The organism is Stenotrophomonas sp. YJH_SMC_105-26, from assembly GCF_059368915.1.
The window spans coordinates 57,672-113,315 of sequence record NZ_JCAFSD010000005.1 but is presented as its reverse complement, the minus strand read 5'-3'; the positions used below and the strand labels follow the sequence as shown (position 1 = coordinate 113,315).

The following is a 55,644-nucleotide window of genomic DNA, read 5'->3' as shown; positions in this document are numbered from 1 at the left end:
GAAGGCCCGCGACGCTGCGGGATACCGTTCAAAGTAGGTCGGCCCATGGCTGCCGAGTTGATGCAGCACGACCAGGGCATCGCCGTGGATGGCGTCGATGCGTGCGCCGAGCTGATGCAGCAGCACGTCGTCGTAGCAGGTGCCGTCGGCGTTGACGCACCGGCCGGCCACCTTGAGTGCGGGCATGTCCTCGGTCGGCACGCGCTCGCACACGCCCTTGCAGCCGCCATTGTTGTTGTTGCGCCAGAGCACGCCGACGCCGGTACGCTGCAGGATGTCCAGCACGTTCTCCTCGGTCGCCGCGCGGACGTCGTCGTATTGCTGGCGGGTCATCTGCGAGAACATGCAGGGCACCGAGATCGCTGTTGCGGTTCCGCATGAGGAAACATCACTGAAGCTGATGACGCCTTCCTTGCGCGAGAGCCGGGGATTGGTCGCGCGTGGGTAGCCGTTGAGCTGGACGTTCTGTGAACGCGCGGTCTCGCCGACGACCATGACCACCAGCTTCGGGCGCGGGCCCGGAACGCGCCGCGCGTCCGTGCCGATTGGGCGCAACGGTTGCTGGCGGGTGCTGTAGAGGCTCTTCAGGTAGCCGTGGGTATGGCGCACCACGTTCAACGGCAGTACCTGGTCGCGGATGTAGCGGTTGTTGCGCAGCAGCGAGGAGTAGTCCTTGTAGAACGAAAAGCCGATCACCAGCAGCACCACAAGCGACGCCAGGACGTTGGCCGGCCACACCAGCAGCGAACGTATCGAACCGGCCCCGCTGGTGGTGCGCACCAGGGCGAGCCCGGCAGCGGGCAGCACGCCCAGCGCCAGCAGGGTCAACAGCAGCGGCAGCGACAGATAGGCGTTCAGTTCGGCCTGATTGGTCTCGAACACGTTCTGCACCATGCTGCGATCGATCAGCACGTTGTAGTGCAGCATGAAGTAGCTGCACGCGGCGCTGACGACAACGAGCAGCACCAGCAGCGGCCTGCGCAGGAATGGCAGTGCCAGCAGTAGCGTCAGCAGCAGGTTGAACAGGCAGAACAGCAGCGGCGGCAGGCTGGCCAGGAACAGCATGCTGCGCAGGCTGTTGAGATCGATCAGCCCCCACAGCGTCTTCCAGAGGGCGAGGTTTCCAATCGTGGCGAAGAACAGTGCGGCGGCCCAGACCAGAACGATTGGATGGGACCGCGGGAAACGGAGGCATTGACGCACGAGCAGGTTCCGCGGAACAGGAGTGCGCGCAGTATCGAAACGGCCTTATCAGGAAGTTGTCAGGATTGCCGGGCTAGCCCAGCAGGATCACGCCCCACACCGCACCCACCATCAACAACGCGATGGTCTGCGCGGCGCTGCCCATGTCCTTGGCGTTCTTGGACAGCGGATGCTTCTCCAGCGAGATGCGATCAACCACGGCTTCAATCGCCGAGTTGAGCAGTTCCACCAGCAGGCTGATGAAGCAGACCGCCAGCACCAGTGCCCGCTCGACCGTGCTGATGTCCAGCACGAACGCAGCCGCCATCAGCAGCGCGTGCAGCAGCAACAACTGGCGGAACGCCGCCTCGCCGCGAAAGGTGGCGATGAAGCCATCGCGCGAATGGATGAGGGTGTGGAAGATGCGGCTCAATCCGGTCTTGCCGTGCGGGTACTTGCCGCTGTCCTTGGGGTGCTGCATGCCGTCTCCAGAGCGGGGGAGCAGCCCGGAGCATGTGCAGCCCGATGTCAGGAATCCGTCAGATGCGGGGGGCGGGGCCAGCGCAGGGTGAACCGGCACCCCTGCCCGGAGGATTGCACGGTCATCGTCCAGCCCAGGTGCTCGACGATGCGCTGCACGATCGACAACCCCAGCCCCTCGCCGCTGTGCGCGCCACCCGGCGCGAAGCGCTGGAACTGCCGTGGGTCGATGCTGGACGGCAGGCCGGGTCCGGTGTCAGCGACGATGAGTGCGGTGTCGTGGAGGGTGATTCGCACCTCGCCGCTTTCGGTGTACTGGCAGGCATTGCGCAGCAGATTCCGGATGATGCTGTGCGCCAGATCCGCGTTGGTGACCAGCACGGCGTCATGCCGGGCATCAAACGCAACGGTCACCGGCTTGCCGGAAAGCCAGGGCTGGCAGCGCTCCATGCAGGATTCGAGCAGCGGACGCAGGGCCACCGCGTTGCGCGGCACGGCGCCGGGGGCACGCGAGAGCAGCAGCAGGCAGGTCAGCTGGCGCTGCATCTCCTGGGTGGTACGCAGGATGCGTGCCGCGCTGGGAACCAGGTGGCTGTCGGCCGGAAGCTGGCAGGCCAGCGTTTCGGCAGCACCACCGATGATGGCCAAGGGCGTGCGCAGCTCGTGGCTGGCATCGCCGCTGAAGCACTGCTCGCGATACAGGAACCGTTCGAGCTCGTCACTATGGCGGGCAAAGGCGCGCGCGAGCACGCCGATCTCGTCGCGTGCGTCCTGGTAGGGAAAGGGCTTGTGGCCGTCCTGCACCGCATCGGCCAATCGTGTGATGGGCGCGATGACGTGGGTAGCGACCTTGCGGCCGATGAGGAAGGCGCCGAACACGCAGACCGAAATGACCAGTGCCGCAAAGGCATTGATCAGGTGTTCCAGATAGCCATAGGGTGCGGCGTCCTGCAGCAGGTAGTAGCGTTGGCCACCACTGTCGAACACACGCAGGTGCCACTCGTTGGGCGCCTCTTCGCCGTGGTAGCCCGGGCCGTATTGGCGCAGCACGACAGGCACGTCCTGGGCATCGAACAGCTGGGTCCCTGGTGGCAGGGCGGGGCGTTGGCCACGATTCAGCGCGGCCTGCAGCCTTTGCACTTCGCCGTGCTGGGTCCGTGCGACGACAGCAGTCCGGACCTGGTCGTAGTCGACCTGTTCGGCCAGTACGATGAAGCCCATGGCACCGGCCATCAACAGCACGAACGAGATCGTGATGCGGGTGCGCAGGCTCAGGCGGCGGTAGAGGGAGGCAGGGCTCACGCCTGCATGCGCCAGCCGACGCTGTGCACCGTGGTGATCAGCGCGGTGTCGAAGCTGCGGTCCACCTGCAGGCGCAGCTCATGGATGTGGGTTCGCAGCGCGCCGCTGTCCGGTGGCTCGTCGCCCCAGACCAGGTATTCCATCTCCTGCTTGCGCACCACGGCGGGAGCTGCACGCACCAGGCACATCAGCAGCTTGTGCGACGTGGGCGTCAGCGCAATGCAGCGGCCTTGCCGCCAGGCCTGTGGCGAGCGCGTGTCCACCTGCAGGTCCTTCCACGCCAGCACGCTCTGGACCTGGCACCCCTGTGCCCTTCGTACGAGGGCCTTGATCCGTGCATCCAGTTCCACCAGCGAAAACGGTTTGACCAGGTAGTCATCCGCGCCCAGGGCCAGGCCCTGCACACGGTCTTCGACCGGATCGCGCGCGGTCAGCATCAGGATCGGCACCGGGTTCTGGAACTCCTGGCGCAGCTTCTGGCACAGCGTCATGCCGTCCAGGCGCGGCAGCATCAGGTCCAGCAGGATGGCGTCGTAGTCGTGCTGCGTGGCCCGGCGCAGGCCACTGGCGCCGTCGCGCGCGTCGTCCAGCACGTAGCCGAGCGGTTCAAAGAAGGCATACAGGTTGGCAACCAGCTCGGGGTTGTCTTCGATGATCAGCAGGCGGGTCATGGCATGCGTCCTTGCGCGTGGCCGAACTCTGCCCGATCGATGGCCGAATGCCAATGCCCTTGCTGAATGGATCGCGGCCTGGGTTCGGCCCGGTCAAGCGACGTTCAATCGCCCGGGCTGCGTGAATCGCGGATCGAGTAGATCACCGAGAAGATCTTCCAGCCCTGCTCCGTGCGGACCAGCTGCCACATTTCCTTGCCCCAGTTGGTCTTCACCCCATCGTCGTGGAAGCTGTAGTCAAACGAGACCGAGGCCACATCGCCGTCCGTTTCGATCTTCGTGTTGGAGAACTTCTCCTCCTTCGGCTTCGGCGAGGCGACCGCCCCGTCGATCAGCGCGATGAAGTTGTTGGCGGGAATCTGCCGTGCCTTGATCGCATCGGGCTTGGCCTTGCGGATGTCCTGCAGGCGCACATCCTCGGAAACGAACTGCCAGCCGATGTCTTCCGGTTTATCAGAGAAGAACAGGCCCATGTAGGTCGGCTTGTCCTTGTTGATCAGCGAGGTGCGGAACGCTTCGACCACCTGTTCGATCGCCTTGACGTCGGCGGGGGCATTCTGCGTGGCGTAGGCCGGCAGCCACGCCGGGAGCAACAGGGCGAGGGCGACGAAGCGTGCACGTGCGTTGGGCATCATGGGGTCCTGGGGAGGAATAGGGTGGCGCGGGCGCATCACCGCGCGTAGGTTCGCCAGAAGAGCACGTGGTCTTCGGTCCTGTTGATGGCGACGAAGACTGATTTTCCGGATTCGGGCGCGCAGCGAAAGACGCGATACGACGACTTGAGCGTCCCGTCGCCCGGCCACCAGTATCGATCAAACGCAACAGGATCGCCGTGACTGAATGTCGTTGCCTGGCAATCCGCAGGCAGCTGCAGTAGTACCGCCGGGGGCTTGGTGAAGGCCAGCGCGCTGGTGTTCGAGTCGAGGTCGTGCACCTCGCGCAGGTCGGTCGCCTCGTGGGGCACCCAGCCGGGAATCCATCCCTTGTTCACCATGTCGGAGTCAAGCGCCTCGCGCAGCGTGTCGAACGAACTGTCCGTAACCAGGCCGCAGGCGCATAGCACCGTGCAGGCCGCCAATGGAAAGGCAGATCGCAACTTGATCCAGGTGGTGGGTGGAAACATGGTTCCTGCTACCCCGGGGAATACCGTCCGACCTATCGGGTCAGTGCGTCGAACAGGCGATTGCGGTCCGCATCGCTCATCGACCAGCTCTGCCCGAGCGGGGCCATGCGCACGGATTCGGTCTGGCCACAGGCCCGGTACTGCCAGGTTTCCGAGCCATCGGGCTGGGCGGCCACGTCGATGCCGTCCAGGCGCGCGCACTGCAGCCGAGCCAGCACCATCGGTGCAAAGTGCAGCATGTAGTGCTGCACCCGGTCGGCCGGCATTGCCGTGCCGGAAGGCAGCGGGTGGGCCGGGCCGTACTCGGCGAGCAGGCCAACGCAGGTCGCTGCGGCGGACAAGGTATTGCGACCGAAGGCGCGGGAGGCATCCCGCTCCACACTCTTTCCCAGAGTCCTGCCTTCCTTGCTGCTGGCATAGGCCTCGGCGGCCTGCAGTTGCGCGGCGTCGAGTGTCGACAGCCAGTGCTTGCGGCCCTCCTGCAACTGCAGTTCCAGGCCGGGCAGGCTCTTCTGGCAGCGCGCGGCGATCGCCTGTGTCTGCACGAAATCCTGCCCACGATCGCCCGGCATTGCGGTCGCTGTTGCGGCCGCTGTTGCCGCCGCGGGGGCAACAGCCAGGGCCATGCAGGCGATCACCAGATTCCGTCCCATTCCATTGCGCATCCTGCACCCCATGGAGAGTTTGACGGCGCACGCTAGCACGGATGCCGGGCGCTGCAACAGGCCCGCGTGTCGAGGTTTGACGTTGAAGAAGGTCTGCGCGGATGATGCGCGGGCGCGCGGCGCAGGAGGGGATCTGTCAATGAGGGCACTAATGTGGGGGCTTGCGGGCCTGTTCGTGGCGTACGTGGCCGGTTGCTCGGCGATCTCGGCGTGGCATTCCCACGCGCTTGCCTCGGTCCCGGTCGGGGCGAGCAGGGGCGAGGTACTGCGGGCGCTGGGGCCCCCTGACGTGGTGGAGCACGCCGATGTTCCCTTTACCCGCTATGCCAGCCGTGGATGCAGTGGTCGCTGTGCGCAGCGATGGTGGTATGAGAACCGGCTGGGACTAGATACCGAAGCCTGGTCGGTGGAACTGGATGCTTCCGATCGCGTGATCGCAACGTCGCGCCTGACATCACCGTAGACGACCGCAGCAAGCGCATGCGTATCCATCGACCTTTCATCTTCATCGCAAGCCTGGCCCTGATGGCGTGGTGCACGTTGATGGGCGTACTGGTGCTCATCCATGGCTTCAACGAGCACGGCCTGCGCTGCGGCAGGCTGTGCTCACTGGAGACCTCCATCCGCCTGCTCTTTGGTGATCGGGGATTCGAAATACTGGTGGCGATGGGGCTATTTGCCACAGCGCTGATGTGCGGGTATATCGCGCTGCGGGAGGGCCTGCATGGCGGGCCGCGGAGGCGGGCGGGGCGCCGTGGGCGCAGACACCGCCGACCGGGGCGGCCCCGGTCGTAAGGTGTCTGCACCGATGTAAATCGCTGCGTGTGCTTACGCTGCAGGTCGCTTCAGCGATGCAGGGCGTCGATGATCAGCCCGGTGGCGATCTCCACCAGCAGGTACTCGTTATCGGACTGGCGCACCCAACGCCGGTCGCGGCCCGGTTCGCGCAGGTCATAGCGCGCGTAATCGTCTACCCAGTAGCGGCGGTCCACTTCGGCCCACGGCAGGCGCTCGCCACGTCGCCAGGCCTTCTTCTGCCAGCCCGGCGGCGGCGCATCGCGGTTATGCGGGCCGCCCGCATGCGGCGGCGGGCCGTTGCCGCGGGCGTGGTGCGGCGGATCGGCGAAGGCGGGGGCCGCAGCCAACGCGGTGGTGGTGGTCAAGGCGATGGCAAGCAAGCGTGTGGTCTTCATGGAGATGCCTCCGTCATGGCCGCAGCATGCGGCGCTGTGGCGGGAATATAGGGCAGTCAGTGTGAATGAATACGGGTGTAGGCGGTACATTCCTGAACAGACGGCGCGGCCTGCAGCCGCTGCCAAGCAACGGGTCACTGGACCCCGCCCGGGGCTGAATCTGTTGCAGCCCAGCCTCCACCCAACGACAGGAAAAGATCCATCTGCCGGTCAATGCGCTCCGCGCGCGAGACGGCCAATGCGGACTCCGCATCTGCCAGCGCGGCCTGGGCCGAAAGCAGGTCGAGAAAATCGATCCTGCCGAAACGGTAGAGCTGCTGCGCCTGCCCGGCGGCCCGCGCTGCATCCCCACGCGCCTGCGCCAGGCTGCGCTCGCGTTCAAGCTCCTGCGTGCAGGCAGAAAGCGCGGTCTCGGTCTGCCGCAGTGCCTGCAGCACGACGCCGTCAAAGGACGCGAGCGCGGTATCTGCGTTGGCACCGGCCGCTGCGATGCGGGCCTTGGCCACGCGGCGGTTGGGCCAGTGCCATGACAGCACGGGACCGATGCCCGCACCGAAGCCGTCGGCCGACAGCAGATGCGCCGGTGTGCCGGCCACGCCCGAAGAGGCGCCCAAGGTGATCTGCGGATAGAGACCCGCCGTCTCGACACCGATCATTGCAGTCGCGGCGGCCAGGCTGCGTTCGGCGGCACGTATGTCGGGGCGCCGCTGGAGCAGCTGCCAGCCATCACCGACCGGCAGCGCCTGCTCCAGCTCAGGGGGCTGGGGGCAGGCTTCGGCCTCCCTGGGATAGTCCGCCGGGAGCCTGCCCATCAATGCGGCCAGTTCGAACAGTGCGGCCTGCCGTTCCGCCAGCAGGTGCGGTATCGCCGCCGCGCTGCGATTGACGGCGGCACCGGCACGGCTGACATCGAAGTCCGTTCCGCGCCCGCCTGCAGCCAGGCGTCGGGTTGCGTCCAGGGTGGCGCGCTGCACCGCCAGCACCTGCCGGGTTGCAGCGAGCGTGTGATTGCGGGTGCACACCTGGAGATAGGCACGGGTGACGGCCGCAGCGACGACCACGCGGACCTGGTCGCGTGCCGCAGCAACCGCCTCCGCGTCGGTGTTGGCGGCTTCGATGCCGCGGCGGATGCCGCCTGCAAGATCCAGTGGATAGGAGAGGTGAAGGCCGAGCGCATACGACTGTGGCGCGGCCGATGCCTGGGTGTAGCCACCGGCATGGGTGAGCGTGCCCGATGCATCCACGTCGGCCTGTACGGCACCGCGCGCGCGATACTCCAGCACGGTGGCGCTGGCGCGCCGAAGGTTGGCATCGGCGGCGCGCAGGTCGGTATTGGCCGCCAGTGCTTCGCGTACGTAGGCGTCAAGCTGGGGGTCGCCATACAGGTGCCACCATCGATCCGGTGGCGCGTCGTGGCTGAACGATGCGTCCTGGCCTGAGACGAACGCCCGCGCAGCCTGTTGTGAAGCTGCGATGGCGTTCGCAGGCAGGTGATAGTCGGGGCCGGATACGCAGGCCGTCAGGGGCAGCAACAGGGCAAGCAGCCCACCACGTACTGTCCGCACGCTCACTTGCAGGCTCCCGGTGCCGAGGGCGTGATGGTCACACTCGCAGTGCGACCCACGATCAGGCGCGTATCCGGCGGCGCATCATCGATGCGGATGCGTACCGGGATGCGCTGTGCCAGCCTCACCCAGGTATAGGTCGGCGCCACGGCCGGCAGCAGGTTGTGCGTGCTTGAGCGCTGATCGTCGGCAATGCCGGCGGCGATGCTGTCAACGTGTCCGCGGACATCGCGGGTGTCGCCCATCAGCCGCGCCACGGCGGCATCGCCCTCGGTGATGCAGCCCAGCTTGGTTTCCTCGAAGTAGCCCTCGATGCGCAGGCTGCCGGTGTCGATCAGCGCCAGCGCCTGCGCGCCCGGTTGCAGGTAATCGCCCGCATGCAGGTCCAGGTTGGTGACGATGCCGTCGGTGCTCGCGCGCACCTCGGTGCGTTGCACGTTGAGCTGGGCAACGCGCTGTTCGGCCCGTGCCTGCGCCAGGGCGGCCAGCTCGGTGTCGACCTTGGCCGCATTGCGTTCGCGTGTCTCCGAGGCGACCAGGTTGCCCAGTGCGTTGTCCCGCGTCGATTCGCGGCGGGCCAGCGCCAGCGTCGCGCGTGCGCTGCTGACCGCTGCGTCGGCCTTCTCAAGCGCGGCAGCCAGGCGTGGCTGATCCAGCACCAGCAGCAGTTGTCCGGCGCTGACCCGCTGGTTGTCGTGCACCAGCACCTGGGTGACCAGCCCCCCCATGTCCGACGCAACGCGCACCACATCGGCGCGGACCCGTCCATCCCGCGTCCACGGGCGTGTTTCGTAACGCTTCCAGATGGACAGCGCGGCGACGACAGCAATCGCGAATACAACCAGCGTAGCGCTCCAGCGCCCGATGACAGCAAGCAGGTGTTTCATTTCATTTCTCGAGCAGGGGCGAGAGCCGGATCATCAGCTCCGCCAGGATCACGAACAGGGACAGGCCCACCAGTGGTCGCGCGGCGAACAAGCGGTACAGACCGAGACTGGCGAGCAGGCGCGAGGTCAGCATCGACAGCGCCAGCGCGGCGGCGGCCACGGCGAGCAGGCCGGGGATCAGCACGCCATCAATGGAGAGATCAGAAAACATGAGGTCAGTGCCGAAGGGTGAGAGCAGGCGCCAGCAGGTCGCGGCGCAATCCGCAGAGCAGGTGCGACAGATGCTCACGATCATCCCCGCTGCTGGCCACTGCTGCCTCGCGCATGCGGTCGAGCAGTTCCAGAAGATGGGCGTCGACGCTGCGTGGCGCGTGGGCACGAACCCTGAAATGTGCGGCGACGCGTTCGATCAGCGCCGCATGAAGCACCCGGACCTGCGGGTTTTCCTGGCACTTGTCCAGTGCGCGGAGTTGGTTGGATGCACGTACCGCACGCACGTCCGCAAACAATGCCCGCAGGTCGTCTGCGGCACTGGAACCGCCCCGCAACCGGGGAGCGAGCAGCCCGATTCGATCCAGCATGCGGCTGAGCCAGGCCCGGGCCACGCCACCTTGTCCGGCGGCGTGTCGTGCGATATCCCGACGGATCGAACGCTCCAGCCGTGCGCGGTTGCGGCCCGCATCGGCGGTCTGGAACAGCTGCATGCTGCACAGTGCCATTGTCGTACCCACCAACAACGCTACGCTGTTGTTGAGTGCGCCGACGATGTTGACCGTATTGGTCGCGCCCAGTCCCGCGATGAGCGGAAACGTCAGCACCACGCCCAGGGCAGCCATGATGAAGGGAGGCCGGGCCAGGAACGATCCGCACAGCAGCAGCGCAGGCGCCAGCGCGGCAATCAGGCCGACGACATCGGACAGCGCGGGGAAGATCAGCAGACCGTAGAGCAGGCCGACGGCAACGCCGATCAATGACCCCACCAGATAGCGCATGACATGCGGCGCAGGCGCTTCGATCGTGCCGAACAGCACGCACGCCGTGCCGATGATGGACACCGCCGTCGCGCCCTCCGACCAGCCGGTAACGATCCACAACACGCAGCTCAGCAGGATGCCGACGAACGCGCCCAGCGCGCTGCGCAGGGCAAGCCGATGATCCCGGTGAAGTACCGCACCCTGCGTATGTCGCGCAAGGCGGGCAGGTACATGCCGGCGCCAATCGGGGCGGGCGGTGTGCAGTTGCGCCTGCAGCACGCGGCAGTCGGCGTGGGCCAGGTCGAGCTCGGCCTGTTGCGCGACCAGGCTGGCCCGCAGCAGATCGCGCCAGCCCCTTGCATCCATTGCGCTGGCCTGTGGTGAACGCAGCCGGGCGATGGAATCTTCCACCGCGCTGGACAGCATCAGGACGTCCAGCATCCGGTCATGCAGGGCACGCAGGATCTGCACCTGGGCCACGCCTTGGGCACTGTCGAAGGGCAGGTGGATCGACAGCACATGCAGTTCGAGCAGGTCAGCTGCCACTTTCGAGCGGTCCGTCGCCAGCACCGTGTCCGATGCACCGGCGCACATGTCGCGCGTCCATCGTTCCGCATCATCCAGCACGGCAGCAACCCGCGCGTGCACGCGCATCGAGACCCGGCGCGGCAGCACCAGCGTATGTACCAGCGTTGCGGCCAGGATGCCGATGGCGATTTCCTGCACCCGCGTGATGGCAATGGTGAACACGTCTCCCGGCACCATCACCGCAGGAAAGCCGATCAGGCTGGTGGTATAGCCGGCCAGCAGGAACGCATAGGCACGCGGCGTGCGGTCGAGCATCGCCAGGTACAGGCACAGCGCCATCCAGGTGGCGAGCGCGGCGCTCAGCACCAGGGGTGCATTGGCGAAACGTGGCACCAGCACGACGGTGGCGACGGCCCCGCCCACGGTACCGAGCAGGCGGAACAGGCCGCGGCTGAGTGTTGCCCCGGACAGGGGCTGCGACACCAGATAGACCGTGCCGATCACCCAGAACGGGCGATTCAGGCCGATCCGCAGGGAGACATACAGCCCCAGCGACGCGGCGAGCAGGCATTTGAGCGAGAACAGCACCGCCTCCTGATCGGTCCTGAGGGCAGGGCTTTTCAACCGGGCGAATGCCTGGAACACGTGGGGACGGGCAGGAGTGGGGGAGTGCATGCGGCTCATGCTAGTGATCGGCCGCACCGGCGAATTTCGCTACAATGACAACCAATCGCTAAAACCGGTCAATGTGAGAATGGCTCGCATTTCGCTCCCCGGCTTTGACCTGGACCCTGACGAGACCGATCGCCCGGCGGTTGCCAGCCGCCTGCAGGTGGCCGAGCACGACGCGGAAATTCTGGTGCATGAGCACCGCAAGGGTCAGCTCATTCTTGCGCTGCATGGCGCGGTGACCTGCGAAGTGGCCAATGCGCTGTGGATCGTGCCGCCCCAGTGTGGCGTCTGGATTCCGGGCGGCATGCCGCACAGCAACCGCGCCACCGCCAACGCGCGCCTGTGCTACCTGTTCGTCGAGCCCGGCATCGTCGACCTGCCGGCGCAGTGCGTGACGCTGGCCATCTCGCCGATGCTGCGCGAGATGATCCTGCATCTGGCCGACGCGCCGCTGGACTATCCGCATGGCAGCCACACCGACCGGCTGGCGCGGGTGTTGCTGGACGAGCTGGTACAGATGCCGGCCGAGCATCTGTCGCTGCCGGTCAGCCATCACCCGAAGGTGCGTGCGCTGGCGGCGGCGCTGTCGGCGGATCCGGCAGACCGCAGCACCATCGGCCAGTGGGCCGTGCGCCTGGCCCTCGGCGAGCGCACTTTGACCCGGCTCATCGAACGGGAAACGGGCTTGTCCTTCGGGCGCTGGCGGCAGCAGCTGCACCTGCTCATCGCCATTCGTGAACTCGCCGCCGGTGCACCCGTACAACGCGTTTCCGAGACGTTGGGCTATGAGTCGGTGACGGCCTTCATCACGATGTTCAAGAAAGCGCTTGGCCTTTCCCCGGCGCGGTACTTTGCGGTGCGCCTGCGTGGGCAGTAGCGGGGAACAACGGGCGAAGCCGTTGCCTGGAACGCCTACTTCGAGGTGCCGGAGACCGATTGAATCGCGGCCACCACCGCAGCAGGATCCTCGCGCTGGAGGGCGTGGCCGGTTGCCAGCTAGCGGTGCGAGCCGCGCGTGAATCCTGTGAGGAGCAGGGCGTGTGCTGGTAGTGTTGTGAGCTATGAACACGGACTCCCTGTAGAAGAAGTCATGGGAGCCCGGCGTAGGCCGCTGAATGGCCACGGATGCTTGAATCTGTGACCGGTTACGCGACTCCACACTTGAATGTGCAAGCGTCCTCGACGATAAAGGCGGCATGTGGCACTGCCGCATTCCGGACCAGGGACGATCCGATGCACGACGCGTGGGCTCAGCTCCGCGTTCTCGTTCCCGCCGGCGCTGTGTTCGTCCAGGAAGGAGAACAGGGATGTTGGAACGACTGAAGACCCTCTCGCGTGCCGCGCTGGCGATTGTTGCCCTCGGCTGCTTCGCCCCTGCTGTGGCGCAGGCGCAGGAAAGCAAGATTACCTGGCGCATTTCGCAGCCCGGCGGCAATTCGACGCAGTACAAGACCCAGCAGCAGGCGGTGCAGGCGATCAAGAGCCTTCCCGCACCCAGTCCATTCCCGCCGGAGTTCCAGTTCGGCTGGCAGTCTGTCGACAAGATCAAGTCGAAAGTTGTGGACTTGAACGGCAATACGTCGATCACCTACTGGATGGGGAAGTCGCAGCCCTCCGACCCGGACTGGTCCTACATAGGGCGTGACATATTTCCGACGGAAGAGGCGATGGTTGCCGATTTTCTTGCGGACGAACAAGCCAGCAATCCCGTGTGCCCCGGTGCAGCGGTAACTCCGTCGGGCGAGTGGTTTGCAGCTTCGCCCGATCAGGAAGGTGTCATCGAGTCGCGCTACTACGATCTGACTTCCATGGCTGGCAACAACACGGCTGAATCACCCTGCACGCCATACACCGGAACGGTGGCGGTCGCGCGTACCCGGCGCTTGAACTGCCCGATTCCCCTCACACAGTGGTCCAACAAGCACAACGCCTGCGTCAGCGAAGAATTCGTTGCGACCATCACCTCGAAGTCGCAGAAATGCGACAAGGACGGCGGCAACGGTAGCTGCCCCATGTCCCGCAACGATACAGCGGCGAACATGAGTCCGATTCCCGACAAGGACCCGGCCTCCAACGGCGGTACCTGCGACGGCAATGTCGGCAACCCATGTGATGTCAAAACGGGCGAGAAGTACGAGATCGCGCCGGACTTCGATCTGGGCTGGATCGCGCTGACGCGCTTCTATCACTCCGGCATCTCCACCTCATCCGGTGGCTTCGGTTATGGCTGGACCCATTCGCTGGGCGCCCACCTGGCACTGGACGGCGTTGACAGTGTGGGCATCATTGAAAGCACCGGTTTCCAGCGTGCATTCAAGAAGATCGGCCAAGCCTATGAGGCGGACGACGACAGTGGTGACCGTCTGGTCCAGAACGGCAACTGGACACTGTACTCGGCGGGCTCCATCTCGACCTTCGGCGCGGACGGACGTCTGACCGCCAAGCGCTTCCCGGATGGCACGTCGCTGACCTACATCTACGACGACAACGACCGCCTTGCGGCGGTCACCCACAGCAGTGGCCGCACACTGGAGTTCGTCTATCAGTCCAATGACTATGAGGCGCTGATCAGTTCGGTGCTGGTCGAAGGCATTGCGCTCGCTACCTATACCTACACGCCGCAGAACCAGGTCGCCACGGTGACCTATGCGGGTGGTGGTGTGCGGACATATCACTACGAGAACCAGGACTTCCCCCAGCACCTGACCGGCATCACCGCCGAGGACGGTCGCCGCTACAGCACCTTTACCTACGATTCCATCGGCCGTGTTATCTCCAGTCAGCACGCTGGCGGTGCCGATGGCGTGACGCTCGCCTACAGCCCCAACGGCGGTACAGTCGTGACTGACGCGCTTGGGCGGCAGACCGACTACACCCTGACACCCGGCGGCGACACCGCTCCGTCGCGCACTGATCGTCGCGGCATCCAGACCAAGCACACCTATGCGCAGGGTACTGATGCGGTGAGCGGCCGTGCCGTCAGCATCCATACCGTGACCGAAGCGGTCGGCTTGCCCGAGCAGCGTGTGGTGACCACGGCGCGCGACGTTGAAACCAATGCGGTACTGACCACCCGGATCGGCAATCGTGAAACCCGAACGTCCTTCAATGGCCGGCGCCAGCCGACAACCAACACGGTGACCGACATCGCGTCCGGTCAGACGCGCATCACCAGCTATACGTACTGCGAAGCCGCTGATGTGGCAGTGGCAGGCAGCTGCCCGGTGGAGGGGCTGCTGAAGAGTGTGGATGGCCCGCGCACGGATGTGGCCGATGCCGTTACCTATGCTTATTACTCGGCAGATGATGCAGGGTGCGCGACCGGAGGTGCCTGCAGCTATCGCAAGGGCGACCTGCGCAGCGTGACCAATGCGCTGGGCCAGACGGCCGAGACTCTGGCCTACGACGCACTCGGAAGGCCGCTGTCGGTCAAGGACGCCAACGGCGTGGTGACTGATTACACCTACCATCCCCGCGGCTGGCCGACCTCGGTCACCGTGCGTGGCGCGACCACTGCCGAGAATCGGGTCACCCAGATCAGCTACTGGCCGTCCGGCCAGGTGCAACAGATCACCGAGCCCGACGGCAGCAGCGTTTCCTATGTCTACGATGCGGCGCTCCGCTTGACCGATATCGAGGACAACGCGGGCAACACGATTCACTACACGCTGGACAATGCCGGCAATCGCCTCAAGGAAGACACGCTCGATGCAGGCGGTACCCTGCGCCGCACCCTGGCACGGACGTTCAACACGCTCGGCCAGCTGACCGCACTGAAGGACGCGAGCAATCACGCCACCGGCTTTGCCTACGATGCCAACGGCAACCCGCAGACGGTGACCGACGCACTGCAGCGCGTGACCAGCCAGCAGTACGACCCGTTGAACCGCTTGGCGCAGACCCTGCAGGACGTGGGCGGCGTGGCGGCGGAGATCCGCAGCCAGTACAACGCGCTGGATCAGGTCACCCAGGTCACCGACCCGAAGGGTCTGCACACCACTTATGCCTATAACGGTTTCGGTGATCTGACCGGGCAAGTCAGCCCGGACAGCGGTGCCAGCAGCTTCACCGTGGATGCCGCCGGCAATCGCAAGACGGCCGCCGATGCACGCGGCGTCACCGCCACCTATCACTACGATGGGCTCAACCGCCTGATCGGCATCGCCTATCCGGACCCCAATCTGGACGTGGGCTACAGCTATGACGTGGCGCCGGCCGCCTGTGCCGCCGACGAGCGCTTCGCCAAGGGACGGCTTGGGCAGGTGCTGCATGCCAATGGCAGCACCCAGTACTGCCATGACCGCTTCGGCCAGGTCACCCGCAAGGTACAGACCGTCAACGGCGTTGCCAGCACGCTGCGCTACGCCTATAGCAAGTCGGGCCGCCTGACCGCGTTGACCTACCCCGACGGCAGCGTGGCTGACTACGTGCGCGATACCCAGGGCCGCATCAGCCAGATCGGCCTGACCCGCCCCGGCCAGGCGCGCCAGATCGTGGTGAACAACGTGACCTATGCGGCCTTCGGCCCGGCGACCGGCTGGACCTACGGCAACGGCCGCCAGCTGCAGCGTCCGCTGGATCTGGATTACCGCCCGCAGGCGGTGCATGACCCGGCCGCCGGTGGCCTGTCGCTGGGCTATGGCTACGATCCCGTCGGTTCGATCACCGAGCTGAAGAACGGCACAGGCTCGACGGTGCTGGCCAAGTACGCCTATGACGCGCTGGGTCGCCTGACCCAGACCCAGGACGGCACGACCGGCACGCCGATCGAAACCTATGCCTATGACGCCACCGGCAATCGCACCGCGCTGACCACCTCGGCAGGCACGGCCAGCTACACCTATCCCGCAACCAGCCACCGGCTGACCGCCGTGGACGGCGAAGCGCGCGACCATGACGCGGTGGGCAACACCACCCGCATCGGCGGCAAGTCGTTCATCTACAACGATGCCAACCGCATGAACGCGGTGAAGCAGGGCAATGCCGTACTGGAAAGCTACACCTACAATCATCGCGGTGAGCGCGTGCTGCGTACCCCGGCCGGTGGCGCAGCGCAGATCACCTTGTACGACGAAGCAGGGCAGTGGCTGGGCAACTACTCGGCCACAGGCCAGGCGGAGCAGCAGGCCATCTGGCTGGACAACTACCCGGTGGCGTTGATCAACATGCCGGCTACCGGCGTGCCGGAACTTGCCTACGTGCAGCCGGATCACCTGGGCACACCGCGCGTAGTGATCGACCCGGCGCGCGATGTGGCGATCTGGGAGTGGAGCAACAAGAGCGAAGTGTTCGGCAACCAGATTCCGAGTACCGACCCGGATGGTGATGGAGTGGCGTTCGAGCTGGCGCTGCGCTTCCCAGGCCAGCAGGCCACGGATGCGAGTGGGTTGTTCTACAACTATCAGCGGGAATACGACCCGGCGGTGGGGCGGTATTCGCAGAGTGATCCAATTGGATTGGAGGGTGGGATTTCCACCTTCTCATATGTTGGCTCTCGGCCAACCTTCTCGATCGATCCGCAGGGGCTTCAGGTTATCGGAAGCCCAAGGGAGATGGCCAATCCCCTCGATGAGTCCCAGGCAAGAATGTTGCTTCCATGGGTTGCGGACATGACTCCGGGTGTCGGGGACGTCAAAGGCATTTACGAAGCATGTGAGAACCCAACGCCGGGCAATATTGCGATGGCGGCGATCGGTATTGGCCCTCTTAAGCTCCTGAAACTGCCAGTCAAAGCTGGCCGGATACTGCTCACATTTGGCCGAGTGGACAATCAGGTTTATCACGCCTTCCGACACGTCGAAAAGGCTGGGATGGATAGCGTTAGTGTGAAGGCGGCGATTGCCGCCGATATTGAGCGAATCGGGGCGAATCACCCCTCTGGAACATATTCTGGCTCTGTGACGGTCGACGGTGTTAAAATTGAATACAGCTCCCATAAGTTTCCTGATGGAAGCATTAATGTAAGTAGAATTACTCCGCCCAGGAATTGATGCATGTACAGGCATTTATCGGAATCTGAAAAATCATTAGTGAAATTGATGCTTCAAGGTGTGGATTTTCCGGGCATCACTGCTGATTCACTTGCGGCGATTGAAGTTGAGGAGATGGATGATGGCGGGATGGGGAGCCTGCTGTTCAAATCAAGCAAGCTCGACCGTTTGCTTGGAAAGGAGCTGGCCAGCAAAACCTTTGTCGACACGGATGGGGTTGAAGTTATAGTGACACTTTCACTGGACAATTATGGAGATCTTTTTGAGTTGGATGTATGGAAAGTCGACTTCTCGCCAGTTATTAGCCTTCGTCCCAGGAGGGCGTCCGCTGCGGGCTAGTAAGAGCCTAAACGTTTCCGCCCTCGCTCCTTAGCTATCCAAGGAGGCGCCCGGACTGAGGATGTTCCGAGCAATAGGTGATCGGTTGGACCTACGGCAACGGCCGCCAGCTGTAGCGTCCGTTGGATCTGGATTACCGCCCGCAGGCGGTGCATGACCCGGCCGCCGGTGGCCTGTCGCTGGGCTATGGCTACGATCCCGTCGGTTCGATTACCGAGCTGAAGAACGGCACAGGCTCGACGGTGCTGGCCAAGTACGCCTATGACGCGCTGGGTCGCTTGACCCAGACCCAGGACGGTACGACCGGCACGCCGATCGAAACCTATGCCTATGACGCCACCGGCAATCGCACCGCGCTGACCACGTCGGCAGGCACCGCCAGCTACACCTATCCCGCAACCAGCCACCGGCTGACCGCAGTGGATGGCGAGGCGCGCACCCATGACGCGGTGGGCAATACCACCAGCATCGGCAGCAAGACGTTCACCTACAACGACGCCAACCGCATGAACGCGGTGAAGCAGGGCAATGCGGTGCTGGAAAGCTACGGTTACAACCATCGCGGCGAGCGCGTGTTGCGCTCCGCGGCCGCCGGCGCGGCTCAGATCACCTTGTACGACGAGGCGGGGCAGTGGCTGGGCAACTACTCGGCCACGGGGCAGGCGCAGCAGCAGGCCATCTGGCTGGACAACTACCCGGTGGCACTGATCAACACGCCGGCTACCGGCGTGCCGGAGCTGGCCTACGTGCAGCCGGATCATCTGGGCACGCCGCGCGTGGTGATCGATCCGGTACGGAATGTCTCGATCTGGGAGTGGAGCAACAAGAGCGAGGTGTTCGGCAACCAGATTCCGAGTGCAGACCCGGACGGGGATGGTGTGGCGTTCGAACTGGCACTGCGCTTCCCAGGCCAGCAGGCGACGGATGCGAGTGGGCTGTTCTACAACCATCATCGCGAGTACGACCCGGCGGTGGGGCGGTATTCGCAGAGTGATCCGATTGGGTTACGAGGCGGAATCAGCACCTACGAATACGTTGGCGGAAATTCACTTAGCTTAATAGACCCGTTGGGATTAAGGAACGTGCACAAGACAGCCGTCGCAATTGGGAATGCGATCAACGCTGGGCGCTTGCTTGCTTCGGGTACGCTGAGGATCGCTGGAGGACTTGGCATGGAGGGGGCAGTAGTGACTGCCGCACCGGGCTCCGCAAGTATTGGGCTGGGCGTCTGGAACATCACTAGTGGCCAGAAGGCGTGGGCTCGCGCCGAGCAGCAGTGGGCGGAGGCAGCCTGTGAAGACAGTAGCAACTATTCGAGGGGCGACGTCCTGAAGACATACTCGGGTTTGTTGCCTTGGGGAACTGAGTCAGATGACCCCGGTGAGCCTTTTTGGATTGATATTATGGAGAAGCACGTTAAGGAGGCTGTCCATAAGCCAAGGGAATTCTTGCAGGAAGTAGGAACCATAGGACTATGAAAACTGGATTGCTGCTCCGCTATGTTGCTTTGATGATCCTGGTCCTCCTAGGCTGGTGGTTTTATAGGCACATAAGCCCCGCGCTAATGACTTTGGCTGGGCTAGGCATCATGGGCGGAAGCACCGTATGGGTCATTGTGGCTCTCACAAGAAAGCCAAGTGAAGCGGCCCGAATAGCCAAATCTTGGTGGCGCTTGATCTGGGATGGCTTCTGGGGACTGTGAACTAATGTTACGCCCGCTAATTAAAGTCTCCAGCAGGCCGATTGGGACCTCTGCCTACCGATACTGGCAATCGCACCACACTGACCATGTTGGCAGGAAGCGAGAGCCACACCCATCCGGCAACCAACCATCACCTGAGGCATTTACCGCTATGTACGATCGTCAGCCAGACGCTGCCTCTAGTTATCGAGAGACTGTGGATGATCTGTGAGCACGTATTTCCGTAGGGCATAACATAAAACTCAGGAGGTCGTCGATACGTGGTTCGCAATCCCCTGAAAGATGGACTGGACAACGCCTTTGGCGGCAGGATGCTGCTACGTCAGTGCGAGACATTCGAAGCGTGGCTGACTACGTGCGAGATATCCAGGGGCGCATCAGCCAGATCGGCCTGACCCGGCCTGGCCAGGCACGCCAGATCGTGGTGAACAACGTGACCTATGCGGCCTTCGGCCTGGCGACGGGCTGGACCTACGGCAACGGCCGCCAGCTGCAGCGTCCGTTGGATCTGGATTACCGCCCGCAGGCGGTGCATGACCCGGCCGCAGGCGGCCTGTCGCTGGGCTATGGCTATGACCCGGTCGGTTCGATCACCGAGCTGAAGAACGGCACAGGCTCAACGGTACTCGCCAAGTACGCCTACGACGCGCTGGGCCGCCTGACCCAGACCCAGGACGGCGCGACCGGCACGCCGATTGAAACCTATGCCTACGACGCCACCGGCAATCGCACCGCGCTGACCACCTCGGCAGGCACCGCCAGCTACACCTACCCCGCAACCAGCCACCGGCTGACCGCCGTGGACGGCGAAGCGCGCAACCATGACGCAGTGGGCAACACCACCAGCATCGGCGGCAAGACGTTCATCTACAACGATGCCAACCGCATGAACGCGGTGAAGCAGGGCAATGCCGTACTGGAAAGCTACGGTTACAACCACCGCGGTGAACGCGTTCTGCGGACCCCGGCCGGTGGCGCAGCACTGATCACCCTGTACGACGAAGCAGGGCAGTGGCTGGGCAACTACTCGGCCACGGACCAAGCGCAGCAGCAGGCCATCTGGCTGGACAACTACCCGGTGGCACTGATGAACACGCCGGCTACCGGCGTGCCGGAGCTGGCCTACGTCCAACCAGATCATCTGGGCATGCCGCGCGTGGTGATCGATCCGGTACGGAATGTCTCGATCTGGGAGTGGAGCAACAAGAGCGAAGTGTTCGGCAACCAGATTCCGAGGGCTGACCCGGATGGCGATGGTGTGGCGTTTGGGCTTGCGCTGCGCTTCCCAGGCCAGCAGGCGACGGCTGCGAGTGGGATGCTCTACAACTACCAGCGGGAATACGACCCGGCGGTGGGGCGGTATTCGCAGAGTGATCCAATTGGGCTTGGTGGAGGTGTTAGCACCTATATCTATGCAATCGGCAATACAATTTCGCACGTTGATCCACTGGGTTTGAAAGACTCCCAGCCTGGAGTGACTGTGACAGAAACTGGCGCATATACGGTCGATTGGCGCTATTACGTGAATAGGACATTGGAAGCTCTTGGCTTTCCGGGGGCATTTGTCGCGGGAGCCAGCGACTTCGGCGGGCAGTATGCCAATCAATGGTCAGCCACACACGTGGTTGGTGGGTCTCATAACGGATGGGTTGGCCAGGATAAGTACTTCCACTGCATGGCGAACTGCGAGGCTGCACAGAAGGGTATGGGCGGATCAGCTGCTGCTCAGTGCATAAGCAACGGGCGCGAGTGGTTCGATCAAAGCATCAAGGGCGACTCTGCCGCTGACTCCGCTGCGGATCAGTTGGCAAATCGCCTCGGACGATCATCTGGACAAATGAGTCGTACGGGGAGTTGCTCGCAGATGTGCGGGAGCTATCGTCCCGGTGGAAACTTCCCCTACTGATGATTTGGACGCCTCAAATGTACGCCCCCAAGCTGCTCCCAGTCGTGATGCTGTCAATCGCACTTTCTGGTTGCATGGAAGTTGCCAGCACCGAGTATGCAGACCGCAATCAAGCCGTCTCAAGACAAGCAATCGGTGAATCGAAATGGTTGCCTTCATGGTTGCCTGAGGACGCAGTCAACATACGCGAGTCGCACGACATGGACACAAATGAATCGTGGCTGGTTTTCCGCCTGACCAGCGGGGTTCTTGCTTTGCCCGAAGAATGTAGGCTGGTGAGCAGGCCGGAGATGTCCGACGCGCGAGTCATGCGGAGATTTCCTCCGTTTGCCCGCAACGCGTGGTCGCGAGCGTCAAGCTATGGCGGCAAGTTCTATCTGTGTCCGGAGGGAAATGCTGGCCGCTGGGTCATGCGCGATGAAGAGCTGGGCCTTGTTTACAGCGGAATAAAGTTATAGGTGGCTGGGCGGTCTCACCTAGTAAGCGAAATGCGTGAGTGGCACGTGGCGATCTCCTTTCCCGGTGCCTGATTCGGCACTTTCCGGCCGAGCGTCGTGTGGGTTCGGGTATGTGTCAAATCGACCTTGCCACTTGTCCGTGTTCACGAATGGGAGGGCCGTGTAAGAAGATCGGATGGTCCGGCAAGCTTCAAGCACCCAGGCGTTCGGCAGGAAGATTGCTGGGCCGCGGTGACGACTGTGCGGGAGGACCTATGGGATATCGGCTCCATGGTCTATTGTGGCTGCAGCGCAGGTGGTGGATGGAGGCGAATGGACATGAAAGAATGCCTGAGAGAAAGAGGCGTGCTGTCGCCAACTGGCTTCTATGACCAATACTATGCGGAGAGTGGTCTGGATCAGGAAACCGTAGTGGAGCTGCTGGAGCATGTTGCAGACGAGCTTCGTTTGCCCTCCGGGAGGCTCCGTCCTGGAGATCGATTTTCGAAGGAACTGTCGCCTGGTGAAGCTCATGGCTGGGACTCGGGGTATGGGGTGTTGATATTCGAGCTTCAATCGCTCGCAAAAAAGCGTGGTATTGCAGTCGATCGGCGGGTGGATTCGCTCGACGACTACATTCGTATCATGGCGGGTATCTATTGATGAGATTGATGCATCCCTGAATGGCTATCGGCGTAGACGTCGCAGTGCGTACTGAGAATTCGGGGATGCCGAAGGTGAGGTATGCCGCCGCTGTCGTTGCCGGTCTGGTTCTGGCCGGCTGTGCAACATTGGGTGGCGATATGATCGTGCGCGTCTCGGGAAGCGTGCCGCCAGGTCAGGGTGACGTTCGCGCTCTAGATTGTGAGCTGAGTATGCTCGGGGAGGACGAAGGTGTAGTTTCGTCGAAACCGGTTGGAAGCACATTCTCGGTCCCCATGATGGTCGTTGCAGGGCCGGAACCTAGAAGCTACCAATTCGCCGTCGAATGCAGGGATGGTCGAAGGTTCGCATCCAAGCCGGTGCTGATCAGTAGTCGGCGCTCCTATGCCCGGGATCTCGATCTTGGGGAGCTCCAGGAGCGGTGAGAGAGAGGAAGGGGCGACCGGGGTCGCACCTCCGTCGTATGCATCTGACGGATTCCAGTGGATGAATGAAGATTTCAACTTGCTCGAATGGTGTGACGCCACGTTGCTGGCCATCAATATTGACAGGAGCAAACCTGGCGTATGCGACGAGGTAAAGGTCCAAGTGCGCTGGCCGGACGGCCGGCAGGCAACCGTCTGCTTCTCGGAAGCCTACGGGTGCTCAGCGCTCATGAACTTCGGCGTACTGGGGGAGGAGGGAATAGAGTTCGCCAGGGTCGAGGACGACGAGCCGGGGCTTGCTCATCTTCTTGATCGTTGGAAGGCGGTCGGCTATCCGCTGTCCGGCCTGAAGTGTTTTCGTATCGAGACCACCTCGACCGGTAGCGTCATTCTGATCTACGCCAGGACATGGCGGATCGAGCATCTGCCGATGGCGGGTGCAGTGCCCTGAAAGACATTCCGTGCCCAGATTCCTCACCCCCGACAAGGTCTCCCTCATCCGGCGGAAGGCGCCTGAGAAGACCGAGCGGAGATATCCTTGGGGTCATGATTTTTGGCCCTGCGGCGACGTTGGCCGCCACACTCTGCAAATTGGGACCTTGATGATGGTGAGGATCCTGACAGCACTACTTCTGATTGGAGTCGGACTTGGATTCTCTGGCGGCGCATGGGCTGTAGGAAAGCGGCCCTTCAAGATGCTCCAGTTCTGCGTGCATGACCAAGAGGGCGTGAATCGGTTCAAGCAGACCCTCAGCTCTATCGCCAAGGACGAAGGAATGCAGTTCTTCGATGGCAGCGCTGAATTGGATCGCCAGCTTGCCAGGGCAAAGGTGGACGTGAAACGCCCTGTCGTCTACATCGGAGTGAAGCGGGAAGATGGCTCGGGACTGGAGGCGGGGAACCTCGGATTGGATCGCTTCGAGATAGCTATTGGCTTCTCTGAAGGGAAGATGCCCGCCGAGGCATGGTCATTCTCTTTCCGCGTCGAACGCGCTTTGGCAGATCGCTGGAATGTACACGCGGTTCCCCCGAACAAGGGGGCTGCGCCGACGGCGTGTCGGGCGGGAGGCGATCCTCGCTGAAGTCCGTTGCACATGGCATTCACCCTTCGGGCTGCAACCGCCCTACCGCCTGGGCGCACAACGACTGGCAGGCCATGACCAACCCCTCCATCACGCGGTCGCCCACGTACTGCCCGGGTTCGCCGTTCTGCCGGGTGCGTTCGGCTGCCAGCAGCATTTCCAGCACCACCCGCAACCCAGTCAACGCGCAATCGGCGTCGGCCAGGGCCAGGCAGCGCCCGGGCAGCTGGTGACGCTCCGGCCAGGGTTGTCCGTCGGCCGCAGCACCGGAGCCGATGCGGTGGAGGTTGGCAATGAAGGTGTTCCTGTCCACTGTTGGCGCAGCCTGTGGCGCACCGTCGTCGCCGGCGGTGCTGCGGTAGGCGTGCAGATGCGGGAAGTCCGATTCGTTCATGGCAAGGCTCCGTGCAGGGCAATCGGTAGCCGCCACCCATAAAAGTGGCGGACGGTACGTGGTTCGAACACCGGGTTGATGTCAGTCCGGTGGGCCCGAAGGCCCCCACGCACCGCCCGCCATAGCCGGCAGACGGATTGCCAGCCGGCGCCACGCTAGGGTGGCGCCGGCTGGCAAGCGCATACATCAACATCAACTCGGGTGTTCGAAGCCCGGCCACCCTTTTCCGGTGGCACGCCATCTGAGCCCCTGGCGCTGTGCAATGCCAATCAGAAGAGTTGTAAACATCACTCGATTGGAGACGCTTTTGACATTGTCCTACGCTGTTAAGCCCCGCCAGTGCTGGCTGGCGTAGTGATCCGCCCGCAACGTGCAATCTGCGACATGTGTCGAGGTTGTCACGGCGAACGGGACGGGCGGGGAGGGCCTATCACGACAGGCGGCGCCAATTCAGGCTGCGTGCCTCCCGGGTTGACGCTTTCAACGCCCCAGCGCACTCTGCGGGCTGGGGTCGACAACCCGTTCAGGGGCAGGGCTGCAGGGTGGTACCAGGAGGCGGAACAGCCATGAGCCAACTCACCGACAGCTTCGGACGCAGCTTTCCGTACCTGCGCTTGTCGCTCACCGAAGCCTGCAACTTCCGGTGCAGCTACTGCCTGCCCGACGGTTACCAGGCCGATGGCCACCCGCGTTTCCTGCAGGTGGAGGAGATCGGCCGCCTGGTGCGGGCCTTTGCGGCGCTGGGCATGAGCAAGATCCGCCTGACCGGTGGCGAGCCCAGCCTGCGCAAGGATCTGGACGAGATCATCGCCACCGTGGCGGCGGTGCCGGGCATCCGCAAGGTGGCCATCACCACCAATGGCACGCTGCTGCCGCGGCGCCTGCCGGGCTGGCACCGGGCCGGCCTGACCGCGCTGAACGTGAGCATGGACAGCCTGCAACGCGAGCGTTTCCACACCATCACCGGGCACGACCGCCTGCCGGAGATCCAGCAGGGCCTGGCCCTGGCGCAGGCGTTGGGCCTGCCGGCGATCAAGCTCAACGCGGTACTGCTGCGGGGCCTGAACGACGACGAGCTGCCGCAGTGGATGGACTACCTGCGTGACCGCCCCTTCAGCGTGCGCTTCATCGAGCTGATGCGCACCGGCGACAACGAAGCCTATTTCCAGCGCTACCACCTGCGCGCCGACGTGGTGGTCGAGCAGCTGCTGGCCGCGGGCTGGCACGAGCGTCCGCGCGCGGCCGACGCCGGCCCGGCGCGCGAGTTCGGCCACCCCGACCATCGCGGCAGCATCGGCATCATCGCCCCGTATTCGCGTGACTTCTGCAAGGGCTGCAACCGCCTGCGGGTGACCGCCAAGGGCGACCTGCGGCTGTGCCTGTTCGGCGAGTTCGGCGTGCCGCTGCGCCCGCTGCTGCAGCGCGATGAGGACCACGACGCGCTGCTGGCACGCATCACCACCCAGCTTGGCCTGAAAGCGGCCGGGCATGGACTGCACCAGGGCCAGACCGGGCTGACCCCGCACCTGGCCTCCATCGGAGGATGAGCAACACGATGAGTGGGGAATTGAACGCGGCCTTCCACATGGCCGATGTGCGCAACAAGCGCATCAGCCGCCGCCGTGCGGTGGCGGTGGGCGAGCTGCATGCCGGTCCAGTGGCCTATCCGCTGATTGTCGAGCGCTGCCTGCCCAAGGGCGATGCGCTGGTGATGGCCGAGATTGCCGGCCTGCAGGGCGCCAAGATGGCCTCGATGCTGATGCCGCTGTGCCACCCGCTGCCGCTGGAACTGGTGCAGGTGTTTTGCGCGCCGGTGCCGGAACGGCAGGCGATCCGCGTGTGGTGCGAGTGCGCCAGCGAGGCGCGCACCGGCGTAGAGATGGAGGCACTGGCCGGCGTCAACGCGGCGCTGCTGACCCTGTACGACCTGAGCAAGCCGGTGGAGCCGGCACTTAGCATCGAAGGCATCCGCCTGCTGTTCAAGGAAGGCGGCAAGCGCGGTGTCTGGCTGCACCCCGACGGCATGGACGAGGCCGAGCGAGAGCGGTTCAAGCCGCGTGCGCCGAAGGGCCTGGAAGGCGCGGCCTGCGCGGTGATCACGCTGAGCGATCGCGCCAGCGAAGGCACCTATGAAGATGTCTCCGGCCCGACCCTGGTGACCGGGCTGAAGAAGCTGGGGGGCGAGGTGGTGGCCGCCGAGGTACTGCCCGATGGCATCGAGCCGTTGGCGGGCCGCCTGCAGGCGTTGGCTGCCGAGGGCGTGCGCCTGTGCCTGTGTACCGGGGGTACCGGGCTGGGCCCGCGTGACCTGACCCCGGAGGCGCTGCGTTCCTTGAATGCGCGGCCGGTGCATGGCCTGGCGCAGATGGTGCGGGCCCTGAGTGCGCAGCACACGCCGATGGCCTGGCTGAGCCGCGCCGAGGTGGTGCAGCTGGGCAACATGCTGGTGTTTGCATTGCCGGGCAGCCCCAAGGCGGCGGCACAGTGCCTGGACATCCTGGCGCCGGTGCTGGGCCACGCCCTGGCGATGGTCGAGGGTGGTGGCCACTGATGATTGCCTACAGCGAGGCCTTGCAGCACCTGCTGGACGCGGCCACGCCGCTGCCGGCCGAGCGCCTGCCGCTGCATGAGGCCGGCGGCCGTACCCTGGCCCGTGACATCCACAGCGCGCAGTCGCTGCCGCCGTTCGACAATTCGGCGATGGACGGCTTCGCGCTGCGCGCCAACGGTACGGCGTTCGAGGCCGGTACCGAATTCGCGGTGCAGGGCTGGCAGGCGGCCGGCGATGCCGGTGCCGACGGCGGCGAGGGCGCCTGGGAGATCATGACCGGCGCGCGCATGCCGGTCGGGCTGGATACGGTGGTGCCGGTCGAGAACGTCGAGATCCTCACCAGCGAAGATGGACGCCCGACCCGCATCGCCCTGAAGGCATCGGTGAAGCCGGGCCAGAACGTGCGCCTGCGTGGCGAGGATGTGAGCGACGGCGAGCGCGTGCTGCAGTCCGGGCAGGTGCTGGACATCAACGCGCGCACCTTGCTGCATGCCATCGGCGTGGCTCAGGTGGCGGTGGTGGCCCGGCCGAAGGCGGCGGTGATTGCCACCGGCAAGGAGCTGGTGACCGAGGCGGCGCAGACGCTGGAATCCGGGCAGATCCGTGACAGCAACCGGCCGTACCTGGTCGGCCGCCTGCAGGCCGCCGGTGCCGAGGTGGTCTGGCAGGGCACGGTGGGCGATGAGGTGGCCGCCTTCAATGCCGTACTGGATCAAGCACTGGACGCGGGTGCGCAGCTGTTGATCAGCACCGGCGCGGTGTCGGCCGGCCGCTACGATTTCATTCCCGACGCGCTGCGCGGCCGGGGTGCGCGCATCGTGTTCCACAAGGTGGCGATCCGCCCCGGCAAGCCGTTGCTGTTCGCGGTGCTGCCCAATGGCGCGCTGTATTTCGGCCTGCCGGGCAACCCGGTCTCCGCTGCGGTGGGCCAGCGCTTCTTTGTCGAGCCGGTGCTGCGCCGCCTGCTGGGGCTGGCACCGGAGCAGGTGCTGATGTTGCCGCTGCAGGCCGACGTGCGCACGCCGCCGGGCCTGCGCTTCCATGCGCGGGCCCGGGTGGAAGTGGACGCGCAGGGCCGCCTGAGTGCGCGCGTGCTGGCAGGGCAGGAGTCGTTCCGTTTGATGTCCATGCTGCAGGCCAACGCCTGGGTGGTGCTGGACGGCGAGGGCGGTCTCGCCCCTGCCGGCACGCCAGTGCGCGTGCAGGGCTGGGGTCATCAGGACCCTGTGCAGCTGGCAAGCCAGGAGCCGTGATGAGACAGGTGAATCTGCAATTGTTCGGTGCGTTTTCCGATCTGGATGCCAGCCGCGAGATCGCCGTGGATGTAGCCGGTGGCACCGTGGCCGATCTGCGCCAGGCGCTGCGCGAGCTGCTGCCGCTGCGTTGGCCGGGTTTCCGTGCCGGCTTGCTGGATTACTCGGCATTCGCCGACCAGCAACGCGTGCTGCGCGACCACGAGGCGCTGCCCGACGATGGCCGGGTGGCGATCCTCCCGCCGGTGAGCGGGGGCTGAGCGATGAGCGAGACGATCATCGCCAAGGTCGTGGACCGCGCGCAGGCGGCAATCGATCCGGCCGAGGGCATCGCGGCGGTTTCCGATCCGGGCTTCGGCGGCATCGACGTGTTCATCGGGAAGGTGCGCGACGTCAATGTGGGCCGGCGGGTGACCGGGATCACCTACGATCTGTTCGAACCGCTGGTGCTGAACGAATTCAAGCGCCTGGCCGCCGAGGTCGAAGCCACGTTCGGTCCGAAGCTGAAGCTGTATGTGGCGCATGCCAAGGGCCGGCTCGGCATCGGCGATGTGGCGGTGGTGGTGGCCGCCGGCAGCCCGCACCGTGACGAAGCGTTCCGGGCCTGCCGGCAGTTGATCGAAGTGGTGAAACACCAGTGCCCGATCTGGAAGCAGGAGCATTACGAGGACGGCGACAGCCAGTGGAGCGAAGGTTGCAGCCTGTGCCATGCGGACAGCGAACCCGGCCATGACCATGCGCACGATCACGAACATCCCCATTGATGGCATCGTGCTGGCCGGCGGCCTGTCCAGCCGGATGGGCCGCGACAAGGCGCTGCTGCCCTGGCACGGCCGCACGCTGCTGGAACACATGCGCGGCCTGCTGCTGCAGGCCGGCGCCGGGAGGGTATGGGTGAGCGGCGACCACCCAGCTTTTGGTGGCATCCCGGACCGGGTCGCACGCTGCGGCCCGCTGGGCGGCCTCTACAGTGTGGCGATGCAGATGCCAGACGGCCCCGCCTGGGTGGTGCCGGTCGATACGCCGCGGGTGACACCCGCGCTGTTGCAGCGCCTGCAGGCCGATCAAGGGCGTGCCTGCACGGTATTCGACGATGAACCGTTGCCGATGCGGTTGCAGATCGATGATCATTGCCGCCGCGTGCTGCAGGCCTTGATCGAGGACCCGACGGCGCGTCGTTCACTGCGCGCCCTGCAGCAACGCCTGGGCGTAATCCGGCTGCCATTGGCACCGGAGGATCGGGCATTGCTGCTCAACTGCAATACGCCATCAGAGTGGGAGTCCATCACAGCATGAAGGTCCAGCTGCAACAGCAATCGATGCGCCTGCGCGTGGATGAAGAAGAACTGGCAGGATTGCTGGCCGGCGAATCAGTGGAGAACCTGACGCGCTTTGGTGGCAGCGGTGGCTGGGGCGTGGCGCTGTCGCTGCATGCCGGCGATCAGGCGGTGCTGCTCGATGGCGGGACATTCTGCCGGTTGGTACTGCCTCGCCAGGCCGTTGAGTCGCTGGCGGGCAGGCTGCCCTGCCGGGATGGGCTGGGCTTCGGTATCGCGTTGGATGACGACAGCATGCTGCAGCTGCAGTTCGACGTGGACGTGCGCGACAGCATGCGGCAGCGTGGCCCCCAGCGGCGTTCCGAACCCGCGCCAGAGTAGGCGCACGTTGCGCAGGGCCGGGCGGTGCGCTGTCGTATGATGAGGGCCTTCGTTCCTGCCTCGCTGCAATGCCTCTGAACCCCTCCGCTCCCTCTGCGTCCCGGCCGGCCACGCCCAATCCGGCAGCAGCCGATGACGGAGACGCGCTGCACTTCTGCAGCACCTGTGCGTTCTCCGACGCCTGCATGTCGCAGGGCTACGACAAGACCGCGCTGGGCGAACTGCATGTGCTGGTCGACCACGTCGGCCCGTTCCAGGCCGGCGACTACCTGTTCCGTGCCGGCGATCCATTCGACTCGATCGCCGCGGTGCGTGCCGGCATGGTCAAGACGTTCGTCGATGACAGCCAGGGCAACGAGCAGGTGCTGGGTTTCAGCCTGCCGGGCGAGGTGATCGGGCTCAATGCCATCCACGGCGCGCGCTTCCCTTGCAACGCCGTGGCCCTGGACACCGTCTACCTGTGCCGGATCTCGTTTCCGCGATTGAGCCTGCTGGCCACGCGCATGCCGGGGTTGCAGGCGCGGCTGTTCAGCCTGCTCAGCGCCGAGATCGGCAAGGTCGCCACGCTGGCCGCCAACCATCGCACCGAGGAGCGCATGGCGGCGTTCCTGCTGGATCTTTCCGAGCGCTATGCCCGGCGCGGATTCTCCGCCACCCGTTTCAACCTGAGCATGGCCCGCACCGAGATCGCCAACTACCTGCGGATGGCGCCGGAGACGGTGAGCCGGGTACTGCGCCGCTTGAGCGACGACGGTGTGATTGCGGTGAACCAACGTGAGATGCTGTTGCTGGACCCGGACCGGCTGGCGGAACTGGCCGTAGCCCGGGACGCCGGACTGGACTGATCAGGCAGGGGGCTGGGCATGAAGCGAGCGGCATTGTTGTGGCTGGGCCTGCTGGCCACGGTACCGGCCTGGGCGGCCGACCTGACGGTGTCGGCGGCGTCGAGCCTGACCGAGAGCTTCCGCGAACTGGGTGCGGCCTATGAGAAGACGCACCCGGGAACCAAGGTCGATTTCAACTTCGCCGCCTCTGGCGTACTGCTGCAGCAGATCAGCCGCGGCGCGCCGGTGGATGTGTTCGCGTCGGCCGATGAAGCCACCATGGACCAGGCCCAGCAGCAGGACCTGCTGGCGGCCGGCAGCCGCGCGGTGTTCGCGGTGAACGCGCTGTGGGTGGTGGCGCCGCCGCAGGCCAGGGCCGCGCCGCGCAGCTTGAAGGACCTGGCCGGTGCCGGCGTGCAATGCATCGCACTGGGCAACCCGGACAGCGTGCCGGTCGGCCGCTATGCCAAGGGCGCGCTGGAAGCGGCCGGCCTGTGGCCGTCGGTGCAGGGCCGGATCATCACCACGCAGAACGTGCGCCAGTCGCTGGATTACGTGGCGCGCGGTGAAGTGGATGCCGGCTTCGTCTATGCCACTGACGCGCAGGCCATGCCGGACCGGGTACGCCGTGCCTTCGTGGTACCGGTGTCCGGGCGCATCGCCTATCCGCTGGCGGTGACCAGGGCCAGCGCGCAGCCGGCAGAGGCCAAGCGGTTTGTCGCCTTCGTGCGTTCGGCGCAGGGCCAGGCGATTCTGGCCCGGCACGGATTCGGCAAGCCCTGACGCATGGATCTGGACTGGAGTGCATTGGGGTTGTCGCTGAAGGTGGCCGGCTGGGCCACCGCGATCAACCTGGTGCTGGGCGTGGCGCTGGGCGCGCTGCTGGCGCGTCGGCGCTTTCCCGGCCGTGAGCTGCTGGATTCGCTGTTGACCCTGCCGATGGTGCTGCCACCAACGGTGCTGGGGTATTACCTGCTGGTGCTGATCGGTCGCAACGGCCCGATCGGCGCGTGGCTGCAGTCGTGGTTCGGCATCAACCTGGTGTTCACCTGGCAGGCTGCGGTGATTGCGGCGGCGGTGGCTTCGCTGCCGCTGGTGTTCAAGCCGGCACGCGCGGCGTTCGAGGAAGTGGACGGACAGCTGGAGCAGGCCGCGCGGACGCTGGGTGTGTCCGAAGCGGCGGTGTTCTTCCGCGTCACGCTGCCGCTGGCCTGGCGCGGCATTCTTGCCGGCCTGTTGCTGGCGTTTGCACGCGCGATGGGCGAATTCGGCGCGACGTTGATGGTGGCCGGCAGCATTCCGGGCCGGACGCAGACGTTGTCGATCGCCATCTACGAGGCGGTGCAGGCCGGTCAGGACGGCAAGGCCAATGCGCTGGTGATCCTGACCTCGGTGGTGTGCATCGTGATCCTGTTGCTGGCTGCGCGGTTGGTGGGCGGACGTCGCCGGGAGCTGCGTGATGTGGCTTGACCTGCAGGTGCAGCGTCGCCTGCAGGCGGCCGGCCAGGATTTCGTGTTGGACGTATCGCTGCAGTGCACGCAGCGGCAGGTGGTGCTGTTCGGACCCTCCGGCGCCGGCAAGAGCCTGACCCTGAAGGCGGTGGCCGGGCTGCTGCGGCCGGGCCAGGGCCATGTGCGCCTGCAGGGGCAGACCCTGTTCGACGCGGCCACCGCTGTGGATCTGCCGCCGCAGCGCCGCCGGCTGGGCTACGTGTTCCAGGATTACGCGTTGTTCCCGCACCTGAGCGTGCGCCAGAACGTGGCGTTCGGGCTGCAGAAGGGGTGGTTGAATCCGCGGATCGGCCAGCGCTTCGACGCGGTGGAACAGTGGTTGCACGCCTTCCGCATCGACACGGTGGGCGATCTGCTGCCATCACAGATTTCCGGCGGACAGCGCCAGCGTACCGCGCTGGCGCGCGCGCTGGTGACACAGCCGCAGGCGCTGCTGCTGGATGAACCGTTTTCCGCGCTGGACCATGATCTTCGCCATCATCTGCGCCAGGAGCTGGAGACCGTGCTGGACAGGACCGGCATTCCGCTGCTGTTGATCAGCCATGACCCACAGGATGTGGCCATGTTCGGCCAGCAGGTGGCGCGCGTGGTGGACGGCCGCATTGTCGACGGTTGACGTGCACCTGTAGAGCCGAGCCCATGCTCGGCAGCTCTGCGCGACAACGCCAACAGCAGCCGAGCGTGGGCTCGGCTCTACAGGATCAACGGATCAGTACAATTCACAGTGCGTTCGGCCTTCATTGCGCAGCGTGTCCCAGTGGCCTTCGCCGCCGATGGCATCGATGGCCTCGCGCACCGCGCTTTCCAGGTGGCGCTTGTTGCCGCACAGGTACAGATGCCCACCGCGGGCCAGCACATCGCGCACTTCATCGCCGCGCTGCTGCAGCACATGCTGCACATAGATCTTTTCGGCGCCATCGCGCGAGAACGCGGTATGCAGGCCGGCCAGCACGCCACGCGTGCGCCAGTCCAGCAGCTGGTCACGGTACAGGTAGTCGTGCTGGCGGTGCTTCTCGCCAAACACCAGGTGCACTTCGCGTTCGCAGGCGTTGGCCTGCAGTTCCTGCAGCAGGCCCATCAAGGGTGCGATACCAGTACCGGTACCGACCAGCAGCAGCGGTGCCTCGCCGGTATCGGGCAGGTGGAAGCCGGGGTTGGAGCGGCAGTACACACGGGCATGGTCGCCTCCATGCAGCAGGCTGCCGGTGGCAGTGCCGAAGCGTTCGCGGCCGCGCAGGGTGTAGCGCACTTCGCGCAGGCACAGGCTCAGCTGGTCGTCGCACGGGTGCGAGGCGATCGAATAGGCACGCGGCAGCCGCGGTGACAGCAGTTCGCGCAGCCGGGCAAGCGGCACGCTGTCCGGCGTGGCGTGGTCCTGCAGCACGTCCAGCAGGTCCAGGCCGTGCAGGTAGGCGTCCAGCTCGCGCTTCTGGCTGACCTTCAGCAGGCCCTTCAGTGCCTCACTACCGCCCAGCCGGGCCAGTTCGCGCAGCACGCCCTTGCTCAGCAGGCGCAGCTCGCGGTCGTGCAGGGCGGCCACGGCGGCGGTGTCGCCGTACCAGGTGGCCAACGCCTGCAGCAGGGCAGGATCGTTCCCGGGTACTACGTGCAGGGTGTCGCCCGCGCGATAGGCCATGCCACTGCCGGCAATGTCCAGTTGCAGGTGCCACGCGGCCGGGTCGCTGCTGTTCAAGCGGCGGCGTTCGAGGATGCGCGCGGCAAAGGCATTGTCTTCGCCATAGGCGGTGACCTGCAGGTGCAGGTGCTGGCCAGCGCTGAGGTCACCCTCCAGCACCTGGCCCAGCACCGGCTGCCATTGCTGGAAGAACTGCTCGTAGCCCAGATCGGCGTCCACCCGCTGCAGCAGCGGCTGGGCCTGGCGCTCGCTCAATGCAGCATCCAGCGCCTTGGTGAAGCCGCAGAAGCTCGGGTAGCCGGTGTCACCAAGGCCGAACACCGCATAGCGCAGGCCGCGCAGCGTCGGGGTCTGGCGCAGTGTTTCGAAGAACTGCTCGCCATTGGCCGGCGGTTCGCCATCGCCGAACGAGCTGGAGATTGCCAGCAGCACATCGCCTTGGCCGAGACTGGCCACGTCGATGTCGTTGAACGGGAGTACCTGCGGCCCGTGCAGCTGCAGGCCCGCGCCCAGGCGCTGGGCCAGGGCGCGGGCGTTGCCCGACTCGGACGCAAAACCCACCAGCAGGCGGCTGAAGGGCGTACTGGTCGGGAGAGCGTTCACGCGGCCTCGTAGAAGTCGTCGAACTTTTCCTTGCTGAACTCGACCAGGTCGTAGTTCTGCATCAGGTCGTTCACCACGCGGCGGATGCTGATGTACGAGGTGATGTTGCCGTCGGCGTCGAACAGCGGCTGCACGGTGGTGTCGACCACGTAGAGCACGCCGCCTTTGCCAAGGTTGGGCACGATGCCGGTCCAGGTCTTGCCGGCCTTGATGGTGTCCCACATGTCCTTGTAGACGGCCTTGGGCACGTCCGGGTGGCGCACGATGCTGTGCGGCTGGCCGATCAGTTCCTCGCGGGCGAAGCCGGTGAGCGTGCAGAACAGGTCATTGGCGTAGGTGATGTTGCCCTGCATGTCGGTGGTGGAGATCACCATGACGTTCTGCATGGCGTTCAGCAGCTGGGCGTTGTCGGGGGTGTAGCTCATCGCAGGGTCCTTGTGGATGCCGGCAGTGCCGGCGTGTTCGGGTCCTGCATAGAAATACGCCCGCGCGGCGGCGGGCGGTTTGACATTGGTCAAGCGCGTCGCTCGATGGCCTGCGACCGGGTGTCGCAGGAAGAATCCCTGTAGAGCCGAGCCCATGCTCGGCTCACGGGGCAAACGGGATTGCCGGCAGCCGGGCGCGGGCTCGGCTCTACAGGAGAGACACGGGCAGGAGGCGGGCGCCTGTCATGTGTACTGAGCTCATGACGCCTTGTCACAAAGAAATCGCCATGGCTTCACGGTTGATTGATCGCATGGAGGGCTATTGTCGTCCTGAGCCTCTCGCTGACGTCCCCCACGTCCTGCGTCGACTTCCTTCCCAGCACAAGCGCCCGTCCGGGCGCCGCTGGCGTCTGTCTGCCTGAAGCATCCGAGATCATCCCCATGGCCCGCGCCGCCCAGTCCGCTTCACCCGTTGCGATCTCTCCGCTCACGCCCGTGCCGATCGGCACTCGCCGCGGCCACTCGCAACCGTTGGATCTCCCAGAACTGGTGCAGCGCGTGCTGTTCGTCGCCACCGAGATGGCTGACTTCATCAAGGCCGGCGGACTGGGTGATGTGGCCGCGGCGTTGCCGCGTGCGGTGCGCGGTGCATGTGATTCGCGCGTGCTGCTGCCCGGCTACCCGGAGGTTCTGCAGCGCCTGCCACAGCTGCGACCGGTGGGGCGGGTCAGCGCCCGAGCCGGGTTGCCCGCGTGCACGATCGGCATGGCGGTGCAGGCCGACGGCCTTCCTATCTACGTGCTGCTGTCGCCTGGGCTGTACGAGCGCGAGGGCTCGCCCTACGTGGATGGGCAGGGACAGGAGTGGAAAGACAACGCGGTCCGCTTCGCCACGCTTTCGCATGCGGCTGCGGAGATTGCGGCCGGGCGTGCCGGGCTGGACTGGGCGCCGCAGCTGCTGCACCTGAATGACTGGCCGGTGGCCATGGCTGCCGCCTACGTACGTTGGGACCGGACAGCCGTGCCGACCCTGCTGACCATCCACAACCTGGCCTACCAGGGGCTGTTCCCCTACGCGCTTGCGCCGGTGCTGGGCGTGCCGGCCGAACACCTGGATGAACTGCACTTCCACGGGCAGATGTCGTTCCTGCAGGGCGGCATCACCAATGCCACGCGGCTGAACACGGTCAGCCTGCGCTACGCGCAGCAGATACCGCCCCGGATGACGGCTGCGGGCTGCATGACCTGTTGGCGCGCCGGGCGGCCGGCGGACACCTGAGTGGCATCGTCAACGGCATCGACGCCAGCTGGGATCCACGCCGCGACATCCACCTCAAGGCCCATTTCGGCATCGGCGAATGGACCGGGCGCGCCACCAACGCGCATGCGGTGCGCAAGGCGTTCGGGCTGGCGCCGTCGACCGGCCCGCTGTTCGCGGTGGTCTCCCGCCTGGTGCACCAGAAAGGCCTGGACATCACCTGCGATGTGGCACCGCAGATCGTGGCGGCCGGCGGCCAGCTGGTCATCATCGGCGGCGGCGAGCCGCAGGTGGAAGCGCAGGTGCAGGCGCTGGCCCGGCGCTACCCCGGACGGGTGGGCGCATTCATCGGCTTCGAAGAGGCGCTGGCCCGCCAGATGTTTGCCGGCGCCGACTTCCTGCTGATGCCTTCACGCTTCGAACCCTGCGGGCTGAGCCAGATGTACGCGCAGCGCTTCGGCTGCCTGCCCATCGCACACGCGACCGGCGGGCTGGTGGATACCGTCGAGGATGGCGTGACCGGATTCCTGTTCCACGGCGCCAATGCCGATGGCCTGCGCCGCTGCGTGGAACGGGCGATGCGCACCTTCCGCCTGCCCGGCCTGCTGCAGGCCATGCGCCGCGCCGCCATGCTGCGGCCGGGTGGCTGGGATGCGGCCGGTCGCGCGTATCTGGCCCTGTACCAGCAGACCTGCCAGGTGGCCGCATGAGCCACGACAGCCTGCATCTGGCCGCCCTGGAGGATGAAGCGATCACGGAGACGGGATTGGATCAGCGTATCGCCCCGGCGCTGCAGGACCTCGTCCACGCGCGCCCGGCCGATGCATTCGCCTGGCTGGGCCCGCATCGCCAGCCAGAAGGCGGACGCCAGCTGCGCGTGCTGGTGCCGCATGCGCAGCGCGTCGAGGTGATTGCAGACGATGGGCGGCGCTGGAACCTGTCCCCTGGCCCGTTGCCCGGCCTGTTCGAGGGCGCGGCCGGTGACGCGGCGATACCGCTGCTTGCCCTGCATTTCGAACAGGGCGTGGAGCAGGTGCACGATGCCTATGCGTTCGGTCCACTGTTGGACGAAGCCCTGCTGCAGCGGTTCCATGCCGGTGATGCCGATGCGGCGCGGCAGCTGGGTGCGGTGCCGATGCAGGTGCAGGGCATTGCGGGCGTGCGCTTCGCGGTGTGGGCGCCCAATGCCCAGCGGGTCGCCGTGGTTGGCGATTTCAACGGGTGGGACGGCCGACGCCATCCGATGCGGCTGCGTCACACCGCCGGCGTGTGGGAGCTGTTCCTGCCGGGCGTGCAGGCCGGTGCCCGCTACAAATTCCGCATCGTCGGCGCCGACGGCCGGGTGATGCCCGACAAGTTCGATCCGATGGCGCGCTGGGCCGAGCTGCCACCGGCGACCGCATCGCGGGTGCCTTCGGCTGGGCAAATGGAGTGGCACGATGATGCTTGGTTGGCGGCCCGCCGCCTGGCCGGAACCTGCGCACCGCTGTCGATCTACGAAGTGCATGCGGGTTCCTGGCAGCGCAGCGACGATGGTGCGCCGCTGGACTGGGATGCCCTGGCCGACCGGTTGATTCCGTACGTGGCCGGTCTTGGCTTCACCCATATCGAGCTGTTGCCGGTGAGCGAGCATCCCTTCGGCGGTTCCTGGGGCTATCAGCCGCTGGGGATCTACGCGCCGACGGCACGCCACGGCACGCCACAGGCCTTTGCACGCTTCGTGGACCGCTGTCACCAGGCCGGCGTGGGAGTGATCGTGGACTGGGTGAGCGCGCACTTCCCCAACGATGCGCATGGCCTGGCCGGGTTCGATGGCACCGCGCTGTACGAGCATGCCGACCCGCGCGAAGGGGTGCACGCCGACTGGGACACGCTGATCTACAACTACGGCCGCAACGAAGTGGCCGCCTACCTGATCGGCAGTGCGTTGGAGTGGGTGGAGCGCTTCCATGTCGACGGTCTGCGCGTGGACGCCGTAGCGTCGATGCTGTACCGGGATTACAGCCGTGCCGAGGGGGAGTGGGTACCCAACGAGCAGGGCGGGCGCGAGAACCTGCAGGCGGTCGCTTTCCTGCGGCGGATGAACCAGACGCTGCGGGAGCGCTTCCCGGACGTGCTGGTGATCGCCGAGGAATCCACCGCGTGGCCGGGGGTGACAGCGCCGGTGGAGGAGGGCGGGCTTGGCTTCACCCACAAGTGGAACATGGGCTGGATGCACGACACCCTGCAGTACCTGGGGCGCGATCCGGTCCATCGTTCGCATCACCACAGCCAGATCAGCTTCGGCCTGGTCTACGCCTTCTCCGAACGGTTCGTGCTGCCGCTGTCCCACGACGAGGTGGTGCATGGCAAGGGGGCGCTGCTGGCCAAGATGGCGGGCGAGCCGGCACAGCGGCTGGCCCAGCTGCGCGCGTATTACGGCTTCATGTGGGCGCACCCGGGCAGCAAACTGCTGTTCATGGGCGGCGAGTTCGGCCAGGGCCATGAGTGGTCGCACGATGCGGCACTGGACTGGGCACGGGCGGCCAGCAGCGAGGGCCAGGGCCTGTCGCGCCTGGTGGGCGACCTCAATAACGTGCTCCGCGCCGAACCGGCGTTGCATCGCGACGAACGCGACGAACGCGGCTTCGACTGGAGCGTGGCGGACGACAGTCGCAACAGCGTCTACGCCTTCATCCGCCGGGATCCTGCCGGCAGCGGCCGCACCCTGCTGGTGGTGAGCAACTTCACCCCGCTGCGTCGCGACGGCTACCGGGTCGGGGTGCCGCAACCGGGGCGCTGGAGCGAACGGCTCAACACCGACAGCGCGTATTACGGTGGCGGCAATGCGGGAAACCTCGGCGCAGTGCATACCGAGCCGAGGCCGATGCACGGCCACGCGCAGTCGCTGCGGCTCACGCTGCCGCCGCTGTCCACGCTCTACCTGCAGGTTGATGCATGACCACAGTGGCCCCGCGCCTGGGCGCTTGGCCGGTGGCCGGTGACGGGGTGGAGTTCCGCGTGTGGGCACCGGGCGCAAGGACGATGGCGCTGTGCCTGCAAGGCACCCAGCGGCCGATGCAGCGCGACCCGGACGGCTGCCACTGGCTGCGAATACCGGCATCGCATGGCGACCGCTACCGGTTCCGCCTGCCTTCTGGCCAGGACGTGCCCGACCCGGCCTCGCGCTGGCAGCCGGACGGCATCGACGGCGACAGCGCGGTGGTGCTGGATACGGAGGCAGCGCGGCCTGCCTGGCAGGGGCATGCCTGGCAGGACCTGGTGATCTATGAGGTGCATATCGAGGCCGGGGGCGGCTTCGCGGCGTTGACCGCGCAACTGCCGATGCTGGCCGCGCTGGGCATCACCGCCATTGAACTGATGCCGGTCGCGCAGTTTCCCGGCCAGCGCAACTGGGGCTACGACGGCGTGTTCCCGTATGCGCCGGCCCATGCCTATGGCGGGCCGGCAGCGCTGAGGGCCTTCATCGAAGCGGCGCACGATGCAGGGCTGTCGGTGCTGCTGGATGTGGTCTACAACCACTTCGGACCACAGGGCAACCACCTGCGCGACTACGCGCGCGGGTTCTTCCGTGACGACCGCAGCACGCCGTGGGGCGAGGCCATCGACTTCTGCCAGCCCTGGGTGCGGCGCTTTTTCATCGACAACGCGCTGATGTGGTTGCGCGACTACGGCTTCGATGGCCTGCGCTTGGACGCGGTGCACGCCATTGACGATGACCGTTTCCTGCAGCAGCTGGCCGATGAGGTACGCGCGGTGGCCCCGCACGCGCACTTGGTGCTGGAGAACGAGCGCAACCAGGCGCGGTGGCTGCGCGGCGCCTACCAGGGGCAGTGGAACGATGACTTCCACAATGCGCTGCACGTGATGCTGACCGGCGAGCAGGAAGGCTATTACGCGGCCTATGCCGGTCGCGCCGAAGCACTGCTGGCGCGCTGCCTGGCCGAAGGATTCGCCTGGCAGGGTGAACCGGACCTGCGCGGCAATCCCCGCGGCGAACCCAGCGCCGACCTGTCGCCCGCGCGTTTTGTGGTATTCGCGCAGAACCATGACCAGGTGGGCAACCGCGCTTTCGGCGAGCGCCTGTCGATGCTGACCGATCCTGCGCCGCTGCGCGCGGCGCTGGCGCTGACCCTGCTGACGCCGATGATCCCGCTGCTGTTCATGGGCGAGCCGTGGCAGGCGCAATCGCCCTTCCTGTTCTTCACCGACTACGCGCCGCCGCTGGACGAGGCGGTGCGTGAAGGGCGTCGCCGTGAGTTCGCTGGTTTCAGCGCCTTTGCCGACGCCGCCGCGCGCGCGCGTATTCCGGACCCGAACGATGCGGCGACCCTGCAGGCGTCGTACACGCCGCCGCCCGGCGATGATCCCTGGTCGCAGCACTGGCTGCGCTGCTCGGGTGAATTCCTCGGCCTGCGCAGGCGCTATCTGCAGCCGGGCCTGCTGCAGGCGCGGTCGCTGGGCGCGCGCGTGCTTGGCCAAGGCGCGGTGCAGGCGGGCTGGCAGTTGCCATCGGGCCAATGGTGGATCGCGATCAACGTGGGCCCTGTGCCGGTGGCGCATGCGGTGCCGGCCGGCGAGTACGTCGTGGGGCCGGACGCTGCCGGGATGCTGCCGGCAGGCGGCGGCGTGCTGGCCTGCTGGGTCGCCGCATGAATACGGATGCAGCGGTGCGGGAGACGGCCCGCCGTGCGGGCCTGCTGGTCCGCTGGACCGACGTGGCCGGTGCCGCGCGCGAGGTCGCGCCGGACGTGCTGCGCGCCGTGCTGGAGGGGCTGCAGTGCGAGGCGGTGCCCGAGCACGCTGGCCTGCGCACGGCCTGCTGCGGACAGCTGCTGGTGATGCCGGAGGCAGCCGGCGCAGCGTGCTGGGTGGATGAGCAGGGCGCAGCGTTGCCCGCCCGTGCCGATGCGCAGGGCCGCTGGCGCGTGCCGGACCAGCCGGGTTACTGGCAGTGGCGCCGGGGCGACCAGCAACAGGCGGTTGCGGTGGCGCCACAGCGTGCCTGGTGGCCGCGGGGCACGCTGCGCGGCTGGGGCCTGTCGGCGCAGGTCTACAGCCTGCGCGCGCCCGGTGATGCCGGCATCGGTGACAGTGCCGGCTGTGCACGATGGAGCGAGCTGCTGCACCGGCACGGCGGCGACGCACTGGCGTTGAGCCCGCTGCACGCGGGCATGCCACCGGGCCCAGGCTACAGCCCCTATTCGCCCAGCGACCGGCGCTGGCTCGACCCGCTGCAGGTCTCCCTGCCGCAGGTATTGCCCGATGCCGCCAACAGCGTGCTGGGCGGGGACGAGGCGCTGGCGGCGGCGGTGGAAGCGGGAACTGCCGCACGTCGCATTGACTGGCCGCACTCGGCGGCAGTGAAGTGGCGCTGGATACGGCAGGTTCGCCAATGGATTGCAGCGCAGGCACCGTCGCAGCACGCACAGATCGAAACCTGGCGTGCCATGCAGGGCGATCCGCTACGGCACTATTGCCAGCATGCCGCCGACCGGTTCACCGGCAGCGCGGACGACCACGCGTTTGCGCAGTGGTTGGCACAGCAGGGCTGGGCGCAGGTACACGCCACGCTGCGCGACGAGGGCGCTTCGATCGGGTTGATTGCCGACCTGGCCGTGGGCTGCGCGCCGCAGGGCGTGGAGGCACGCACCGGGGGGGCTGATCTGCTGCAGGGACTTGAGCTGGGTGCGCCGCCGGACGCGTTCAATCCGCTCGGCCAGGCCTGGGGCATCACCAGCTGGTCACCGATGGCGTTGCTGCGCGAGGGCTTCGCCCCCTACCTTCGCGTGCTGCGCGCCGTGATGTCCGGCCGCGGCGGGCTTCGCATCGATCACATCCTGGGCCTGCTGCGGCTGTGGGTGTTTCCCCGTGGCGCGGACGCCGGGCAGGGCGTGTACCTGCGCTATCCGTTCGATGATCTGATCAACCTGCTGGTGCTGGAGTCCTGGCGGCATCGCTGCGTGCTGATCGGCGAAGACCTGGGCGTGGTTCCGCCGGGCATGCGCCAGCGGCTGGCAGCCCGGGGCATTCTGGGCATCGAGGTGCTGCCGTTCGCCCGCAACGGCGCGCGCTTCCTGCCGGCGCCGCAGTGGCGCCGCGATGCAGTGGCCATGCCCTCCACCCATGACCTGCCACCGCTGGCCGGTTGGCTGCGCGGGCGTGACCTGCGCTGGCGCGCACGCCTGGGTGAGCTGGCGGATCTGCCAGCGGCACTGCGCGCGCGTGCCAGCGACGCGCAGGCACTGTCTGCGGTGGTTGGCGGCGAGGGCGCGCCGCTGGACGCCAGGGCGTTGTCTCTGGTCGCCCACGCGGCGTCCCGGCTGGCGTTGCTGCCGCTGGAAGACGCGCTGGGCGGTCGCGCACAGGTGAACCTGCCAGGCACCGTCGGCGGCCATCCCAACTGGCGCCGCCGCCTGCCGCCGACGTGGGATGCTGACGCGGCCGATGCGCGCTTGGCGCGCCTGAGTGCCACGCGCCGCAGGACCGGGCAATGACGGGGTTGCGTGCCACCGCGCGCCTGCAGCTGCACGCAGGCTTCGACCTCGGGGCGGCTGCCGCGCAGGTGCCGTACTACGCCGCGCTGGGCGTCAGCCACCTTTACCTGTCACCGATCGCTGCGGCGGTGCCCGGGTCGACGCATGGCTACGATGGCATCGACCCGGCTCGCATCAATCCGGAACTGGGCGGTGAAGCGGGCTTCCGGCAGCTGGCGGAAGTGACGCGCGCGCACGGCATGGGCCTGATCCTGGACATCGTGCCCAACCATCTGGCGGCGTCCCCGCACAGCCAGTGGTGGAGCGATGTGCTGATGCACGGGCCTCGAAGCCCGCACGCAGCATGGTTTGACATCGAGTGGGAGGCGCCGGGCTGCGAGGGCCGGCTCTGGCTGCCGGTACTGGACCGGCCGTTGCACGACGCGGTACGCGACGGCGTGGTGCGCGTGGTGGTGGACAACGCGCGGCCCGTGCTGCGCCACCATGGCCTGGCATTGCCGTTGTCGCCGCGCAGCCATCCGCTGGAACCCGCGCAGTGGCCGGCGTGGGCCGAACGCTGCAACCGCAGCGTTGAACGGTTGCACACGCTGCTGCAGCGGCAGCACTACCGTCTGGCCTGGTGGCGCACGGCCGGCGATCAGGTGAACTACCGGCGCTTTTTCGATATCAACGAACTGGCCGCGCTGCGGGTGGAGCGCGAGGATGTGTTCGAGGCAGTGCATGCGCTGCCGCTGCGGCTGGTACGCGAGGGATGGGTGGACGGCCTGCGCATCGACCACGTGGATGGCCTGTCCTGCCCGGGCGCGTACCTGCAGCGCCTGCGTGAATCGCTCGACGCCGCCTGCGCGGCCGGCGGTCGTGACCCGCAGACCGTCAGCCTGCATGTGGAGAAGATACTGGCCGAGGGCGAGCAGCTGCCCGACGGCTGGGCCTGCGACGGCACCACCGGCTATGACTTCATGGACCAGGCCGGGGCCTGGTTGCACGATCCGGCGGCTGCACCCGCGCTCTCGCGCACGTGGCAGGCGCTGGGCGGTGACCCGCGCAGCTTCGACCGGATCCAGCAGGACGCCCGCGCCATGTTGCTGCGCCAAGGCCTTCATGCCGACTTCCAGCGGCTGCTGCGCAGCGCGCAGCAGGTCCTGCAGCCGCGGCTGGCCGAAGCCGATATCGGAGTGGCTGCGCTGGCCCGCGCATTGGCTTCCGTGCTGGGGCATTACCGCACCTACCGGCCCTATTCGCTGCAGGGGGCGGGTGAACGAAAGGCGCTGGCGGACGCTGCCGCCGCAGCGCGCCTGGCACTGGACGGTGCCGCACGCGCGGCGCTGGACCTGTTGCTGGCAGCGCTTGCCGGCGAGGCGCAGGCCGAGCGCGTGCTGCGTGCGCGTTTCGGTCAACTGGCCGCGCCGTTGAATGCCAAGTCGGTGGAAGACACCGGGTTCTATCGCTATTTCAGGCTGCTCTCGCGCAACGACGTCGGCAGTGATCCACAGCGGCTGGGCATGGAGGGGCGCGCGCTGCTGGAACACGCCGCCGCGCGCCTGCGTCGCCATCCCAGGGCGTTGCTTGCGCTTGCGACCCACGATCACAAGCGCGGCGCCGACAGCCGGGCAAGGCTGGCGGTTCTCAGTACCTGCACGTTCGAATGGCGGGACGCTGTGCGGCGCTGGAACCGGATGTTGACCCGCGCCGGCGCGCCGATGCCATTGCCGGGTGCCGAGGCCTACGCACTGTGGCAGGCGCTCGTGGCCGCATGGCCGATGCACGGTGCCCCTGGCGCCGACTTCGCCTCGAGGATGGTGCAATGGCTGACCAAGGCATTGCGCGAGGGCAAGCGGGTCAGCAGCTGGTCAGACCCGGATGTGGCCGTGGAGGAGGCCGCCGCGCAGTGGCTGCACGCGCTGCTGGACGCAGCGCCCTTGCAGCCGGTGCGCGAGGCGCTGGCGACGTTCGTGGCGCGCATCGCGCCGGCCGGCGCCTGCAACGGCCTGGCGCAGCTGTGCCTGCAGCACTGCCTGCCCGGCGTGCCCGACCTCTACCAGGGCGGCGAAGGCTGGGACCTGAGCCTGGTGGACCCGGACAACCGGCGTGCCGTGGACTATCCAGCGCGGCAGGCGTGGCTGCGCGATACGCGCGGGTGGCCCGCGCTGCTGGAAGACTGGCGGGACGGTGGCATCAAGGCATTCCTGCTGCGGCAATTGCTGGAGTGCCGCCGCAGGCACCCGCACCTGTTCCTGCATGGCCAGTTGCAGCCGCTGTCCGCGCCTGCGCGCTCGCCGTGGCTGGCGTTCACGCGCAGGCATCAGGCGCAGGTGCTGCTGGTGATCGTGCGGCGGGGTTCGCCCGCCGCCGTGCCTGGGCCCAGCCTGCACGCCGCGCACGACGTCGGCACCGGCGTAGCACTGCACGGTGTGCCGACAGGCCCCATGCGCAACCTCCTGGACGGGCGCATCGAACATTTCAACGCAACCGCGGACGTGGGCAGGCTTCTGGCTGGCAGCCCGCTGGCGATATGGATCAACGAGGAGACAGGTAGGGATGGACAGCAGGGAACGACGGCAGCGGATTGAGGCATTGGCCCACCAGATCTGGGAAGCGGAGGGGCGCCCGGACGATCAGCAGCAGCGGCACTGGCACATGGCCGAGCGCCTGGTGGAGGCCGAGATTGCCGCGGCGCGCGGCGAGGAGGGCACCGATGGCCAGCCGTAAGTGGACGCAGACCTCGCGCGTGCGCGAAGGCCGGCCGTTCCCGCTGGGCGCGACGTGGGACGGGCTGGGCGTGAACTTTGCGCTGTACTCGCGGCATGCCACCCGGGTGGAGCTGTGCCTGTTCGATGCGCGCAACCGTGAAGTCGAGCGCATCGTCCTGCCTGAGTACACCAACGAGATCTGGCACGGCTACCTGCCGGACGTGCGGCCCGGGCAACGCTATGGCTATCGGGTGCACGGCCCGTATGCGCCGGAGGAGGGGCATCGCTTCAATCCCAACAAACTGTTGCTGGACCCCTACGCCAAGCAGATCGTCGGCGAGCTGAAGTGGGCGCCGCACCTGTTCGGCTACACCTTGGGCCACCGCGATGGCGATCTCAGTTTCGACCGCCGCGACAGCGCCAGCTACATGCCACGCTGCGCGGTGATCGATCCGGCCTTCAGCTGGGGTGTCGAACGTGCACCCGCAACGCCCTGGGACCGGACCGTGATCTACGAAGCGCACGTGCGCGGACTGACCATGCAGCACCCCGATGTTCCGCAGGCCGAGCGCGGCACTTTCTCTGCCCTGCGCCACGACGCGGTGGTCGACCACCTCAGCCATCTGGGGGTGACCGCCATCGAGCTGCTGCCGGTGCATGCCTACGTGGATGACCAGCAGCTGCTCGAACGCGGGCTGCGCAACTACTGGGGGTACAACACCATCGGCTTCTTCGCGCCGCAGCCACGCTACCTCTCGCTGGGCACCGTGGCCGAGTTCAAGCAGATGGTCGCGCGGCTGCACAGTGCCGGCATCGAAGTGATCCTGGACGTGGTCTACAACCACACCGCCGAAGGCAATGAGCTGGGCCCTACGCTGTCCTTCAAGGGCATCGACAATGCCAGCTACTACCGCCTGGCCGATGATCGCCGCTATTACATCAACGATACCGGCACCGGCAACACGTTCGACCTGACCAATGCCGGCGCGCTGCGCATGGTGATGGACTCGCTGCGCTACTGGGTGACCGAGATGCGGGTGGATGGGTTCCGTTTCGACCTGGCCACCATCCTTGGCCGCGAGCGGCATGGCTTCGATGCCTCGGGCAGTTTCCTTGATGCGGTACGCCAGGACCCGATCCTGAGCCAGGTGAAGCTGATTGCCGAGCCATGGGACATCGGCCCTGGCGGCTATCAACTGGGCCAGTTCCCGCCGGGCTGGGCGGAATGGAACGACCGCTTCCGCGATACGGTACGCGCGCTCTGGCGCGGCGATGGCGGCCAGTTGCCGGAATTCGCCACGCGCTTCACCGGCTCGGCCGACCTGTTCGAACATCATGGCAGGCGGCCCTCGGCCAGCATCAACCTGGTGACGGCGCACGATGGGTTCACCCTGCACGATCTGGTGAGCTACAACGATCGCCACAACGAGGCCAACGGCGAAGACAACCGCGATGGCCACTCGCACAACCTCTCCAGCAACCACGGTGTGGAGGGCGACACCGATGATGCGGCGATTCTCTCGTTGCGTGCGCGGCAGATGCGCAACCTGCTGGCCACGCTGCTGTTCGCGCAGGGCACGCCGATGCTGCTGGCCGGCGATGAGTTCGGCCATTCGCAGCAGGGCAACAACAACGCCTACTGCCAGGACAACCCGCTGAGCTGGATCGACTGGGAGCGTGCGGCATCGCCGGCTGCACAGGCGCAGGTGGCGTTCGTACGCCGGGCGCTGTCGCTGCGCCGACGCTATGGCCTGCTGCGCAGGAACCGGTTCCTGCGCGGCGAATACGATGAAGCGCTGGGCCTGCGCGATATCGACTGGCGGCATCCTGACGGCCGCAGCATGGAGGAAGCGGACTGGCATGACGCAGGGCTGCGTGCGCTGCTGATCGTGCTGGACGGCCGCAGCCCGGACAGCGGCCTGCGCGAGCCCGGGCGGCATGTCAGCCTGGCCCTGCTGTTGAACGCCGGAGACCAGCCGCAGCGGTTCAGTGTGTCGGATGAAGCCTTGTCGTTCCGGCGCGTACTCCTGCAGACCGACGAAACGCCGTTGGAGCCGGATGAAGCAGGTGCCTGGACCCTGCCGCCGCGCAGCCTGTGCCTGCTTGCGGCCAGCAGCAGCGCCTGACGGCAGCGCGCGTACAGGCGGTGCTGCGATGACTGGCCAGCGCCGGGCCTTTGCCCGGCGCACCGCAGTCAGCCCATCAGGTAGCGCAGCAGCCCGGCCGAGGCCACGCCGATCAGCACCGTCGGCAGCATCGACAGCCGCGTGGCGGCCAGCAGGGTGATCGCCAGCGCGGCCAGGTCGGCGGGCTTGTCGGCGACGAAATCCGGAGCGATCACCGAGATCAGCACGCAGCCCGGGGCGGCTTCCATCACCGTCACCGCGCGCTTGCCCAGCGTGCGGTTGCGCAGCGCGAGGAAGCCGACGATGCGGGTCAGGTAGGTGGCGGCGGCCATCAGCACGATGGTCAGCACCGAGGACCAGTGGATCAGGCCGTTGAAGATCATGCTGCGTCCTCCGCCAGCAGCCAGGCGGCGGCCAGGCCGGCCAATGCGCCGCTGGCCACGTACCACGCACCCGGGATCAGCAGATAGGTGGCGGCGGCCACGACCAGGCTGACCAGCCACGGGCGCGCGGCCTTCATGCCCTGCCACATGCCGCGCAGCAGCACCAGGAACACGGCGGGGAAGGCCATGTCGAAGCCGTAGGCGTGGATGTCGCCCAGCAGCGGCCCGACGATCGCACCCAGCGCGGTGCAGGCCACCCAGACGGTGTAGAGGCCCGCGGAGACGCCCAGGTAATAGGCCAGGCTGAAGCCGAGCGCACGGCGGCGCGCATCGGCCACGCCCATCGCCCAGCTTTCGTCACACATGAAGAACAACGCCGGCAGCACCCGGCGGCGCGGCAGGTGCTGCAGCAGTGGGGCCAGGCTGGCGCCCATCAGCAGATGGCGGCTGTTGACCAGTGCGGTGATCGCCACGATCAGTGCGATGTGCGGTGGCGAGGTCCACAGTTCGACGGCGGCGAACTCCGAGCCGCCAGCGAAGTTGAGGCCCGTCATCAGTGGTACTTCCAGTGCGCTCAGGCCCTTCTGCGCGGCCTGCGCGCCGAGCACCAGGGCGAAGGGAATGAAACCGATCATCACCGGCACGGCGGCGCGCAGGCCGCGCAGGAATTCGGCACGCGGCGCGGTATCGCAGGTGTCGGGCAGGGGGAGGGTGGTACGGGCGTCCATGGAACGGCACAACGAGGTGGGGGTGGCCCATGCTAGCGGTCCGATCGCGAAATCGGGTTGCGTTGATGCCACTGGATTCTGGATGATTGATATTTCATGCGGCCAAAAGTGACAAGGACGAAATCCCATGCAGTATCAGCTCGACAACCTCGATCGGCGTATCCTCGACGCCCTGCAGCGCGACGGCCGCCTGCAGAACCTGGAGCTTGCCCGGCTGGTCGGGCTGTCGCCGTCGGCCTGCCTGCGTCGGGTGCGGCTGCTGGAGGAAGGCGGCTACATCGACCGCTACGTGGCCTTGTTGAACGAGGCCAAGGTGGGCCGTGGCTTCACGGTATTCGTCCGCGTGTGGCTGCGCGGGCAGGACGAGGACACCACCAATCACTTCATCAACAGCATCAAGTCGTTCCCGGAAGTGCTTGAATGCCATCTGATGGCCGGTGACTGCGATTTCCTGCTGCGGGTGGCGGTGGCCGACCTTGATGCCTACCGGCAGTTCCAGATGCAGCACCTGAACCGGATCGCCGGCGTGCAGAACACCAAGACCGAGATTCCGATGCAGCGGATCAAGCAGACGACCCGGCTGCCGCTGTGAAGGGCGGGGGTTTCCGCCCGGGTGGCGCCCGGCACCCGCAGGTAGTGCCGGCCGCTGGCCGGCAACCCCAGAAGCAACAGCCGAAGCAACAGCGTGCATTCCGTTGGATGGCGGGGTGGGTCCGGTTGCAGGGGACGCCGTAAACCCTTCCATGGGGGCTTGGCCGCGGCATCCATGCCGCGGACACCCCTGCAACCAGACCCACCCCCGCCTTCGACAGTTCCCCGCAATCTGCCGGAACGGCATGAACTGCTCCTGGTGGGTGTCGACCTTGGTCGACACGTCTGGGCCGGCACGGGGTCGGATCCCGTTGCTGCGCAACGGGCTCTGACCCCAGGCGTGGATGAGGTGGTCTGTTCGATTTATTGATTCCTGATGGGTGACTGGCTTCACGTCGGCCGTAGGCGGCGGTCATCGCAATGACATGTGGCCCCGCTACGGTTTGAGCCCGCTTGCGGGTCGCGCGCGGGCCGGGGTTCCGGTCGTGGTGCGCGTCCACTGCAGCTGCTGTCGCTGCCGAGGGTCATGTGTTCTACGTCAGGGGGCTGAATGGACACCATGCGGTCAGAACTTGGAAGGTGGCCATCGTCGCGTGGCTGCTGCTGTCCTTTGCCGCTGCCGCACAGGACGGAGTTCATGCCTACGACATCCCTGCGCAGCCGCTGGAACAGGCGGTCGAGCGCTTCAGCGTCATCAGTGGGTGGTCGGTGATGTACCCGGGCGACCTGGCCGCGGGCCGCAGCAGCCATGCGCTGCGCGCCAGCCTGGAGCCGCTGCCTGCCTTGCAGGTGCTGTTGCAGGACTCCGGCATCGAGGTCGAGGTGATCGGCGCGCAGCGCGTGGTGCTGCGCCGGGGCACGTCCTCGGCCGCCGAACCCCGTGTTGGTGCCGAACTTCCCGAGGCCGAACGTCGGCGTCGCTATGGCGGGCTGCAGCAGCGGCTGCGTGCGGCGTTCTGTGACGACCCGGAGATCGCGCCCGGCCGCTACGCCGCGACGCTGCGCTTCCGCATCGACGGCGCGGGCCGGGTGAGCGAGCCCGAGCTGCTGTCCGGCAGTGGTAGTGCCCGCCGCGATGCACGCCTGCTGCAGGCGCTGCAGGGCCTGGTGCTGGCGACCGAGGCCGCCGCGCTGGCGCAGCCGGTGACCCTGCAGATCCGTCCTTCCGGCACCGACCACGACTGTGGCGGGCGCGCGCCCCTTCCATGACTTCAAGGATTCGAACATGAGCAACGGTACGGCTGGCGCAGTTGACCTGATGGACCACCTTCTGGGGGCCTACGACGAGCTGAAGCGCCGGTTGGTGCGCAAGCTGGGATCGGAGGAGCTGGCCGGTGACGCGCTGCAGGACACCTGGATGCGCCTGAGTGCGCGCCGTGACCGCCTGGACGCCGTGCAGAACCCTGCGGCCTACCTGCTGCGCATGGCGATGAATACCGTGATCGACCGCCAACGTGCCGACCATCGCCTGCTGAGCCTGGAAGAGGTGGAGACGCTGATGGACATGGCCGACCCGGCACCGGGGCCGGCGCAGGCGGCCGAACTGGACTTCGCGCTGGAGGACATGGTGGGCCTGCTGCAGCGCATGCCCGAGCGGCGTCGCCGCATCCTGCTGGCAATCCGCGTCGATGGCCTGCAGCAGCGTGACGTCGCCGATCACCTCGGCGTGTCGCTGCGGCTGGTGCAGCGTGAGCTGAAGGCGGCCCAGGACTACCTGGCCGAGCGCAGCGGGCAGGGGCGCCAGGTGCGGTTCTGAGCGGCGGCATCCGTCTACACTTTGACGCCGAGCAGAACCCCGCAGCGTGCGGGTGCGGCATGAGCCCCCATGGATCCTGACGATCACCCGCAACGCCCGCTGGATGCCGTCGAGCGCCAGGCGCACGCGTGGGTGGTGCGGCTGACCTCGGGCGAGGCTACCGCGGCCGACGGGCGCAGCTTCCGCGCGTGGTGCGAGGCTGATCCCCGTCATCGCGAAGCATTCGGCCGTGCGCGCCGGCAATGGGAGCAGGTACGCCTGGCCGGCGAGCAGCTGCCTGCCGCCGCACGCCAACCGGTCGCGCCGACGCCGACCCAGCGCTGGAGCCGGCGTGCCTTCCTGGGCGCCGCGATTGCCGCCCCGGCCAGCCTGGCAGTGGTGGCGGCGATCCGTCCGCCGCTGGGGCTGTGGCCCTCGGTGACGGCGATGACGGCCGACTTCCACACCGGTACCGGTGAACGGCTGCAGATCGCACCTTCGCCACAGCTGAAGATCGAGCTGGATACGCAGAGCAGCCTGCGCCGCCGTGCGGACACGGAGGGCGAAGGCTTCGAGCTGGTGCAGGGCCAGGCCGCGATCGAGACCCGGGCCGGTCTGCGCCTGGCCCTGTTCGCAGGGGCGGGCTGCGTGATTGCCGATGAAGGGGCGGTGCGCCTGGACGTGCGCAACACCCACGGCCAGGTACGGGTGACCTGCCTGCAGGGCAGCGCCCGGATCGAGCACCCGCAGGGCCGCCTGCAGCTGCAGGCGGGCCAGCAGACCCGGTACGACGAGCGCCTCAGTGGCGTGGTGGCCGAAGCCGTGGCCTCGGAAGTGAGTGCCTGGACCGAAGGCATGCTGGTGTTCCGCCGGGCGCCGCTGCGCGAGGTGGTGGAGGAGATCAACCGCTACCGCCGCGGCAAGGTGCTGCTGGGTGAATCGGCATTGGCGCGCGCCCCGGTCAGCGGCCGCTTCCGCATCGATGATCCGGATGCGGCGCTGGAGCAGCTGCGACTGACGATGTCGCTGGATCTGCGTCGCTTTCCAGGTGGCATTGCCGTCCTTGGTTAGGTGAAGACGCTGGCCGTGCGCGCCGCGCAGGGCTGTTGCAAGCAAGGAGACGCCAAGGATGCGCAACGAGACCATCGGTGTGCTGGATCTGCGCCGCAATCTGTCGGCGTTGCTGGAAACCACCCAGCGACGGCCGTTGATGGTGCACCGCTACGGCTCGCCATGGGTATGCGTGGTATCGGACGCACAGTGGCAGCAACAGGCCGTGCTGCTGGACTTCGATCCGCAGTCGCACCCGCTGGCGATGCTGTTGCGCCTGCAGCAGCAGGTGCTGCCGCTGGCTGAAACCGGTGTGTTGCCGCCTGCGGCGCTGGCACGCGCGCTGCTGCTGATGGACATGCATGGCATCAGGGATCTCGCGCAGCTGCACGAGCAGGTGCTGCACCACCGGCTGTGGCACTGGTTCGTGGCGGGCACCCGCGGGGTGATGGACGGCTGGCAGCTGCCGGCGGTGCGCATTGCGATGGCGTCGTGGGGCGATGACGTGGACATGACAGACGCGCTGATCGCGTTCGCCGCGCGCAGCGACGTTGCGGTACTGGCCCGCCGCTGCGGGGGTGACGCACCGCGCCTGCAGCGCGAAGCCTGCAGGCGGATGACGCTGCGATGACGTTGCCGATGAAGCACCACCCAGCGCACAGAGCGGCATTCGCGCTGTCGCTTCACCTGCCTTGCTGACGTCTTTTCCAGAGTACGACGCACCACGCGTCGCGGAGCACGGGCGACGCAGATGGCAGACAGTCGCAGGATCAGCATGCTGGAGCTGGATCGCCACCTGAGCCGGTCGCTGGAGCAGGCGCGGCACACGCCCTTGAATGTGCAACGCTACGGGCACTCGTGGGTCTGGGTGCTGTCCAGTGATGCCTGGGCCGATGCCGCGCGCTGGGCGGCACTGGACAGCAGCGCGCATCCATTGGCGGCGCTGCGGCGCGCCCTTGATCTGCAGCTGCGGCCGTGGTCCGAAGCAGCCATGAACGCGCTGCCGCTTGACGCAGGCGATGTGCGGCTGCTGCAGCGTGCGGCCCTGCTGGTGGTCGTGCGTGACCTCAACAGTGCGCAGCGCGTGTACGACGATCTGCGCTATCACCAGGCCTACCGCACGTTCATCGGCCTCGACCATGGCACCGCGTGGTCGCCGATGCAGTGCGTGCGCCTGTTGCAGGCGTGCGCGCTTCCGCTGCTGCGCGGCTGCATCGACGAAACGCTGGCCAGTGTGCCGCCACACCTGCTCGAGGCGGCACGCGGGCCGGCTGCGCCGGCGCCCGCCCAGGCACATGCGCAGCGAATTGCCGGCGGATGTTTATCGTACTGACACATGCACCGCTGACCATGGCGCAGCGGTCTCTTCCAGGATGACGAGGGCGGAACAATGGCAAGGCAGGTGGGTGGTCGCAGGGCTCGGCAGCAGGGTTTCAGCCTGATCGAGATCATGGTGGTGGTGGTGATCATCGGCATTCTCGCGGCATTGATCGTGCCGCGCTTGATGGACCGTCCCGACCAGGCGCGCGTGGTGGCGGCGCGCCAGGACATCGCGGCGCTGATGCAGGCGCTGAAGTTGTTCAAGCTGGACAATGGTCGCTATCCCAGCGCCGAGCAGGGCCTGCAGGCGCTGGTGAAGCCGCCGCAGGGCAGTGGCGCGATGCCGGTCACGCCCTATCTGGATCGCCTGCCGAACGACCCGTGGGGCCATCCGTACCAATATCAGGTGCCTGGCACACATGGCGACATCGATGTGTTCTCGCTGGGTGCGGACAGCAAGCCCGGTGGCGACGCCGGGAACGCGGACATCGGCTCGTGGCAGCTGTGAGGCAGGCCGATGTCAGCCCGGATGCGGTCTGTTTCGAGTGTCCGTCAACGTGGCATGGCGGTGATCGTCGCCCTGCTGGTGGTGGCACTGGTGGCAGTGATTGCCACTGCACTGCTCACCCGGCAGTCGGCCCAGCTGCGCGCGCTGCGTGGTGACCAGCTGCGCGCACAGGTACACATGGCCGTGGACGCAACGCTGGAACGTGCGGCGCAGCAGCTGCGTGAGGACGCAAAGGAACAGCTGACCACGGTGCGCAGCGGGCGCTGGGTGCGCCCATTGGAGCTGCAGGCGCCGTTGCCGGTGCAGCTGCAGCTGGTCGATGCGCAGTCGATGTTCAACCTGCGCAATCTGCTTGCGCATGGCAGGCCGGACCCCGAGGCGCGGCGCGCGTTCATCGCGTTGTGTGCCGGGCAGGGGCTGGGCCAGGGCGCCTGCACATCCGCCGCGGACCACATCCAGGCGCGCCTGCGCGATGGCGACATGCAGGCGCAGGCGCCGCTGCCGCGCGAATCACTGATCGAACAGGCGCTGCCGGGTGCCGATCCGGTGGCGTTGCAGGCGCTGGCGCGACGCACCGTGGTGTTGCCGGCACAGACCCTGGTCAATGCCAACACCAGCGACCTGCGCGTTCTGCAGGCGGTGACGCCTGCGGTCGAGCCGGCACGGCTGCAGGCGCTGCTCGGTGAGCGCGACGCTGGCCATTGGCTGCTCAATCGCGGCGACATCGCCAACCGACTCCAACTGAGCAACGAACAGATGGCGGTACTTCCCTTGGGTATCCATAGCGAGTGGTTCCTGGCTGTCGGCCGGGTGCAGGCTGACGGCAGCGCGGTTGATTTCCGCGCGCTGCTCTGGCGCGAGTACCGCGACGATGGCGTGCGTGTGCAACGCGTGTGGACGAGGATCGGCGCATGAACGGGCAGCTTCGGGTGCGCCTGCCGACGCTTGAGGGTCTGCACGCCGACAGCGCGGTGGACTGGGCGCAGCTGCACAAGGGCGAGGTGCTGGCCCACGGTTGCGCCACGCTGGCGGCGCTGGGTCTGCGGCATCCGCGGGCTGCGGTGCATGCCTGCCTCGATCCGGGCGACCTGATCCTGCTGGAACTGCAGCTGCCACCGTTGTCCGGGCGCCGCCTGCAGTTGGCGTTGCAGGGTGAGGTGGAGGCGATGTTGCTGGATGACCTGCAGGACGTCGCGCTGGCCCACGGTGCGCAGGCGGCTGACGGTACGGTTCCGGTGGCCTGGCTCGGCCAGCAGGCGGTCCTGCAGGCGCAGCAGTTGCTGGCTTCGTGCGGACTGCAGCTGCAGGCACTCCATCCGACGCCCCTGCTGCTGCCCTGGCAGGACGGACAGGCCACCCTGCAGGTCAGCGGCGAGCACCTGCTGGTGCGAAGCGGGCGCGATCGGGGGTTCGTCCAGTGGCATGGCGGACGTGATGCGTGTGCAGTCATGCAGGCGCTGGGCGTGCGCCTGCGACAGGCCGGCGTGCAGGCCGTGCAATGGATCGGCAGCGTACCGCCGGCGTGGCCGGACAGCCTGCCGGCCACCGCCGTCATGAAGGAACGGCAGGCATGTGGCCCTCTGCCGGGGTGGTCACTGCCGCTGCCCGGTGCGGGTCGGCAAGCGCCACGCCTGGCAATCGGCCTCGCGTTGGCGGCAGTGCTGCTGGCCGCGCTCGGCCTGCAGCTGCAGGTCTGGCGTTGGCGGATCGAGGGCGAGGCGCTGCAACAGGACATGGCGCGGCAGTTCAGCGCACGCTTCCCGGAGATCACCGATGTGGTGGATCCGGTGCTGCAGGCAAGGCGTGCTCTGGCGGTGCCGCCACCAGCGCCACCGTTGCCGCCGTTGCAACGGCAGGTAGCCAGCACGCTGCTGGCGGTTCCGGAACTGGCCGGGCAGGTGCGCAGCCTGCATTACCAGCCCGGCCAGCTCGACATGGAGCTGGATGCCGATGCCCAGGCATTGGCCGACGATCCGCAGCGGCTTGAGCACTGGCAGCAGGCGCTGCAGGTGCAGGGCCTGCTGCTGGCGCGCGACGCCGGTGGGCGCCTGCGGGTGAGCGGAGCGGGACAGTGACGGCCCGCACCCTGCGGCTGGGCGGGGGGCTGGCCGGCCTGC

At 66.6% G+C, this 55,644-nt stretch carries 54 protein-coding genes and 4 pseudogenes (2 of these 58 running past the window's edge); 40 read left to right on the top strand and 18 right to left on the bottom strand.

Annotated features, from left to right (window positions below; translation table 11 throughout):
- The 7 genes from AC5P7F_RS13485 to AC5P7F_RS13455 form a co-directional block, all read right to left on the bottom strand.
- A protein-coding gene (locus tag AC5P7F_RS13485; protein ID WP_164077162.1) for a phosphoethanolamine--lipid A transferase crosses the window boundary here: on the bottom strand, positions 1-1,203 show its 5' portion. 606 nt of this gene lie to the left of the window's left edge; only the first 1,203 of its 1,809 coding nucleotides appear in the window; it begins with the start codon at positions 1,201-1,203; the stop codon falls past the left edge of the window.
- A 73-nt stretch (positions 1,204-1,276) separates the two neighbouring features.
- The gene (locus AC5P7F_RS13480) at positions 1,277-1,663 is read right to left on the bottom strand and encodes a diacylglycerol kinase (RefSeq protein WP_164077161.1); all 387 of its coding nucleotides are present in this window, start codon (positions 1,661-1,663) and stop codon (positions 1,277-1,279) included.
- Positions 1,664-1,710: 47 nt separating this feature from the next.
- On the bottom strand, positions 1,711-2,964 hold the full coding sequence (locus AC5P7F_RS13475; RefSeq protein WP_197641353.1) for a HAMP domain-containing sensor histidine kinase: 1,254 nt from the start codon (positions 2,962-2,964) through the stop codon (positions 1,711-1,713).
- Positions 2,961-3,635, bottom strand: a complete 675-nt coding sequence (locus AC5P7F_RS13470; RefSeq protein WP_495204159.1) for a response regulator transcription factor — start codon at positions 3,633-3,635, stop codon at positions 2,961-2,963. Before AC5P7F_RS13470 ends, AC5P7F_RS13475 begins: the two co-directional genes overlap by 4 nt.
- Positions 3,636-3,739: 104 nt before the next feature.
- Positions 3,740-4,270 (bottom strand): Cif family virulence factor, encoded by a 531-nt coding sequence (locus tag AC5P7F_RS13465; RefSeq protein WP_014647406.1) that lies wholly within the window; start codon positions 4,268-4,270, stop codon positions 3,740-3,742.
- A 35-nt stretch (positions 4,271-4,305) separates the two neighbouring features.
- On the bottom strand, positions 4,306-4,758 hold the full coding sequence (locus AC5P7F_RS13460) for a YbbD-related protein (protein ID WP_164077158.1): 453 nt from the start codon (positions 4,756-4,758) through the stop codon (positions 4,306-4,308).
- Positions 4,759-4,790: 32 nt separating this feature from the next.
- Positions 4,791-5,411: a hypothetical protein gene (locus AC5P7F_RS13455; protein ID WP_014647405.1), complete on the bottom strand. Its 621-nt coding sequence runs from the start codon at positions 5,409-5,411 to the stop codon at positions 4,791-4,793.
- A gap of 163 nt (positions 5,412-5,574) precedes the next feature.
- Here AC5P7F_RS13455 and AC5P7F_RS13450 point away from each other — a divergent pair, with 163 nt between their 5' ends.
- Both AC5P7F_RS13450 and AC5P7F_RS13445 read left to right on the top strand, forming a co-directional pair.
- Positions 5,575-5,886, top strand: coding sequence for a hypothetical protein (locus tag AC5P7F_RS13450; RefSeq protein WP_239510489.1), 312 nt, complete (start codon positions 5,575-5,577; stop codon positions 5,884-5,886).
- A 17-nt stretch (positions 5,887-5,903) separates the two neighbouring features.
- Positions 5,904-6,218 carry a hypothetical protein gene (locus AC5P7F_RS13445; protein WP_164077156.1) on the top strand — a complete coding sequence of 105 codons (315 nt, stop codon included), beginning with the start codon at positions 5,904-5,906 and terminating at the stop codon, positions 6,216-6,218.
- Between the two features lie 50 nt (positions 6,219-6,268).
- Here AC5P7F_RS13445 and AC5P7F_RS13440 read toward each other — a convergent pair whose 3' ends face one another.
- From AC5P7F_RS13440 to AC5P7F_RS13420, 5 genes are all read right to left on the bottom strand, one after another.
- On the bottom strand, positions 6,269-6,616 hold the full coding sequence (locus AC5P7F_RS13440; protein ID WP_049439424.1) for an RcnB family protein: 348 nt from the start codon (positions 6,614-6,616) through the stop codon (positions 6,269-6,271).
- A gap of 134 nt (positions 6,617-6,750) precedes the next feature.
- Positions 6,751-8,187: an efflux transporter outer membrane subunit gene (locus AC5P7F_RS13435; protein WP_197641354.1), complete on the bottom strand. Its 1,437-nt coding sequence runs from the start codon at positions 8,185-8,187 to the stop codon at positions 6,751-6,753.
- The gene (locus AC5P7F_RS13430; RefSeq protein WP_046431015.1) at positions 8,184-9,068 is read right to left on the bottom strand and encodes an HlyD family secretion protein; all 885 of its coding nucleotides are present in this window, start codon (positions 9,066-9,068) and stop codon (positions 8,184-8,186) included. The genes AC5P7F_RS13435 and AC5P7F_RS13430 overlap by 4 nt, the downstream gene beginning before the upstream one ends.
- A 1-nt stretch (position 9,069) precedes the next feature.
- Positions 9,070-9,279: a DUF1656 domain-containing protein gene (locus AC5P7F_RS13425; protein WP_014647401.1), complete on the bottom strand. Its 210-nt coding sequence runs from the start codon at positions 9,277-9,279 to the stop codon at positions 9,070-9,072.
- A 4-nt stretch (positions 9,280-9,283) separates the two neighbouring features.
- Positions 9,284-11,245 (bottom strand): FUSC family protein, encoded by a 1,962-nt coding sequence (locus AC5P7F_RS13420; protein ID WP_239510488.1) that lies wholly within the window; start codon positions 11,243-11,245, stop codon positions 9,284-9,286.
- Positions 11,246-11,324: 79 nt separating this feature from the next.
- Here AC5P7F_RS13420 and AC5P7F_RS13415 point away from each other — a divergent pair, with 79 nt between their 5' ends.
- Positions 11,325-12,119 carry a helix-turn-helix domain-containing protein gene (locus AC5P7F_RS13415; RefSeq protein ID WP_164077173.1) on the top strand — a complete coding sequence of 265 codons (795 nt, stop codon included), beginning with the start codon at positions 11,325-11,327 and terminating at the stop codon, positions 12,117-12,119.
- Positions 12,120-12,154: 35 nt separating this feature from the next.
- Here the strand turns inward: AC5P7F_RS13415 and AC5P7F_RS13410 are convergent.
- Positions 12,155-12,283: pseudogene (locus AC5P7F_RS13410) on the bottom strand (alpha/beta fold hydrolase); the annotation flags it as partial.
- Between the two features lie 266 nt (positions 12,284-12,549).
- Between AC5P7F_RS13410 and AC5P7F_RS13405 the strand changes: the two are divergent.
- The 9 genes and pseudogenes from AC5P7F_RS13405 (at position 12,550) to AC5P7F_RS13365 (ending at position 23,786) form a co-directional block, all read left to right on the top strand.
- On the top strand, positions 12,550-17,232 hold the full coding sequence (locus AC5P7F_RS13405; RefSeq protein ID WP_495204158.1) for an RHS repeat-associated core domain-containing protein: 4,683 nt from the start codon (positions 12,550-12,552) through the stop codon (positions 17,230-17,232).
- 3 nt (positions 17,233-17,235) lie between these two features.
- Positions 17,236-17,571, top strand: coding sequence for a DUF6984 family protein (locus AC5P7F_RS13400; protein WP_049439430.1), 336 nt, complete (start codon positions 17,236-17,238; stop codon positions 17,569-17,571).
- 83 nt (positions 17,572-17,654) lie between these two features.
- Positions 17,655-19,049, top strand: a pseudogene (locus AC5P7F_RS13395) (RHS repeat domain-containing protein); the annotation flags it as partial.
- Positions 19,050-19,613: 564 nt separating this feature from the next.
- Positions 19,614-20,732 (top strand): annotated as a pseudogene (locus AC5P7F_RS13390) (RHS repeat-associated core domain-containing protein); the annotation flags it as partial.
- Between the two features lie 15 nt (positions 20,733-20,747).
- Positions 20,748-21,179 (top strand): hypothetical protein, encoded by a 432-nt coding sequence (locus tag AC5P7F_RS13385; protein WP_275428250.1) that lies wholly within the window; start codon positions 20,748-20,750, stop codon positions 21,177-21,179.
- 17 nt (positions 21,180-21,196) lie between these two features.
- Complete coding sequence (locus AC5P7F_RS13380) at positions 21,197-21,637, top strand: YbbD-related protein (RefSeq protein WP_141098601.1); 441 nt, start codon at positions 21,197-21,199, stop codon at positions 21,635-21,637.
- Between the two features lie 318 nt (positions 21,638-21,955).
- Positions 21,956-22,279, top strand: a complete 324-nt coding sequence (locus tag AC5P7F_RS13375) for a hypothetical protein (RefSeq protein WP_126412432.1) — start codon at positions 21,956-21,958, stop codon at positions 22,277-22,279.
- Positions 22,280-22,765: 486 nt separating this feature from the next.
- A complete protein-coding gene (locus AC5P7F_RS13370; protein WP_134967393.1) occupies positions 22,766-23,155 on the top strand; it encodes a hypothetical protein in 390 nt (129 codons plus the stop codon).
- Positions 23,156-23,432: 277 nt separating this feature from the next.
- Positions 23,433-23,786 (top strand): hypothetical protein, encoded by a 354-nt coding sequence (locus AC5P7F_RS13365; protein ID WP_262093805.1) that lies wholly within the window; start codon positions 23,433-23,435, stop codon positions 23,784-23,786.
- A 19-nt stretch (positions 23,787-23,805) separates the two neighbouring features.
- Here the strand turns inward: AC5P7F_RS13365 and AC5P7F_RS13360 are convergent, their stop codons facing one another.
- Complete coding sequence (locus AC5P7F_RS13360; protein WP_164077152.1) at positions 23,806-24,180, bottom strand: hypothetical protein; 375 nt, start codon at positions 24,178-24,180, stop codon at positions 23,806-23,808.
- A 566-nt stretch (positions 24,181-24,746) separates the two neighbouring features.
- Here AC5P7F_RS13360 and moaA point away from each other — a divergent pair.
- The 11 genes from moaA to AC5P7F_RS13305 all read left to right on the top strand — a co-directional run bounded on the left by moaA (position 24,747) and on the right by AC5P7F_RS13305 (position 32,594).
- Complete coding sequence (gene moaA / locus AC5P7F_RS13355) at positions 24,747-25,727, top strand: GTP 3',8-cyclase MoaA (RefSeq protein ID WP_111205425.1); 981 nt, start codon at positions 24,747-24,749, stop codon at positions 25,725-25,727.
- A gap of 8 nt (positions 25,728-25,735) precedes the next feature.
- On the top strand, positions 25,736-26,731 hold the full coding sequence (gene moaCB / locus AC5P7F_RS13350) for a bifunctional molybdenum cofactor biosynthesis protein MoaC/MoaB (RefSeq protein WP_164077151.1): 996 nt from the start codon (positions 25,736-25,738) through the stop codon (positions 26,729-26,731).
- On the top strand, positions 26,731-27,984 hold the full coding sequence (locus AC5P7F_RS13345; RefSeq protein WP_049439443.1) for a molybdopterin molybdotransferase MoeA: 1,254 nt from the start codon (positions 26,731-26,733) through the stop codon (positions 27,982-27,984). The genes moaCB and AC5P7F_RS13345 overlap by 1 nt, the downstream gene beginning before the upstream one ends.
- Entirely contained in the window at positions 27,984-28,244 is a 261-nt protein-coding gene (locus AC5P7F_RS13340) for a MoaD/ThiS family protein (RefSeq protein ID WP_005409914.1), read from the top strand. Before AC5P7F_RS13345 ends, AC5P7F_RS13340 begins: the two co-directional genes overlap by 1 nt.
- Positions 28,245-28,247: 3 nt before the next feature.
- Positions 28,248-28,748, top strand: coding sequence for a molybdenum cofactor biosynthesis protein MoaE (locus tag AC5P7F_RS13335; protein ID WP_032959974.1), 501 nt, complete (start codon positions 28,248-28,250; stop codon positions 28,746-28,748).
- Positions 28,714-29,280 (top strand): NTP transferase domain-containing protein, encoded by a 567-nt coding sequence (mobA, locus tag AC5P7F_RS13330; protein WP_164077149.1) that lies wholly within the window; start codon positions 28,714-28,716, stop codon positions 29,278-29,280. Before AC5P7F_RS13335 ends, mobA begins: the two co-directional genes overlap by 35 nt.
- A complete protein-coding gene (locus AC5P7F_RS13325) occupies positions 29,277-29,642 on the top strand; it encodes a hypothetical protein (protein WP_014647390.1) in 366 nt (121 codons plus the stop codon). The genes mobA and AC5P7F_RS13325 overlap by 4 nt, the downstream gene beginning before the upstream one ends.
- 68 nt (positions 29,643-29,710) lie before the next feature.
- Complete coding sequence (locus tag AC5P7F_RS13320) at positions 29,711-30,487, top strand: helix-turn-helix domain-containing protein (RefSeq protein WP_046430997.1); 777 nt, start codon at positions 29,711-29,713, stop codon at positions 30,485-30,487.
- Positions 30,488-30,505: 18 nt separating this feature from the next.
- Positions 30,506-31,249: a molybdate ABC transporter substrate-binding protein gene (gene modA, locus AC5P7F_RS13315; protein ID WP_164077148.1), complete on the top strand. Its 744-nt coding sequence runs from the start codon at positions 30,506-30,508 to the stop codon at positions 31,247-31,249.
- A 3-nt stretch (positions 31,250-31,252) separates the two neighbouring features.
- Positions 31,253-31,936, top strand: coding sequence for a molybdate ABC transporter permease subunit (gene modB / locus AC5P7F_RS13310; protein WP_005409908.1), 684 nt, complete (start codon positions 31,253-31,255; stop codon positions 31,934-31,936).
- Positions 31,926-32,594: a sulfate/molybdate ABC transporter ATP-binding protein gene (locus AC5P7F_RS13305; RefSeq protein ID WP_164077147.1), complete on the top strand. Its 669-nt coding sequence runs from the start codon at positions 31,926-31,928 to the stop codon at positions 32,592-32,594. The genes modB and AC5P7F_RS13305 overlap by 11 nt, the downstream gene beginning before the upstream one ends.
- Before the next feature lie 93 nt (positions 32,595-32,687).
- Here AC5P7F_RS13305 and AC5P7F_RS13300 read toward each other — a convergent pair whose 3' ends face one another.
- Positions 32,688-34,217 carry a flavodoxin domain-containing protein gene (locus AC5P7F_RS13300; protein WP_164077146.1) on the bottom strand — a complete coding sequence of 510 codons (1,530 nt, stop codon included), beginning with the start codon at positions 34,215-34,217 and terminating at the stop codon, positions 32,688-32,690.
- Positions 34,214-34,642 (bottom strand): PAS domain S-box protein, encoded by a 429-nt coding sequence (locus AC5P7F_RS13295; protein WP_164077145.1) that lies wholly within the window; start codon positions 34,640-34,642, stop codon positions 34,214-34,216. The genes AC5P7F_RS13300 and AC5P7F_RS13295 overlap by 4 nt, the downstream gene beginning before the upstream one ends.
- 579 nt (positions 34,643-35,221) lie before the next feature.
- On the opposite strand from AC5P7F_RS13295, the pseudogene glgA reads away from it, so the two are divergent.
- The 7 genes and pseudogenes from glgA (at position 35,222) to glgX (ending at position 47,212) form a co-directional block, all read left to right on the top strand.
- Positions 35,222-36,609: pseudogene (gene glgA, locus AC5P7F_RS13290) on the top strand (glycogen synthase GlgA).
- Complete coding sequence (locus AC5P7F_RS13285; protein ID WP_164077144.1) at positions 36,606-38,840, top strand: 1,4-alpha-glucan branching enzyme; 2,235 nt, start codon at positions 36,606-36,608, stop codon at positions 38,838-38,840. Before glgA ends, AC5P7F_RS13285 begins: the two are co-directional and overlap by 4 nt.
- A complete protein-coding gene (gene treZ, locus AC5P7F_RS13280; protein WP_164077143.1) occupies positions 38,837-40,555 on the top strand; it encodes a malto-oligosyltrehalose trehalohydrolase in 1,719 nt (572 codons plus the stop codon). The genes AC5P7F_RS13285 and treZ overlap by 4 nt, the downstream gene beginning before the upstream one ends.
- Positions 40,552-42,396, top strand: coding sequence for a 4-alpha-glucanotransferase (locus AC5P7F_RS13275; protein ID WP_495204157.1), 1,845 nt, complete (start codon positions 40,552-40,554; stop codon positions 42,394-42,396). Before treZ ends, AC5P7F_RS13275 begins: the two co-directional genes overlap by 4 nt.
- On the top strand, positions 42,393-44,966 hold the full coding sequence (treY, locus tag AC5P7F_RS13270) for a malto-oligosyltrehalose synthase (RefSeq protein ID WP_164077141.1): 2,574 nt from the start codon (positions 42,393-42,395) through the stop codon (positions 44,964-44,966). The genes AC5P7F_RS13275 and treY overlap by 4 nt, the downstream gene beginning before the upstream one ends.
- Positions 44,935-45,105, top strand: a complete 171-nt coding sequence (locus tag AC5P7F_RS13265; RefSeq protein ID WP_014647380.1) for a DUF2934 domain-containing protein — start codon at positions 44,935-44,937, stop codon at positions 45,103-45,105. Before treY ends, AC5P7F_RS13265 begins: the two co-directional genes overlap by 32 nt.
- Positions 45,092-47,212, top strand: coding sequence for a glycogen debranching protein GlgX (gene glgX, locus AC5P7F_RS13260; RefSeq protein WP_014647379.1), 2,121 nt, complete (start codon positions 45,092-45,094; stop codon positions 47,210-47,212). Before AC5P7F_RS13265 ends, glgX begins: the two co-directional genes overlap by 14 nt.
- 68 nt (positions 47,213-47,280) lie before the next feature.
- Here the strand turns inward: glgX and AC5P7F_RS13255 are convergent, their stop codons facing one another.
- Both AC5P7F_RS13255 and AC5P7F_RS13250 read right to left on the bottom strand, forming a co-directional pair.
- Complete coding sequence (locus tag AC5P7F_RS13255) at positions 47,281-47,595, bottom strand: AzlD family protein (protein WP_014647378.1); 315 nt, start codon at positions 47,593-47,595, stop codon at positions 47,281-47,283.
- Positions 47,592-48,323 (bottom strand): AzlC family ABC transporter permease, encoded by a 732-nt coding sequence (locus AC5P7F_RS13250; RefSeq protein WP_049439472.1) that lies wholly within the window; start codon positions 48,321-48,323, stop codon positions 47,592-47,594. Before AC5P7F_RS13250 ends, AC5P7F_RS13255 begins: the two co-directional genes overlap by 4 nt.
- Positions 48,324-48,450: 127 nt before the next feature.
- On the opposite strand from AC5P7F_RS13250, the gene AC5P7F_RS13245 reads away from it, so the two are divergent.
- From AC5P7F_RS13245 to AC5P7F_RS13200, 10 genes are all read left to right on the top strand, one after another.
- A complete protein-coding gene (locus AC5P7F_RS13245; protein ID WP_111205433.1) occupies positions 48,451-48,915 on the top strand; it encodes an Lrp/AsnC family transcriptional regulator in 465 nt (154 codons plus the stop codon).
- 527 nt (positions 48,916-49,442) lie between these two features.
- Positions 49,443-50,123, top strand: coding sequence for a TonB-dependent receptor (locus tag AC5P7F_RS13240; RefSeq protein ID WP_164077140.1), 681 nt, complete (start codon positions 49,443-49,445; stop codon positions 50,121-50,123).
- A gap of 16 nt (positions 50,124-50,139) precedes the next feature.
- The gene (locus tag AC5P7F_RS13235; RefSeq protein ID WP_032961748.1) at positions 50,140-50,670 is read left to right on the top strand and encodes an RNA polymerase sigma factor; all 531 of its coding nucleotides are present in this window, start codon (positions 50,140-50,142) and stop codon (positions 50,668-50,670) included.
- A gap of 69 nt (positions 50,671-50,739) precedes the next feature.
- Positions 50,740-51,720, top strand: a complete 981-nt coding sequence (locus AC5P7F_RS13230) for a FecR family protein (protein WP_111206989.1) — start codon at positions 50,740-50,742, stop codon at positions 51,718-51,720.
- A gap of 58 nt (positions 51,721-51,778) precedes the next feature.
- Positions 51,779-52,330 (top strand): hypothetical protein, encoded by a 552-nt coding sequence (locus AC5P7F_RS13225; RefSeq protein WP_164077139.1) that lies wholly within the window; start codon positions 51,779-51,781, stop codon positions 52,328-52,330.
- A gap of 144 nt (positions 52,331-52,474) precedes the next feature.
- Entirely contained in the window at positions 52,475-53,032 is a 558-nt protein-coding gene (locus AC5P7F_RS13220) for a hypothetical protein (RefSeq protein ID WP_239510484.1), read from the top strand.
- 57 nt (positions 53,033-53,089) lie between these two features.
- Positions 53,090-53,527, top strand: a complete 438-nt coding sequence (gspG, locus tag AC5P7F_RS13215; protein WP_014647371.1) for a type II secretion system major pseudopilin GspG — start codon at positions 53,090-53,092, stop codon at positions 53,525-53,527.
- Between the two features lie 9 nt (positions 53,528-53,536).
- On the top strand, positions 53,537-54,442 hold the full coding sequence (gene gspK / locus AC5P7F_RS13210) for a type II secretion system minor pseudopilin GspK (RefSeq protein ID WP_164077137.1): 906 nt from the start codon (positions 53,537-53,539) through the stop codon (positions 54,440-54,442).
- Positions 54,439-55,602 (top strand): type II secretion system protein GspL, encoded by a 1,164-nt coding sequence (gene gspL / locus AC5P7F_RS13205; RefSeq protein ID WP_164077136.1) that lies wholly within the window; start codon positions 54,439-54,441, stop codon positions 55,600-55,602. The genes gspK and gspL overlap by 4 nt, the downstream gene beginning before the upstream one ends.
- Positions 55,599-55,644 carry the start of a type II secretion system protein M gene (locus AC5P7F_RS13200; protein WP_014647368.1) on the top strand. Its footprint extends 482 nt past the window's final position, so the window shows 46 of its 528 coding nt (coding positions 1-46); the start codon lies at positions 55,599-55,601; its stop codon lies off the right edge, out of view. The genes gspL and AC5P7F_RS13200 overlap by 4 nt, the downstream gene beginning before the upstream one ends.

What these genes read in the sequence shown, in the direction of transcription:
- AC5P7F_RS13480 (WP_164077161.1), bottom strand. Translation starts at nt 1,663, where the DNA reads ATGCAGCACCCCAAGGACAGCGGCAAGTACCCGCACGGCAAGACCGGA.
- AC5P7F_RS13470 (WP_495204159.1), bottom strand. Translation starts at nt 3,635, where the DNA reads ATGACCCGCCTGCTGATCATCGAAGACAACCCCGAGCTGGTTGCCAAC.
- AC5P7F_RS13465 (WP_014647406.1), bottom strand. Translation starts at nt 4,270, where the DNA reads ATGATGCCCAACGCACGTGCACGCTTCGTCGCCCTCGCCCTGTTGCTC.
- AC5P7F_RS13460 (WP_164077158.1), bottom strand. Translation starts at nt 4,758, where the DNA reads ATGTTTCCACCCACCACCTGGATCAAGTTGCGATCTGCCTTTCCATTG.
- AC5P7F_RS13455 (WP_014647405.1), bottom strand. Translation starts at nt 5,411, where the DNA reads ATGGGACGGAATCTGGTGATCGCCTGCATGGCCCTGGCTGTTGCCCCC.
- AC5P7F_RS13450 (WP_239510489.1), top strand. Translation starts at nt 5,575, where the DNA reads ATGTGGGGGCTTGCGGGCCTGTTCGTGGCGTACGTGGCCGGTTGCTCG.
- AC5P7F_RS13445 (WP_164077156.1), top strand. Translation starts at nt 5,904, where the DNA reads ATGCGTATCCATCGACCTTTCATCTTCATCGCAAGCCTGGCCCTGATG.
- AC5P7F_RS13440 (WP_049439424.1), bottom strand. Translation starts at nt 6,616, where the DNA reads ATGAAGACCACACGCTTGCTTGCCATCGCCTTGACCACCACCACCGCG.
- AC5P7F_RS13430 (WP_046431015.1), bottom strand. Translation starts at nt 9,068, where the DNA reads ATGAAACACCTGCTTGCTGTCATCGGGCGCTGGAGCGCTACGCTGGTT.
- AC5P7F_RS13425 (WP_014647401.1), bottom strand. Translation starts at nt 9,279, where the DNA reads ATGTTTTCTGATCTCTCCATTGATGGCGTGCTGATCCCCGGCCTGCTC.
- AC5P7F_RS13420 (WP_239510488.1), bottom strand. Translation starts at nt 11,245, where the DNA reads ATGCACTCCCCCACTCCTGCCCGTCCCCACGTGTTCCAGGCATTCGCC.
- AC5P7F_RS13415 (WP_164077173.1), top strand. Translation starts at nt 11,325, where the DNA reads ATGGCTCGCATTTCGCTCCCCGGCTTTGACCTGGACCCTGACGAGACC.
- AC5P7F_RS13405 (WP_495204158.1), top strand. Translation starts at nt 12,550, where the DNA reads ATGTTGGAACGACTGAAGACCCTCTCGCGTGCCGCGCTGGCGATTGTT.
- AC5P7F_RS13400 (WP_049439430.1), top strand. Translation starts at nt 17,236, where the DNA reads ATGTACAGGCATTTATCGGAATCTGAAAAATCATTAGTGAAATTGATG.
- AC5P7F_RS13380 (WP_141098601.1), top strand. Translation starts at nt 21,197, where the DNA reads ATGTACGCCCCCAAGCTGCTCCCAGTCGTGATGCTGTCAATCGCACTT.
- AC5P7F_RS13375 (WP_126412432.1), top strand. Translation starts at nt 21,956, where the DNA reads ATGAAAGAATGCCTGAGAGAAAGAGGCGTGCTGTCGCCAACTGGCTTC.
- AC5P7F_RS13370 (WP_134967393.1), top strand. Translation starts at nt 22,766, where the DNA reads ATGAATGAAGATTTCAACTTGCTCGAATGGTGTGACGCCACGTTGCTG.
- AC5P7F_RS13360 (WP_164077152.1), bottom strand. Translation starts at nt 24,180, where the DNA reads ATGAACGAATCGGACTTCCCGCATCTGCACGCCTACCGCAGCACCGCC.
- moaA (WP_111205425.1), top strand. Translation starts at nt 24,747, where the DNA reads ATGAGCCAACTCACCGACAGCTTCGGACGCAGCTTTCCGTACCTGCGC.
- moaCB (WP_164077151.1), top strand. Translation starts at nt 25,736, where the DNA reads ATGAGTGGGGAATTGAACGCGGCCTTCCACATGGCCGATGTGCGCAAC.
- AC5P7F_RS13345 (WP_049439443.1), top strand. Translation starts at nt 26,731, where the DNA reads ATGATTGCCTACAGCGAGGCCTTGCAGCACCTGCTGGACGCGGCCACG.
- AC5P7F_RS13340 (WP_005409914.1), top strand. Translation starts at nt 27,984, where the DNA reads ATGAGACAGGTGAATCTGCAATTGTTCGGTGCGTTTTCCGATCTGGAT.
- AC5P7F_RS13335 (WP_032959974.1), top strand. Translation starts at nt 28,248, where the DNA reads ATGAGCGAGACGATCATCGCCAAGGTCGTGGACCGCGCGCAGGCGGCA.
- mobA (WP_164077149.1), top strand. Translation starts at nt 28,714, where the DNA reads ATGACCATGCGCACGATCACGAACATCCCCATTGATGGCATCGTGCTG.
- AC5P7F_RS13325 (WP_014647390.1), top strand. Translation starts at nt 29,277, where the DNA reads ATGAAGGTCCAGCTGCAACAGCAATCGATGCGCCTGCGCGTGGATGAA.
- AC5P7F_RS13320 (WP_046430997.1), top strand. Translation starts at nt 29,711, where the DNA reads ATGCCTCTGAACCCCTCCGCTCCCTCTGCGTCCCGGCCGGCCACGCCC.
- modA (WP_164077148.1), top strand. Translation starts at nt 30,506, where the DNA reads ATGAAGCGAGCGGCATTGTTGTGGCTGGGCCTGCTGGCCACGGTACCG.
- modB (WP_005409908.1), top strand. Translation starts at nt 31,253, where the DNA reads ATGGATCTGGACTGGAGTGCATTGGGGTTGTCGCTGAAGGTGGCCGGC.
- AC5P7F_RS13305 (WP_164077147.1), top strand. Translation starts at nt 31,926, where the DNA reads ATGTGGCTTGACCTGCAGGTGCAGCGTCGCCTGCAGGCGGCCGGCCAG.
- AC5P7F_RS13295 (WP_164077145.1), bottom strand. Translation starts at nt 34,642, where the DNA reads ATGAGCTACACCCCCGACAACGCCCAGCTGCTGAACGCCATGCAGAAC.
- AC5P7F_RS13285 (WP_164077144.1), top strand. Translation starts at nt 36,606, where the DNA reads ATGAGCCACGACAGCCTGCATCTGGCCGCCCTGGAGGATGAAGCGATC.
- treZ (WP_164077143.1), top strand. Translation starts at nt 38,837, where the DNA reads ATGACCACAGTGGCCCCGCGCCTGGGCGCTTGGCCGGTGGCCGGTGAC.
- AC5P7F_RS13275 (WP_495204157.1), top strand. Translation starts at nt 40,552, where the DNA reads ATGAATACGGATGCAGCGGTGCGGGAGACGGCCCGCCGTGCGGGCCTG.
- treY (WP_164077141.1), top strand. Translation starts at nt 42,393, where the DNA reads ATGACGGGGTTGCGTGCCACCGCGCGCCTGCAGCTGCACGCAGGCTTC.
- AC5P7F_RS13265 (WP_014647380.1), top strand. Translation starts at nt 44,935, where the DNA reads ATGGACAGCAGGGAACGACGGCAGCGGATTGAGGCATTGGCCCACCAG.
- glgX (WP_014647379.1), top strand. Translation starts at nt 45,092, where the DNA reads ATGGCCAGCCGTAAGTGGACGCAGACCTCGCGCGTGCGCGAAGGCCGG.
- AC5P7F_RS13255 (WP_014647378.1), bottom strand. Translation starts at nt 47,595, where the DNA reads ATGATCTTCAACGGCCTGATCCACTGGTCCTCGGTGCTGACCATCGTG.
- AC5P7F_RS13250 (WP_049439472.1), bottom strand. Translation starts at nt 48,323, where the DNA reads ATGGACGCCCGTACCACCCTCCCCCTGCCCGACACCTGCGATACCGCG.
- AC5P7F_RS13245 (WP_111205433.1), top strand. Translation starts at nt 48,451, where the DNA reads ATGCAGTATCAGCTCGACAACCTCGATCGGCGTATCCTCGACGCCCTG.
- AC5P7F_RS13235 (WP_032961748.1), top strand. Translation starts at nt 50,140, where the DNA reads ATGAGCAACGGTACGGCTGGCGCAGTTGACCTGATGGACCACCTTCTG.
- AC5P7F_RS13230 (WP_111206989.1), top strand. Translation starts at nt 50,740, where the DNA reads ATGGATCCTGACGATCACCCGCAACGCCCGCTGGATGCCGTCGAGCGC.
- AC5P7F_RS13225 (WP_164077139.1), top strand. Translation starts at nt 51,779, where the DNA reads ATGCGCAACGAGACCATCGGTGTGCTGGATCTGCGCCGCAATCTGTCG.
- AC5P7F_RS13220 (WP_239510484.1), top strand. Translation starts at nt 52,475, where the DNA reads ATGCTGGAGCTGGATCGCCACCTGAGCCGGTCGCTGGAGCAGGCGCGG.
- gspG (WP_014647371.1), top strand. Translation starts at nt 53,090, where the DNA reads ATGGCAAGGCAGGTGGGTGGTCGCAGGGCTCGGCAGCAGGGTTTCAGC.
- gspK (WP_164077137.1), top strand. Translation starts at nt 53,537, where the DNA reads ATGTCAGCCCGGATGCGGTCTGTTTCGAGTGTCCGTCAACGTGGCATG.
- gspL (WP_164077136.1), top strand. Translation starts at nt 54,439, where the DNA reads ATGAACGGGCAGCTTCGGGTGCGCCTGCCGACGCTTGAGGGTCTGCAC.